The sequence below is a fragment of the Paraburkholderia bengalensis genome, assembly GCF_037126505.1.
Taxonomy (GTDB): Bacteria; Pseudomonadota; Gammaproteobacteria; order Burkholderiales; family Burkholderiaceae; genus Paraburkholderia; species Paraburkholderia bengalensis.
The window spans coordinates 286,673-336,237 of sequence record NZ_JACFYJ010000001.1 but is presented as its reverse complement, the minus strand read 5'-3'; the positions used below and the strand labels follow the sequence as shown (position 1 = coordinate 336,237).

Genomic DNA, 49,565 nt, shown 5'->3' with positions numbered 1-49,565 from the left:
AATAGGTGCCGCCCCGCACAGGGGCAACGCGAATAAACCAGAGACAAAAAGCGGATGCCACCGCAAAAAACAACGCAGCAAACCTCAGCAAACTGCAAAAAGCCCCGCGCAGCGGAAAGAAACTCACACCTCGACACAAACCTCCCGCGCCGCAGAAAGCGCGCGCCTGAACTCCACCAGTTCGGCAATCGTCAGCATCGGCATGTCGTGCTTTTGCGCGAACCGTTCGACATCGGCGCCGCGCATCATCGTGCCATCGGCGTTCATCAGCTCGCACAACACGCCTGCAGGCTTCAGACCCGCCAGCGTCACCAGATCGACGGTTCCCTCCGTGTGGCCGCGGCGCGCCAGCACGCCGCCCGGCATCGCGCGCAGCGGGTAGACATGCCCAGGACGCACGATGTCCGAAGGCTTCGCGTGATCCGCGATCGCCGCGCGAATCGTCGTCAGGCGATCGGCGGCCGAAACGCCCGTCGATACGCCCTCGCGCGCCTCGATCGACACCGTGAACGCCGTCGTGTTGCGGCTCTCGTTGTGCGCGGTCATCGGCGGGAGTTCGAGCGCGCGCACCTTGTCGTCGTTCAGGCACAGGCACACGATGCCGCTGCACTCGCGAATGAACAGCGCCATCATCTCGACGCTCATGCGCTCGGCGGACATGATCAGGTCCGCTTCGTTCTCGCGGTCGTGGTCGTCCTGCAGCACCACGGCACGGCCCGCGCGCAATGCGTCGAGGGCAGCGGCGATGCGCGGCGGAACGGGTTCGGTGGCAAGCAGCGGAAGGTCGGCGGCGGCATCGTCGGCAACGACGGGCGAAACGGGCCAGACATAAGCAGACGACGATGCAGCAGACGAAGTCACAGAAGTGCTAACAGCGGACATGTGAAACGCTCCTCGCAAGAGTGTGGGCGAAAAACGTTTCAGGGCATTGCAAACAGACAAACGCGCCCCGCCAGCCGCAAGCGGCAATCCATGCAGCGCGTGACGGCGTATCCGCCGCCCATCGCGATGCGCGGCACGCCGCCACCTTGCATGGAACGAAAGCCCGACGCCGAAGCGCCGATGTTCCGTTAGCAGGAGAGTCAGATGACTATCTGCACATCTTCTTCCATCCGGACTGTGACCGTCGGCTCTGGCTTCTCACCAGATCTGCTGACCCTGCAACAACGGCGCAGGCGCTCGCGGGCTCGCAGACTCGCGTCAGGAAGCGCGATCTGCATACCGCCGGTGGGGAATTTCGCCCCGCCCTGAAGACGTACTGATTGCCGGATCGATCCGGCTCGCAGAGCATACAGCAAGCGCGCGCGACATGCAGCGCGCCCGTACAGCGTGTTTCATGCGTCGGAATGCGCGTGCGCAAGCGGCGCATCGTGCGGCGATGCTTGCGGCACGTCCCAGCGCGGCGGCGTCTCTGCGTTCACGGTCACGCGAAACGCGCGCGCTTCCGTATCGCCGGGATTGCGCAGGCTGTGCGGCTGGTCGGCGTCGAACACGATGGAATCGCCCGTCGCTAACAGCTGACGGCGCTCGTGCACGCTGACCTCCAGCGTGCCGACGCTCACGACGAGATTCACCGTCGTCCCCGGCGCGCGGCGCGTGCCCGGTTCCGTGTGCAGCGGCGCAATGCGCAACTCGTGAAACTCCGCCGTCGACGGCTCGGCGTCCGGATGCAGCGCGCGCGTCCAGTAACGCCCATTCGATGTCACGACGCGCGCCGAACGGTCCGCCGGCAAATGCTCGAAGCCGTTCACGGCGTGCTGGCGCAGGAATGCCGCAACCGACACCTTCAGCGCCGCCGCGACCTTGCACAGCACCTTGATCGACGGCACGCTGCGCGCCGATTCGATCTGCGCGAGCATCGCGCGGGAAACGCCCGATGCGCGCGCCAGGGCGTCAAGCGATAACTGACGCTCGGCGCGCAGCCGCGCGAGATTCACGCCGACGCGCCGCTCGAGCACGTCGAATTGCGGCGAGCGCGCTTCGTCGTGCGCGTGGGCTGCGGCGTTTGCTTCGGGCGCGCGATCGCGCACAAGCGCAAGCGGTGACTGCATGATGACCTCCTGAAGCCCCGCATCGACGCGGAGCGAACACTGTTGGAGGACAGCCTAGCACCCGCTTTTTCCGCGCCCAACGAAGTTATCTTCACACTGTTATCACGATCGCAGAGGACGCTTATGCGCTAACGTGCGATGCAAGCAGCGCGCAGCAGCCGTGAGTGAAGAAGACCTGGTGCGCATCTGAAGCGTCGCGTACAAACAGAAAGCCCACGCTGCGCGGTCGCGCGAAGCATGGGCGGAACATCATCAGATACGAATCACTTGTGCGGCCGTCGACGTGACGCCGCACCCGCACCATGCATCACACCCGCTCGCGCACGTCCCGCACAACCACGGCGGCGGGCGCATCCATCCGCGCCGCGACCCATGTCACCGCCAGCGCGGCGAGCGCCACGAGCGCGGCCACGTAGGGCAGCGCATCGAGCCCATAACCGTGGCTGATCGCGAGACCGCCGAGCCACGCGCCGCCCGCATTGCCCACGTTGAACGCGCCGATATTGAGCGTCGACGCGAGATTCGGCGCCGCCTTCGCCTTCTCGACGACGCGCATCTGCAGCGGCGGCACCGTCGCGAACGCCGCGATGCCCCAGATGAACACGGTGACGGCAGCCGCGATCTGCGAGTGGCTGGTGTGCGCGAACACGGCCATCACGACGGCAAGCGCGATCAGAATGCCCATCAGCGAACGCATCAACGCACGGTCCGCGAGCTTGCCACCGATCGTGTTGCCCACTGTCAGCCCCACGCCGAACAGCACGAGGATCAGCGTGACGCCGTGCGGGCCGAAGCCGCTCACCTGTTCGAGAATCGGCGCGATGTACGTGAACACGACGAACACGCCGCCGAAGCCGAGCACCGTCATCGTCAGTGCAAGCCAGACCTGCGGCTCCTTCAGCACGCGCACTTCGTGGCCGAGACCCGTCGGACCCGCGTCGTGACGGTTGGGCACCAGCGCCGTGACGCCCGCAAACGACAGCACGCCGAACGCCGCCACGATCCAGAACGCCATGCGCCAGCCGAACTGCTGGCCGATGAACGTGCCGAACGGCACGCCGAGCACGTTGGCAAGCGTGAGGCCCGTGAACATCAGCGCGATCGCGCTGGCGCGCTTTTCCTGCGGCACGAGCGACGCGGCCACCACCGCGCCGATGCCGAAGAACGAGCCGTGCGCGAACGACGTCACGACGCGCGCGATCATCAGCAGCGAATAGTCGGAGGCAATCGCGCACAGCACGTTGCCGACGATGAACACACCCATCAGCAGCTGCAGTGCGAGTTTGCGCGGCATCTTGCTGGTGAGCACGGCGAGCAGCGGCGCGCCGACGGCCACGCCGAGCGCGTAGCCGCTGACAAGCAAACCCGCCGACGGAAGCGAGACGGCGAGATCCTTCGCCACGTCGGGCAGCAAGCCCATGATGACGAACTCGGTCGTGCCGATGGCGAATGCGCTGATCGCAAGCGCAAGCAAAGGAATGGGCATGAAAGGCTCCAGACGACGATTCAAAGGGACGCGCGCGGGACATGGCGCGCCGCCGTCACGAACTCGATGACGACGGTGTCCGCCAGCGCGACAAACAGTTGCACTTCACCCGAAAGCGGCACGACGGCGCTTTGATACGCGATGCCCGCCGCGTCGAGCCGCGCGAGCAGCGCATCCCACTGCGCGCCGTCGTCGAGACGCAACGCGATGTGGTCGATGCGCGGGCTCGCGCGGCCCACATGACCCGGCGGCGTCGCAGCGACGAGATGGATCACGGGACGGCGATCCGCCGCGCGGCCGCCGGCGTAAAGCCAGTAGCCGGCGACGCCGAACGGCGGCCGGTCGCCCTCCTCCAGTCCGACGACATCGACGAAAAATCGCCGGGCGGCGTCGAGATCCGGCGTGACGATCGTCGCGTGGTCGAGTTGCATGGTGCTGACTCCGGGTAAACGCGGAATTCGCGTTTTCAGGACGGATTCTGCGCGAGCCGCGTCCTTTTGATAATTGGCGTAGCATTTGAAGGATTTTCAAATATCGCTGAACAATGACCGACAATCTGGGTGACATCCGTCTGTTCGTCGAAGCGGCGCAGCTGGGCAGCCTGTCGGCGGCGGGCCGCAAGCTGGGCTTGACGCCCGCCGCCGCCAGCGCGCGCCTCGCGAAGCTGGAGGGCGGGCTGAAGGCAAGGCTTTTCGAGCGCACCACGCGGCAACTGCGCCTCACCGACGAAGGGCGCCTTTACCTGAGCTGCTGCCAGCAGGCGCTGCGCGCGCTCGACGACGCCGAAGCCGCGTTGCAGGAAGGCCAGAATGCCGTGCGCGGCAAGGTGCGCGTTTCCGCGACGTCGGATTTCGGCCGCAATCTGCTGATGCACTGGCTGGACGAATTCAACGCGCTCTATCCCGACGTCACGTTCGCACTGACGCTGTCGGACTCGCTGTCGAATCTGGTGCAGGAAGACATCGACCTGGCCATCCGCTTCGGCATTCCGCAGGACAGCTCGCTCGTCGCGCGCTGGCTCGCGCCGAATCCGCGCGTGCTGTGCGCGTCGCCGGAATACATCGCGCGGCGCGGCGAGCCGAAAGATCCGCTCGATCTGGCGCGCTTCGACTGCATCGTGCTCGGCACGGCGTCGGGGCCCGTCAACGAATGGCGCTTCACGCGCGGCGACGAAACCGTCACGTACACGATTCCGCTCGAATCGGCGCGCGAAACGAACGACGGCGCCGTCGCCCGCGAATGGGCGCTGCGCGGCTACGGCATCGTGATCAAGTCGATGTGGGACGTCGAAGCGGACCTGAAAAGCGACGGGCTGCGCGTACTGCTGCCCGACTGGCGTTATCCCGATGCGCCGCTGCACGCGATGTATCACCGCAACCGCTTCATGGCGCCGCGCGTGCGCGTGCTGCTGGATTTTCTCGCGGAGCGCTTTGCGACAACGACAGGCGAACTGGAAGCGCAACTCGGTCTGCCGCAGCCGCTCGGCGGCGGGCGCGGCACGCACGACGAGTCGGGCGGCCCGTCGGACGGCGCGCGAAAAGGCGCGCGGGCAAAAGCGCGCGGGAAATCCGGCCGATAGCCGCCGCCGATAGCCGCCGCCCGCACCCGGTGAGCGCCCGGCGCGCCGCCAAAGCCCCACGCCGCAAAGGGCTATAATGTTGGACTACGCTGTAAAAACGTGCCGCGGGCGCATCGGCCGCCCCGCATTGGCCCCGCTTCTCCGCGCGATGGCGCCGCACGTTTTTGTCTCTTCACCTTTTATTGACGCCCCCAGGTTAACCACTGCGACCGGCGAACACCCGATGACCAAGAAAGTTTATGTAAAGACCTTTGGCTGCCAGATGAACGAGTACGACTCCGACAAGATGGTCGACGTACTCGGCGCCGCTGAAGGCCTCGTCAAGACCGACAACCCCGAAGACGCCGACGTCATTCTGTTCAACACCTGCTCGGTGCGCGAAAAAGCGCAGGAGAAAGTCTTCTCCGATCTCGGCCGGGTGCGCGAACTGAAGGAGGCAAACCCGAATCTGCTGATCGGCGTGGGCGGCTGCGTGGCGAGCCAGGAAGGCGCGTCGATCGTTTCGCGCGCACCGTACGTAGACCTCGTGTTCGGCCCGCAAACGCTGCACCGTCTGCCGCAGATGATCGACCAGCGCCGCGCGAGCGGCCGTCCGCAGGTCGACATCACGTTTCCGGAAATCGAGAAGTTCGATCATCTGCCGCCCGCGCGCGTCGATGGCCCGAGCGCGTTCGTGTCGATCATGGAAGGCTGCAGCAAATATTGCAGCTACTGCGTCGTGCCGTACACGCGCGGCGAGGAAGTGTCGCGTCCGCTCGACGACGTGCTGACGGAAATCGCCGGTCTCGCCGATCAGGGCGTGCGCGAAGTGACGCTGCTCGGCCAGAACGTCAACGCATACCGTGGGGCGATGACGCTCGGTGCAACCGAAATCGCCGATTTCGCCACGCTGATCGAATACGTCGCGGACATTCCCGGCATCGAGCGGATTCGCTATACGACGTCGCATCCGAAGGAATTCACGCAGCGCCTGATCGACACCTACGCCAAGGTGCCGAAGCTCGTGAGCCACCTGCATCTGCCCGTCCAGCACGGCTCGGACCGCATCCTGATGGCGATGAAGCGCGGCTACACCGTGCTCGAATACAAATCGGTGATCCGCAAGCTGCGCGCGATCCGCCCGGATTTGTCGCTGTCGACGGACATGATCGTCGGCTTCCCCGGCGAGACGGAAGAAGACTTCGACAAGATGATGCAGCTCGTGCACGACATGAGCTACGACACGAGCTTCTCGTTCATCTACAGCCCGCGTCCCGGCACGCCCGCCGCGAACCTGCACGACGACACGCCGCGCGAAGTGAAGTTGCGCCGCTTGCAGCATCTGCAGGCGACCATCGAGGAAAACGTGCAGCGCATCAGCAACGCGATGGTCGGCAAGGTCGAGCGCATTCTGGTCGAGCGCCCGGCGCGCAAGGACCCGAACGAACTCGCGGGCCGCACGGAGAACAACCGCGTCGTCAATTTCCCGGCGCCCGTGGAGTCGCACGCGCGGCTGATCGGCCAGATGATCGACGTGAAGATCGTGCACGCGTATCCGCACTCGCTGCGCGGCGAACTCGTGATGATTCACGATTCCGCGCCCGCCACTCATTGAGCTGCAGCACACCGACAGGACCGAATCCAAGCCTTGAAGACTACTCAGCAACATCTGGAATTCACCGCGCCGCGCGACGACAACGCGCGGCTTGCCAACCTCTGCGGGCCGCTCGACGAAAACCTGCGGCAGATCGAACAGGCGCTCGACGTCACGCTGCAACGCCGCGGTCACCGCATCAGCATTCGCGGGCGCGGCGCGAAAGTCGCGCTCAACGCGCTCGAAAATTTCTACAACAACGCGCGTGATCCGCTGTCCGTCGACGACATCCAGCTTGCGCTCGTCGAAGCGCGTCATCCGGGCAATACCGGGCGCAAGAATGGCAACGGCGGCAGCGACGGCGAGGAGCAGGACGATCCGCGTTTTCGCGGCGACCCCGATCATCCGTTCGACGAGCCGGCGCATGAAGGCGACGACGATGTCGAGGAACTCGGTCCGAAGCTGTATACGCGCCGCGCCGACCTGCGCGGCCGCACGCCGGCGCAGCGCGAGTATCTGAAGCAGATCGTCTCGCACGACGTGACGTTCGGCATTGGGCCGGCGGGCACGGGCAAGACGTATCTGGCCGTCGCGTGTGCCGTCGATTCGCTGGAACGCGATCAGGTCAAGCGTATCGTGCTGACGCGCCCGGCCGTCGAAGCGGGCGAGCGTCTCGGCTTCCTGCCCGGCGATCTCGCGCAGAAAGTCGATCCGTATCTGCGTCCGCTGTATGACGCGCTCTACGATCTGCTCGGTTTTGACAAGACGGCGAAGATGTTCGAGCGCCAGATGATCGAAATCGCGCCGCTCGCGTACATGCGCGGCCGCACGCTGAATCACGCGTTCATCATTCTCGACGAGGCGCAGAACACCACGCCCGAGCAGATGAAGATGTTTCTCACGCGGATCGGCTTCGGCTCGAAGGCCGTCGTCACGGGCGACACGACGCAGATCGACTTGCCGCGCGGCCACAAGAGCGGGTTGATCGAGGCGCAGCACGTGCTCGCGAACGTGCGCGGCATCGCGCTCACGCGCTTCACGAGCGCGGACGTGGTGCGGCATCCGCTGGTGGCGCGCATCGTCGAGGCTTATGACGCGGCGTCGAAGAAAGAAGCGGCCGCCGCGGATGCCCCCGACGCAGTGAAGTGACGCGGACATGACACGGACGAACAACAAAGCATGAGCCGCGCACCGAAACTGTCGCTGAACCTGCAATTTCCCGCCGGAAAAGCGTGGCCCGAGCACAAGGCGCTGCTGCCGAAAGCATCCGTCGCTGCGTGGATCAAGGCCGCGCTGTTCGCGGACGCCGAACTGACCGTGCGTTTCGTCGATGCCGAAGAAGGCCGCACGCTGAATCGCACGTATCGCGGCAAGGACTACGCGACCAATGTGCTGACGTTCGCTTACGCGGAATCGGAAGACGATCCCGTGACGGGCGATTTGATCCTGTGCTGCCCGGTCGTCGAAAAAGAAGCGACGGAACAAGGCAAGCCGCTCGAGGCGCATTACGCGCATCTGCTCGTCCACGGCACGCTGCACGCCCAAGGCTACGACCACGAGGACGAAGCAGAAGCCGAAGAAATGGAAGCGATCGAAACCGACGTGCTCGGCAAGCTCGGCTTCCCCGATCCGTACGAATAAGGCTCGCCCCGGCAGTATCCAGCGACAGAGCCTGAAGTCGCCGCCGACCGCAGGCTCTGACCCCATAGCCAGCCAACCGGTCGAATCAACGTGAGCCAACCTCTTTCCCCGCCGCCGTTGCCGTTGCCGCTTCCGCCTTGTCCCGGCTATCCGCCGTCGCTGGGCGAACCGCGCCTGCTGACGGACGACGAATTGCGCGCATCGCTCAGTGCGACGCTCGGCGGATGGGACGGCACGACCGACCTGTGGCTGTTCGGCTATGGTTCGCTGATCTGGAATCCCGGCCTGCCGACCGTCGAAGCGCAACGCTCGCGCGTGCACGGATATCACCGCGGACTGTACCTGTGGTCGCGCGTCAATCGCGGCACGCCCGAGCAGCCGGGACTCGTGCTCGCCCTCGATCGCGGCGGCTCGTGCAGCGGCATCGCGTTCCGGCTCGCGGCCGACGGCGCCATGCCGCATCTCGAAGCACTATGGCGGCGCGAGATGCCGATGGGCTCGTATCGTCCCGCGTGGCTGCCTTGCGTGCTGACGGACGGACGGCGCGTCGATGCACTCGCCTTCGTGATGCGGCGCGATGTGCCCACATACACGGGCAAACTTTCCGACGAAGTGGTGAAGACGGTGCTCGGCTGCGCGTCGGGACGCTATGGCACGACGTTCGACTATGTGCGCCGCACGGTCGAGGCGCTGCGGGAGAGCGGCATGCCCGATCGGGGGTTGGAGGCGCTTCTCGCGCGGTGTAGCGGGTGATTTTTTGCGCCTTTGCGGCGCGGGCTTTTTTTTCGCTGGCATCCGCGATGCGCCTTTGCGTTGGCGGGCTTTTTTGCGGGCATCCGCGAAGGCACCGCGCGGATGCCAGCGAAAAAAAAGCCCGCGCCGCAAAGGCGCAAAAAAAGGACCAACTACCCGCCACAAGCGAAAACCGGAAATGAAAAAACCGACAACCAAAACCACGCCCCCCAGCGCGCAGATATCAGTTAGGATAAAACCCATCACGTTCCGGCGAACCGCGTTTCGCCGCGAAACCCCGTGACAAGGTCCTGCCACGCACGTGGTGTATCCTTAACGCTCTGCAACAGCGCGCCCAGCGTTCCGGGCGCACCGCCATGAACGATTCGTATCCCAGTCGACGCCAGTCCAGCGACAAACCGCACGAAAAGCGCTCGCTTCTTGAGCGATTGACCGACTTCATCTCGCCTGAGCCCGATTCTCGCGGCGAACTTCTCGAAATCCTGCAGGACGCGCATGAGCGCAATCTGATCGACGCCGATTCGCTGTCGATGATCGAAGGCGTGTTCCAGGTTTCCGAGCTCTGCGCACGCGACATCATGATCCCGCGCGCGCAAATGGACGCGATCAACATCGCCGATTCCCCGCACGACTTCATTCCGTACATGCTGGAAAAAGGCCACTCCCGGTATCCGGTGTACGAGGGCAATCGCGACAACATGATCGGCGTGCTGCTCGCCAAAGACCTGCTGCGCTACTACGCCGAAGAAGAAGCCGACGTGCGCGGCATGCTGCGGCCCGCCGTGTTCATCCCCGAATCGAAACGCCTGAACGTGCTGCTGCACGACTTCCGCGTGAACCGCAATCACATCGCGATCGTCGTCGACGAATACGGCGGCGTCGCGGGCCTCATCACGATCGAGGACGTGCTGGAGCAGATCGTCGGCGATATTGAAGACGAATACGATTTCGACGAGGAAAGCGGCAACATCATCGCATCGCCGGACGGACGCTACCGCGTGCGCGCGCTGACCGAGATCGAGCAGTTCAACGAGGAATTCGGCACGCACTATTCCGACGAAGAAGTCGATACCATCGGCGGGCTCGTCACGCACCATTTCGGACGCGTGCCGCATCGCGGCGAGAAAGTGCGGATCGACGACCTGATTTTCGAAGTGCTGCGCGCCGACGCGCGCCAGATCCATATGCTGCTCGTGCGCCGCGATCCGCTCGCGGGACAGCGCGAACGCGACGCCCTGCACGTGCAGACCTGATTTTTCCCCGTTTTTTCGTCCAGCCGACCACGCAATAATGGCCGACCCGATTACCTCCCGTCTGCGCCGCGGCGTGACGTCCGACGCGGCGCGAGCCGGCGGCCGCGCGTTGCCGTGGTGGCATTACCTCGTCGCCGTCGCCGTCGGCGCGCTCAACACGCTTTCGTTCGCGCCGACGCCGCACGGCGGCTGGCTCGAACTCGCGATCTTCGTGTTCTTCTTCGCGTGGCTCACGCGCACGACGAGCTGGAAAAGTGCTGCCCTGACCGGCCTCGCATTCGGCTTCGGCAATTACGTGACGGGCGTCTGGTGGCTGTATGTGAGCATGCACTTCTACGGCGGCATGGCCGCGCCGCTGGCGGGCGCGGCGCTCGTGCTGTTCTCGCTGTATCTGGCCGTCTACCCGGGGCTCGCGGCGGGCGTCTGGTCGTTCTGCGCGGGACATTCGCGCAACGGCAAGCTCGCCGATAGCCAGCCGTTTTCGCCGACATGGCATGGCGCATTCGCTTTCGCGAGCGCGTGGGCGATCGGCGAATGGCTGCGCGGCACGGTCTTCACGGGCTTTCCGTGGCTCGCGAGCGGTTACGCGCAAGTGGACGGCCCGTTCGCCGGATTTGCGCCGATAGCCGGTGTGTACGGCGTCGGCTGGGCGATGGCGCTAACGGCCGCGCTGATCGCGCAGGCGCTGCTGCGCTCGCGCGCGGCGTCGAGCGGCACGGCTTCGAACTCTGCAACCGGTGCCAGAACAGCCGGCACGCCGCGCACCGCGCGCGTCGTTACGCCCACCGTACTGGCTGTCGCGCTGATCGCCGCGGGCCTGTTGCTGCCGTTCGTGTCGTGGACGGCGCCCGCGAACGCGTCGCTGACCGTGCGCCTGTTGCAAGGCAACGTGAAGCAGGACATGAAGTTCGAAGCATCGGGCGTGAAAGCGGCCATCGACCAATATCAGCGGATGATCACGGAAAAGCCCGCCGATCTGATCGTCACGCCCGAGACCGCGATTCCCGTGCTCGCGCAGACGATCCCCGAATCGTTCGCGCTTGCCGTGCGGCAATTCGCCGACTCGACGCATTCGTCGATTCTGTTCGGCGCGGTCGGCGGAACGATCACGCCGGATGGCCGCGTCGTCGATTACACCAACAGCCTGTTCGGCATCACGCCGAATGAGATGGGCGTGTATCGCTACGACAAGCATCACCTCGTGCCGTTCGGCGAATTCGTGCCGTGGGGCTTCCGCTGGTTCGTGAACCTGATGAACATTCCGCTCGGCGATTTCGCGCGCGGCCCGGCCGTGCAGAAGCCGTTCGTCGTGCACGACCAGCCGGTTGCCGTCGACATCTGCTACGAAGACATCTTCGGCGAGGAAATCGCGCGCACGGTGCGCGAAAGCGACCTGCCGGCGGGCGTGCTCGTCAATTCGACGAATCTGGCGTGGTTCGGCAATACGATCGCGCTCGATCAGCACCTGCAGATCGCGCGCATGCGCTCGCTCGAAACGGGCCGCCCGATGCTGCGCGCGACGAACACGGGCGCGACGGCCGCCATCGATGCGCACGGCAACGTGATCGCGCGCCTGCCTACCTTCACGGTGGGCTCGATCGACACCACGATTCAAGGCACGACGGGCAACACGCCTTATGTGACGAGCGGCAACAACACGGTGCTTGCCGTTTCGCTGCTGTTCCTCGCCTTCGGATTCGCGTTCGGGCCGGGCCGCATCCGCAAGAACGGCGGCGACCACAACGGCAACACCGACGGCAGCGCCTGACATCAGCTCAGACGGGCGGCGCAACGCAAACCCCACGACGACGCGCCCCCGCCGATCCACCAGGCCCCAGAAAGTCTCAAGCCTGCGGCAATCCGGTAAAATTCAAGGTTTCACAGCACTGGGCCGCGCAACCGGCCGGCTGCGGGGCGAACGGCCAGCCTGGCCCGCGCGCCGCGCGAGCCGCACGGCATCCGCGTCCTGCCTGAAAGGCACCCTTCAAGGCACTTCATGCTCACGTTTCAGCAAATCATCCTGACGCTGCAATCCTATTGGGACAAGCAGGGTTGCGCGCTGCTCCAGCCGATCGACATGGAAGTCGGCGCGGGCACGTCCCACGTTCATACATTCCTGCGCGCAATCGGCCCCGAGCCGTGGCGCGCCGCGTACGTGCAGCCGTCGCGCCGTCCGAAAGACGGCCGTTACGGCGAGAACCCGAACCGTCTGCAGCACTACTACCAGTACCAGGTCGTGCTGAAGCCGGCGCCGGAAAACATCCTCGACCTGTACCTCGGCTCGCTCGAAGCGCTCGGCTTCGACCTGAAGCAAAACGACGTACGCTTCGTCGAGGACGACTGGGAAAATCCGACGCTGGGCGCGTGGGGCCTCGGCTGGGAAGTGTGGTTGAACGGCATGGAAGTCACGCAGTTCACGTACTTCCAGCAGGTGGGCGGCCTCGACTGCAAGCCGGTGCTTGGCGAAATCACGTACGGTCTGGAACGCCTCGCGATGTATCTGCAAAAGGTCGAGAACGTCTACGACCTGATCTGGACCGAGTGGGAAGAACAAGGCCCGAACGGCCCGGAAATGCGCCGCCTCACGTATGGCGACGTCTATCACCAGAACGAAGTCGAGCAGTCCACGTACAACTTCGAATACGCGAACACCGATCTGCTGTTCACGTTCTTCAACAGCTACGAGAGCGAAGCGAAGCGCATGATCGAAGTGCCGCTCGCGCTGCCCGCTTATGAACTCGTGCTGAAAGCCGCGCACACGTTCAATCTGCTCGACGCGCGCGGCGCGATCTCGGTGACGGAGCGCGCGGCGTATATCGGCCGGATTCGCGCGCTGTCGCGCCTCGTCGCGCAGGCGTATTACGACTCGCGCGAAAAGCTCGGCTTCCCGATGCTCGGCAATCCCGTGCACGGCGTGCCCGGCCTCACCACCGACGAACAGGACGCCGCGATGCCCGCGTGGGCGCCGCCGCTGAAGGTCGAACGCAAGATCGACCAGGACTGACGAGACCAAGAAGACATGACGCAATCCCATCAAGCCACCCTGCTCGTCGAACTGCTGACGGAAGAACTGCCGCCGAAGGCGCTCGCGCGCCTGGGCGATGCGTTCGCCGAAGGCATCACGCAACGCCTCGCCGCACGCGACCTGATCGAAGGCGAAATGCAGTTCGAGCGTTACGCGACGCCGCGCCGCCTCGCCGTGACGATCAAGAACGTGCGCAACGTTGCGCCCGAAAAACACGTGCGCGAAAAAGTGCTGCCCGTGTCCGTCGCGCTCGATGCGAACGGTCAGCCCACGCCGCCGCTCGCCAAGAAACTGGCTGCGCTCGGCTTCCCCGATTTCTCGGTGAACGATCTCGAACGCGCGAACGACGGCAAGGCGGAAGCGTTCTTCCTGCGCTACGCGGCGCCCGGCGCGACGCTCGCCGAAGGGCTGCAGACGGCGCTCGACGAAACGCTCGCCAAGCTGCCGATTCCGAAGGTGATGACGTACCAGCGCCCGGACGGCTCGAACGTGCAGTTCGTGCGGCCCGTGCATCGTCTGACGGTGCTGCACGACCACGAAGTCGTGCCCGTCACGGCATTCGGCATTGACGCCGACGACACCACGCTCGGCCATCGCTTCCTGTCCGAAGGCTTCGTGCAGATCCAGCACGCGAATCACTACGCGGAAACGCTGATGCACAAGGGCAAGGTCGTGCCGAACTTCGCCGATCGCAAGGAAACGATCCGCACGCATCTGCTTGCGCACGCGGACGGCGATCAAGTCGTGATGCCCGAATCTCTGCTCGACGAAGTGACGTCGCTGGTCGAATGGCCCGTCGTCTACGCGTGCAAGTTCGAGGACGAATTCCTGCAAGTGCCGCAGGAATGCCTGATCCTCACGATGCAGACGAACCAGAAGTACTTCGCGCTCACCGACGCCAACGGCAAGCTGCGCTCGCGCTTCCTGATCGTGTCGAACATCGAGACGAATACGCCCGGCGAGATCGTCGAAGGCAATGAGCGCGTCGTGCGCCCGCGTCTCGCCGACGCGAAGTTCTTCTTCGAGCACGACAAGAAGAAGCCGCTCGCGGATCGCGTGCCGCAACTCGCGAACGTCGTCTATCACAACAAACTGGGTTCGGCGCTGCAACGCGTCGAGCGCGTCGAGTCGCTGGCGGGTGAAATCGCGCGCATGATCGGCGCGGACGTCGCGCTCGCGAAGCGCGGCGCGCATCTCGCCAAGGCCGACCTGCTGACAGACATGGTCGGCGAATTCCCCGAGCTGCAAGGCACGATGGGCACGTACTACGCGCGCCACGACGGCGAGCCGGAAGACGTCGCGCTGGCGTGCTCGGAGCACTATCAGCCGCGCTTTTCCGGCGACGCGTTGCCGTCCACTGCAACGGGCACGGTCGTCGCGCTCGCCGACAAGCTCGAAACGCTGGTCGGGATCTGGGGCATCGGCCTGCAGCCCACGGGTGAAAAAGATCCGTTCGCGCTGCGCCGTCACGCGCTCGGCGTGCTGCGCATTCTGGTCGAAAAGCAGTTGCCGATTGATCTGATCGAACTGCTGCGCGTCACCTACGCGCAGTTCGCGAACGTGCCGAACGTCGCCGATTCGACGCAAGCCATCTACGAATTCTGTATCGACCGACTGCGCGGCATGCTGCGCGAACGCGGCTATTCGGCGGGCGAAGTCGATGCCGTGCTCGCACTGAACCCGACGCGCTTCGACGACATCGTCGCGCGTCTGGATGCCGTGCGCGAATTCGCGGCGCTCGCGGAAGCAGCGTCGCTGGCGGCGGCGAACAAGCGCATTTCGAACATCCTGAAGAAGTCCGACGGCGCGAACACGAGCGGCGTGCAGGTCACGCTGCTGGTCGAATCGGCGGAAAAAGCGCTGCATGCGCAGCTCGAACAGGTTGCGCCGCGCGTGCAGTCGCAACTGGCCGAGCGTCAGTACACGGGCGCGTTGTCGGCCCTCGCGGCGCTGCGCGAACCCGTCGATACGTTCTTCAACGACGTGATGGTCAACGCCGAAGATCCGGCGCTGCGTGCAAACCGCCTGGCGTTGCTCGGCGCACTGCATCAGCAGATGAACTGCGTCGCGGATATTTCGCGTCTCGCCGCCTGAGTCCCGCATCATGCCGACTGCAAAAAAACTGGTGGTACTCGACCGGGACGGCGTGATCAACGTCGACTCGGAGGCGTTCATCAAATCGCCCGACGAGTGGGTCGCGCTGCCCGGCAGCCTCGAAGCGATCGCGCGGCTCAATCAGGCCGGCTATCGCGTGGCGATTGCGACGAACCAGTCGGGCATCGGCCGGGGGCTGTTCGACATGGACGCGCTCAATGCGATGCATCTGAAGATGCATCGCGCGGCGGCCGCGGTTGGCGCACGCATCGACGCCGTGTTCTTCTGCCCGCACACGGCCGACGATCACTGCGAATGCCGCAAGCCGAAACCCGGCATGCTGAAGATGATCGCAGAGCGCTTCGAGATCGAGCCGGAGGATACGCCGTGCGTCGGCGATTCGCTGCGCGATCTGCAGGCGGGCGCCGCGCTCGGTTTCATCCCGCATCTGGTGCTGACAGGCAAGGGCAAGAAGACGCTGGCAGCAGGCGGCCTGCCCGAGGGCACGCGAGTGCATGACGACTTGCGTGCGTTCGCGCTCGACTTTCTCGCCGAAGAACAAGAATGACGCCCACTTGACGCGTCCACATTGAAAAGACCACACCGATGCGCTTCATCCGCTCGCTGCTGCTGCTGATTTTTTTCGCGGTCTTCACGATTCCGTATGCGACCGCGTGCTTTTTCGCGTTTCCGTTCATGCGCGCCGACAACCGCTACTGGATGGCCGTTGGCTGGTGCCGCGTGACGCTCGCGGTCGTGCGCGTGCTCAACGGCATTCGCTACGAACTTCGCGGCATGGACAATCTGCCGAACGGTCCCGCCGTGCTACTGTCGAAGCATCAGTCCGCGTGGGAGACGCTTGCGTTTCCGCCTGCATCCCGGTTTGCGCAACGCGGTGCGCATGCGCATCGAGGGCGAGCGCGTCGCGTTGCCGGGGCCGCGCTCGCGCCGTATCTGGTCGGGTTGCTGGTGCTGCTGGGCATGCTGGGCACGCTGCTCGGCATGGTCACGACGCTCAAGGGCACGGGCGCCGCGCTGGAAAGCGCCACCGACCTGCAGGCCATCCGCGCGTCGCTTGCCGCGCCAGTCAAGGGGCTCGGGTTTGCATTCGGCACGTCGATTGCGGGCGTCGCGACCTCGGCGATGCTGGGTCTGCTGTCCGCGCTGTGCCGCCGCGAGCGGACGCGGGCGGCGCAACTGCTCGACACAAAAATCGCGACGACGCTGCGCGCCTACTCGCAAAGCGCCAAGCGCGACGAAACCTTCCGGCTGCTGCAACGCCAGGCCGACATGATGCCGACGCTGGTCGACCGCCTGCAGACGATGATGGCGGCCATTGAACAGCAGAGCTTCGCCGTGAACGAGCGGCTGGTCGCGAGCCAGCAGGCTTTTCACGCCAAGACGGAATTGACGTATTCGCGCCTCGCTTCGTCCGTGGCGCAGTCGTTGAAGGACAGCGCGGCGGAGAGCGCGCGCGCCGCGGGCACCGCGCTGCAGCCCGCGATGGAAGCGGCGATGGCCGGACACGCACGCGAAATGGCGTCGCTGCGCGAGACGGTCGCGGAGGCGGTTCAGCGCCAGCTGGACGGCCTGTCGACGGGCTTCGAAGCGACCACGGCCAATGTCGCGGAACTCTGGAACAAGGCGCTCGCGGCGCACCAGAGCGCGAGCGAAACGACCGTGCACGACTTGCGCGCCTCACTGGAGCGCTTCAACGAGAGCTTCGAGCAGCGCTCGACGGGGATGTTCGAAGGCGTATCGGCGCGTCTCGACGCAACGGCGGGCACGCTCGCGCAAACGTGGCAAGACGCGCTGTCGCAGCAGCAGCGCGCGGGCGAAGCGCTCGCCGAGCAGAACCGGCAGGCGCTGACGACAGCCGCGGCCGCGTTCGAACAGCATTCGGCGGCGCTGCTGCGCGCCGTCGACGCATCGCACGTTGGTCTGCAGGCGGAACTGGCAACGCGCGACCAGCAGCGTCTGGACGCATGGAGCGCATCGCTCGAAGGCGTCGCGGCAACGTTGAGCCGCGAATGGGAAGCGGCGGGCGCGCGCACGGCGAGCCGCCAGCAGGCAATCTGCGACACGCTGGCGCAGACGGCGCGCGATTTTTCGGAACAGACGCAGACGCACGCGAACAGCACGATCGCCGAGATTTCGCGGCTCGTGCAGGCCGCGTCGGAGGCGCCGCGCGCGGCGGCGGAAGTGGTCGCCGAATTGCGCCAGAAACTGTCCGACAGCATGGCCCGCGACAACGCGATGCTCGACGAGCGCAGCCGTCTGCTCGCCACGCTGGAAACGCTGCTCGACGCCGTGAATCACGCCTCGACGGAACAGCGCACGGCCGTCGATGCGCTCGTGTCGACGTCGGCGGGTTTGCTCGAACGCGTCGGCGCGCAGTTCGGCGACAAGGTCGAAGCGGAAACGCGCAAGCTCAACGAGATCGCCGCGCATGTCACGGGCGGCGCGGTCGAAGTGGCGAGCCTCAGCGAAGCATTCGGCGCGGCGGTGCAGCTTTTCGGCGAGTCGAACGACAAGCTGATCGCGCATCTGCAGCGCATCGAGGCGGCGCTCGACAAGTCGCTGATCCGTAGCGACGAACAGCTCGCGTACTACGTCGCGCAGGCGCGCGAAGTGATCGATCTGAGCATGCTGTCGCAGAAGCAGATTGTCGAAGACCTGCAACAGCTGGCGGGTCAGCGCGCGTCTTCGGGAGTCGATGCGGCATGAACGACGACATCGACGGCGGCGTCGAACCCGCGACGCCCATCTGGGCCGCCTTCAGCGATCTGATGTCCGTGCTGCTGGGCGCGTTCGTGCTGATCCTCGTCGGCGTGATCGGCGTGCAGCTGGAACTGTCCGCGCGGCTCGACGATGCCGTCAAGCAGCGTCAACAGGAGGCGCAGCGGCGCAAGACGCTCGAGCAGGCGCTCGCCGGGCCGCTCGCGGCCGGGCGCGTGACGCTCGTCAACGGGCGTATCGGCATCAGCGGCAACGTGCTGTTCGCGCTGAACTCCGATCAGCTGCAGCCGCAGGGCCGCGAGCTGCTGAGGAGCCTCGCTGGCCCGCTGTCGGCCTATCTGCGCTCGCACGACGAGATCCTGATGGTGAGCGGCTTTGCCGACGACCAGCAGGTGCGCGCGGGCAATCGGCGCTTTGCCGACAACTGGGAGCTGTCCGCGCAGCGCGCGTTGACGGTGACGCGCTCGTTCATCGATGCGGGGATTCCCGCTTCGTCGGTGTTCGCGGCTGCGTTCGGCTCGGAGCAGCCGGTCAGCTCGAACGCGGACAGCGAAGGGCGCGCGAAGAACCGGCGCGTCGAGATTGCGGCCGTGCCGAGACCGGCATCGTCGGGCGGCGGCAGCCGTGAATAGCATTCGCGACGGCGAGACCTGCGTCCCGCACCAGGGGTGCGAGGCACGCGCGACGCTCGACGCATGGCGCGAGCAGGGCGCCCATCGGTTCGACCCGCGGCGTTTTCATTTCATCGACGCGTTGGCGCGGCGCGCCGACCGTTACCAGGGTGAAGCGCGGCGCGTTCTCGACGAACGCCTGTCGACGTTGGTCGCCGCCTATGCCAGCGATCTCGCGGGCCATGCGCAGCCGGCGCCGGCGGCAGCCGATCAGCCAGCGCGGCCGTGCGCGCCCGCGCGCGGCCCGCTCGCCGGACTGGCCGACTACATCGCCAGTCAGGCGGCCGAGGTGGGCAAGCACGCCGTGCAAGGTGATGCTGCGCGTGCCGAGGTGAACGCGCTCGATTACTTCCGGCAAACCTGGTCCAGGGTCAGTACCGAGAAACAACTGCGGCAGTCGCTCGAACAGGTGCCGGGCAATGCCGGTCCGCTCAATTCGAGCAGCCTCGTGCACCGCTCGCTTTCGCTGATGCGCGAGGTATCGCCCGGTTATCTGCAGCAGTTCCTGTCGTACGTCGAGGCGTTGTCGTGGATGGAGCAGATCACGGGCGCCGCGACGCCGCCTGCCAGGGAAGCCCCTCGCGCCGCCGGCGCGAAGAAGGCCACGCGCGCCAGATCGCGCTAGCCGCGCACGGCGCGCTACGCCGTGTCCACCTGCTTCCTGTATTGCGACGCGAGCTTGTCCTGCTGGCTCGGCGGAACGGGGTCGTAGTGGCTCAGTTCGATGCTGTAATTGCCGTGCCCGCCCGCAATCGCATTCAGCCGCGATTGATAGTCGGCGAGTTCCGATAGCGGCACTTTCCCCGCGACGACCACCGCGCGCCCCGCCAGATTGCGCGTGCCCTGAACCTGCGCGCGCCGCGCCGACAGATCGCCGATGATGTCGCCCATGGTCGTTTCCGGCGTCATCACTTCGATGTTCACGACGGGTTCGAGCAGGATCGGCTGCGCTTTCAGGATCGCGTCGATGAAGGCCTTGCGGCCCGCCGTGACGAACGCGACTTCCTTCGAATCGACGGGATGGCTCTTGCCGTCGAACACGGTGACACGCACGTCCTGCATCGGAAACCCCGCCAGCGGTCCGCTTTCCATGGCCTGCAAAATGCCTTTCTCGACGGCGGGCATGAACTGGCCGGGAATCGCGCCGCCCTTCACGGCATCGACGAACTCATAACCGGTGCCGCGCGGCAGCGGCTCGACGCGCAGCATCACTTCGCCGAACTGACCTGCGCCGCCCGTCTGCTTCTTGTGCCGGTGATGGCCTTCCGCCTTGCCGCCGATGGTCTCGCGATACGCGATCTTCGGCGGCCGGGTGATGACGGCGAGTTTGTACTGATCGGTTAGCCGCTCCAGCATGTGCCGCAGATGCAGTTCGCCGAGTCCGCGCACGACGGTCTCGTTGGTGCCGACGGGATGTTCGATCTTCAGGCAAGGATCTTCGGCTGCGAGCTTCTGCAGGATTTCCCACAGACGTTGCTCGTTGCCGCGGCGTTCGGGCTCGATCGCGAGACCGTAGATGGGCGTCGGAAACGCGAGCGGCGCGAGATGGATGTTGCCGTCTTCGGGCGCGTCGTGCAGCACGGCATCGAACGATATTTCATCGACCTTCGCCGTCGCGCAGATATCGCCGGGGCCGGCATACGGTACTTCCACGTGGTCCTTGCCTTGCAGCAGCATCAGATGCGCCACGCGAAACGGCTGGCGCGCGTCGCCGATGTACAGCTGGCTGTCGCGCTTCACCGTGCCCTGATGGATGCGAAACACCGCCATCTTGCCGATGTACGGATCGATCACGATCTTGAACACGTGCGCGAGCACATGCTTGTCAGGATCGGGCTGCGCCTGCACGGTCTCGCGCCGGCCGTCGACGTCGCGATAAAAGAGCGGCGGGTTGCCTTCGAGCGGATTGGGCAGCAGCCGCACGAACACGTCGAGCAGTTCGCGGATGCCGGCGCCCGTCGTCGCGGACGTGAAGCACACGGGCACGAGATGCCCTTCGCGCAGCGCGCGCTCGAAGGGCGCGTGCAACTGCTCGGGCGTGATCGCTTCGCCTTGTTCGAGATACAACTCCATCAGCTTCGCATCGAGTTCGATCACCTGATCGATCAGCGCGTCGTGCGCGGACTCGACCGTCAGCAGATCCGACTCGCCCGACGGGTTGAAGAAGCAGTCGACCACGGCTTGCGCGCCTTGCGCGGGCAGATTGATAGGCAGACAGGTCTTGCCGAAGGTCGCCTGAATGTCGTCGAGCAGCGCGGGCAGATCGACCTTCTCGCCGTCGATACCGTTCACCACGATGATGCGGCACAGCTTGCGCGCTTCGGCCCACGCCATCATGCGGCGCGTGGTCATTTCGATGCCGGTGCGTGCGTTGATGACGATCGCGGCTGTTTCGACGGCGGGCAGCGCGCTGATCGAAAGGCCGGAGAAGTCGGGGTAGCCAGGTGTGTCGGCGAGATAGATGCGGGTGTTCTGATAATGCAGGTGGGCGATCGCGGAGCTTAACGAGTGATGATATTTGCGCTCCAGCGGATCGAAGTCGCAGACTGTTGAACCGCGATCAACAGTGCCCGCCGCATGGATTGCGCCGCCTTCGTGCAGCAGCGCCTCGATCAGCGAGGTCTTGCCGCAACCGGCATGGCCGACCAACGCGATGGTACGGATGGCTTCGGGTAGATAATCCATCTCCGTCCTCACTGTGCGACAGGTATTGGGCCATTATTGGTGCAAATGGCGCGCCGTACAACCTGTGCACGACGTTTCGGAATCTCGGTTATGCTGCGGCGCGGTAGAAAACGCATCGACGCGTTTCTGCTAAGGTGGCTCGATTAGCCATGAACTTCCTGGATCAAACACGTCATGACTCAACCGCTCAGAATCGATTTCGTGTCCGATGTCGCGTGCCCGTGGTGCGCTGTCGGGCTTTCGTCGCTACAGCTTGCGCTGTCGCGTCTCGGCGATGCCGTGCAGGCCGAGATCGTCATGCATCCGTTCGAACTGAATCCGCAGATGGCGCCGGAAGGCGAACCCATCGTCGAACACATCGGCAAGAAGTATGGACGTACGCCCGCACAGGTGGCGGAAGCACAAGCCATGATCCGCGAGCGCGGCGCGAGCGTCGGCTTTGCGTTCGGGCAGCGCACGCGCATCTACAACACGTTCGATGCGCATCGGCTGCTGCATTGGGCGGGTCTCGAAGGCAAGCAGTTGGCGCTGAAAGAGGCACTGCTGAAGGCCTATCACGGCGAAGGCAAAGACCCGAGCAATCACGATGTGCTCGTCGAAACGGCGCAATCGGTCGGGCTCGATGCCGCGAGAGCGCGCGCCATTCTGCAAGGCAACGAGTACGCCGACGAAGTCCGCGCGGAAGAGCGCGAGTTTCAGACGATGGGCATTCAGTCCGTACCGTCGATTATCTTCAATCAGAAGTACCTGGTGACGGGCGGGCAACCCGCCGAAGCGTTCGAGCAGGCCATCCAGCAAATCCTTGCAGAGACGCAAGGGTAATCGCCCACATGCGTGCTCCACGCTGCGCCACCTGACGCGCTCGTTCAACAGCATCCGGATGAGCGCGTATTGCGTGGCGCCTTCGTTGCAAGTCAATTGCAAGAAAAAATCTTTTTAGCGTGAGGGAATAACCATCGATCGCTGGCGTTAGCCCTTCTGTCGCACGGCTGTTTCGCGACTGCGGACCCGTCGTCGGGCCGCATCAGAAGAACATCGTCAAGCGAGGAACGGTTTTGAGTCACGACACGGTTCAACCGTGGTGGGTAAGGATCACGCACTGGATCAATGCGCTGGCCGTCGTGCTGATGGTCATGAGCGGCTGGCAGATCTACGATGCGTCGCCGATCTTTCCCGCCATTCAGTTCTCCCCTTCGATCACGCTAGGCGGCTGGCTTGGCGGCGCGCTGCAATGGCACTTCGCCGTGATGTGGCTGCTGGTCGCGAACTTCATTGTCTATCTGGCATTGAACATGGCGTCCGGGCGTTTCCGGCGCAAGCTGCTGCCCGTCAGGCCTAAAGAGCTTGCCGGCGATTTCATTGCCGCGCTGCGTGGACGCCTGACACATCACGATCTCGCGCATTACAACGCGATCCAGAAACTCGCGTATCTGGTGGTGATCGCCGACATCCTATTGATCGTGCTGTCGGGGCTCGCGGTATGGAAGTCGGTGCAGTTTCCGCTGCTGCGCACGCTGATGGGCGGATACGACAACGCGCGCGTCGTGCATTTCGTCTGCATGAGCGTGCTGGTCGGGTTCTTCGTCATCCATATCGCAATGGTCGCGCTGGTGCCGCGCTCGCTGCTGCTGATGATCCGAGGGCGCTGAATCATGACGATCCGAAAACGTACCCCTGAGGCAGGCTCTTTTCTCGCGACACACGGCGACTCCATCATTCGTGACGCGCAGCGCGAACTCAAGTCGCCTGCGCGACGGCTGTTCGGCCAACGGCTGCTGACGCTCGGCGGCATTGCGCTGTTATCCGGCTGCGATCTGACCAACGACCACGCCGTCAACACCGCGCTGCGCCGCATTTCGTTCTTCAACGACGACGTGCAGGCTTTGCTGTTCGATCCCAACAAGCTCGCGCCGACGTATCCGGAGTCGATGATCACGCGGCCTTTCCCGTTCAACGCGTTCTACGGCGTCGACGATGTGCCCGAGGTCGACGCCGCGAGCTACCGCTTGCAGTTGAGCGGCCTTGCGCAAGGCAAGCGCACCTGGACGCTCGACGAGTTGCGGGCGCTACCGCAGGAAAGCCAGATCACGCGCCACATCTGCATCGAAGGATGGAGCGCGATCGGTCATTGGGGCGGCGTGCGCTTCGCCGATTTCCTGCGCCGTTGCGGCGCGGATACGAGCGCGAAATACGTGTCGCTGCGTTGCGCGGACAACTATTGGACCAGCATCGACATGCCGACCGCGCTGCACGCGCAGACGCTGCTTACGCTGACTTACGACGGCGACGTGCTGCCGCCGAAGTACGGCTTCCCGATGAAGTTGCGCATGCCCACCAAGCTTGGCTACAAGAATCCGAAGCATATCGTCGCCATCGAAATCACGAACCAGTATCCGGGCGGCTACTGGGAGAACCAGGGCTACAACTGGTTCGGCGGTTCGTGACGCCATCACTCGTTTAGTTCCTGCATTCTCAAACCAACCCAATGGGAGCTTCTATGTCGGTCCGCATCAAACTCGGCGTCACGCTGTTGACGGCCACGCTCGCTACCGCTGCCTTCGCGCAGGCGCCCGCGACCAAGCCCACGCGCATTCGCGGCGAAATCGTATCGCTCGACGGCGACATGCTCAAAGTGCACCGGCGCAGCGGCGACACCGTGTCGATCGAAATGAAGCCGACGGTGACTCTGTCGGCCGTCAAGTCGATGCAACTGTCGGACATCAAGCCGGGCTCGTTCATCGGCACGGCCGCGACCACGGGCACGGACGGCAAGCTCACGGCGACGGAAGTGGTGGTGTTTCCGGAATCGGCGCGCGGCACGGGCGAAGGGCATTACGCGTGGGATCTCGGCCCCAACAGTTCGATGACCAACGCGAACGTCGACACGGTCGTGCAAGGCACGAGCGGGCGCGACCTGAAGCTCTCTTACAAGGGTGGCAACAATGCGGTGACGGTCCCGCCGAATGTGCCCATCGTTACGTTTACGCCGGCGGCGAATAGCGACCTGACGCCGGGCAAGAAAGTGTTCGTGGTAGCCACGCCCGCGTCACAGGGCGATTTCGTCGCGCAGCGCGTCGTCGTCGAGAAGGATGGCGTCGCGCCGCCGATGTAACGGCTGATCTGCTTCATCGCGATTCATTTGAGTGAATTTCGCCATTTATTTTCGATTTTTATTAATGGCTGCGGCGCTAACATCGCGTCGCAGCCGTAACAAAAAAGGGAAGAAATGGCGATCACGTTGCATTTACCGGCGTCGGACAGTTCCGGTAAGTCGTTAAAGATCGACGCTATCCGGTTTCTCGCGGCTTTCTGGGTGCTCATGTATCACTTCAAGCCGCCCGCATTCAAGGCGCTATTGCCTCATACGCTCGCGCCCTTGGGCAGCGCGCTCTGGTCGGGATCGACCGCGCTATTCGCGGGACCGGCCGCCGTCATTGTGTTCTTTGTCATTTCCGGCTATTGCATTCACGCCGCATATCACAAGGACGTTGCGCTTAAACCGGTCAACTATTATGCATCCCGCTTCATTCGCATTGGATTGCCTTTAGTTATTCTTTTGTGCGTCGTTCAGCCGCTGCCGATGGGGCAGAACTATCTGGAATCGGTGCTGTGGTCGCTTTACTGCGAAATGGTGTATTACGCCCTTTATCCCGTTTTGCGTGCGCGGCTTTACTACGTGGGCGAGATGATTGCCGGTTGCGCTGCAATGGCAGCCGTGATGGTCGCGTGTGTTCGTCTTGTCGGGCATCCCGTTTGTCACGGCTGTGTGTATGAGACGTATCGCGTGCCGGGCACGGCGCTGCTCTACGCGGCGGGATGGATTTCCGGTTGCCTGATCGCCGAAACCCAGCGCAATGCCGCGCGATTCCAGATTCGCGGTGCGTATTCGCCGCTCACGATGGCGATCCATCGCGCACTGCAGGCCAGCACGCATTACCTCGCGAACCATCTGATCGTGCTGAGAGCCGTGGTCGTCGCGGCGGGCGTGGCTGTGATGATTCTGCTTTCGGAATCGAGCCTCAAACCGGCGATGCTGCCGCTCGTCACGCCCGACATCACGCTGCCGATGTTCCAGTTCCTCGCGGTCATCTGGATCGCGACGGAAACCGCGACACCGACGCGATCGCGCGCCTGGACGTGGCTGGCGGGTCTGGGCGCGTGGTCCTATAGCCTGTACCTCTGCCACAAGACGGCGCTCGCGCTGCTCGAGCTGATGGCATTCGACGGGAGCGGGCGGTTTGCGTGGTTCGTCGAAGTGCCGCTCGCGCTTGCGATCAGCTATGCGTTTTATCGCGCGATCGAAAGGCCTTCGCATCTGATTTCGCAGCGGTTGCGCAAGTACGCGCCGGGCGTGCCGGGCGCGCCGGCTGCGTGAGCGGCAGCTTGAGCGGCACAGACGCAGTCGGCGGGCGAGGGCGCTACGGCGTCCAGCGATACACGACGAGGTTCGATCCGTTGTAGTTGTCTTTCGTGACCACGTATTCGCCCGTCGATCGGAGGAACGCGCGCAGTCCGTACATCGAGTCGACGTCGTTGCCCACATCCACCGCGCCGTTGCTCGAATTGATCAGCGTCGTGTCGAGGTGGCCCGTGGTCAGGTTGAATGCGTCGATGTTGGGCACCGTGTGCACGTATCCGACGAACAGGTAATTCCCCGCCGCCGTCATCGACTTCGGGTTGGCGCTGGTGAGGTTGATCACCGGGTCGGGCCGCGTCATGTTGCCCGCGCTCCAGCCGTGGTAGACCTCGATGCGCGAGTTCATCGCCGTCCAGTCCCAACTGCCCGCGATGCCCTGCGCGAGAATCATCGTGTCGGTTTCCGCGAGATAGATGAGGCGCGTGAGGGGCCGGATGCTGAGCGGAATCGGCAACGCGATGCCCGCGCCCCACGTCGGCTTGCCGTATCCGTCAAAGCCCGTCAGCGGATAGTGATAGATGTGATTGGTCCGGTCGAGGCCCGCCCACACGTCGCCCTTGCTGTCGATGCTGAATCCGCCCGTCACGGGGCGCGTGGTGTTGAATGCCGTGCCGGGAAGCGACGCATCGGGAATCGCGATATAGCCCTTCGACGGTTCGAAGTGGAAGAAGTTGAACACGGACGGATTCTGTCCCGACGCGACGAGTATCCGGTTCCCGCCGACGCTGACGAGCTGGCCGAAGTGCTGGCCGCGCTGCGTATCGTTGACGTTCAGGCGCGGATCGGCGGGATAGGCGAACGGATCGACGGTGTTCGCGACGAAGGTGCCGCCTGCCGTGCCCGTGTAGAGGTTCATGCCGCTATAGAACAACGCGCCGTCCGTCGCCGGGTCGGGCGCGGCGGCGGCTTCGAAGTTGAGCGACTGCAGCTTCCATTGCAGATTGCCCGCGCTGTCGTAGGCGTGAATATCGGTGCCGCCATTGCGTCCGAGATCCCAGCCGCCGCCCCACGGATTGTTGAGCACGTACAGCGTGCCGGCTGCATCCTTGCCAATGCCGACGATGCGCGTGAAGCGCTTGTCGCCGACCTGGCCTCGGATTCCCGTCGTGGTGTCGAGATACCCGCCCTGCACGCCGAACGTGCCGGCGAGTTGCGGCGCGCCGGACACGTTGTACATCTTGATGTTCATGTCGGGGCCTTCATCGCCGACCATCAGCAGGCCAGACGATGCATCGAAGTACAACGCCGAAGGCCGCGACGATGCGGGCATCTGGATCGTGTTCAGCAACGCGCCCGCCGGGCTGTACTCGACGATTGCGGCCGCGCTCATGCGCGCCACCCAGAGGTTGCCCGCGCTATCGAGTGCGAGCGCGCCCGGACTCGCGACGCTGATGTCGCTCTGCCATGCGCCGTCCGTCGTGAAGACACGCACGCGATTGCCGAAGAAGTCGCTTGCGTAGAGAAGCGAGCCTGCCGTCGCGAGTCCCGTGATCGCGTCGACGCGGCTGAGCGCGTTCCAGGTGCTGACATTGATGATGAGATCGCGCGTGCGCGTCGCGCGGTTGTATCGGCCCACGCCGCCGCTGCCACGGGGCGTACCCACCTGCATCGCGGCGAAGATCGAGGTTGCGTTGCCTGTGATCGCGCTGCCCTGGAACTCGCTGTTGATGCCGATCGTGCCGATGCTCTGACCTTGCTGGTAGATCGCAACGCCGCCTGAGTTTTCGTCCCACATCGACGCGGTATAGATGACGCCTTCGGGCGCGACCCACATCGAGCGCGCGCCGTTGCCGACATGCGCAGCTTGTGTGCCGTAGGTATTGGCGAGCCAGTCGGTGGTGTATTGCGCATTGCAGGTGCAGGCGACGGCCGCGAGAAGTGTGCCGGAAAGACGTGCGCCAGACAAAAGCGCGCGAAGCCATGTGCGTGGCAGGATCATGCGAGTTGTTCTCCTTGCGTCGAGCGCGCCGGCCGGCACGCGATGCGCCGTATTGCGATGCACGAAATGTTAAGCGCCCATTTATTCAATTGACGGCGGAAAAAAACATTTAAAAAGCGGGGCGTCGATAAATGATGTGGATTGAATCAGCGGCCGTACGAATGCCATTGGATGCAATGCGATGGGCATGCGAAAACCCGGCCGTTCACGAAATGCCGCACTAGAATGAGTTACGGCTGCGCGAACATTCGCGACGATGCGGCTTCGCGCACGCATTCCATTCGTCAGCACAGGAGGACGAGCATGCCGACCTATCAATACCGTTGCGAAAGTTGCGGCGAGAAATTCGAACATGCGGAACACGTCGCGGAGCATGCCACGCTGCAACTGAAGTGCCCGAAGTGCGGCAGCGAAAAGGTGCAGCACGCGCCGACGCCGTTCGTCGCGAAGACATCCCGAAAGAGTTGAGCGCGGCGGATTCGCGCGGCTGGCACGGTCGCCGGCTAACCTGATCGAGGTCGTGATGGCATGGCTTGTCATTCTGCACGGCGCTTACTGGCGCGACGTGTCGCCCGAGGTGTTCAAGGAGCACGGCAAACGGGACGACTGGAGCCAGTTGATATGCAATTCCTTCGACGCGAGCGAAGACATGTGCGAAGTGGAGCATGACGGTGTGAAGATCCTGATTCCGCGCAATACCGTCATCGCCGCCGTGAATCTGCAGGATCGCGAGCAGGGCAGGCGTTTCGGCTCGCCTGTCGGCGAAGGCGACGCGCATTCGTGACGCCGCAGCGCATCTGATCCCCTCCCGCGCCCCGCGCAGGCAGCATCGTGCGAAACGACACGCTGCCCTCAAGCCGATCCGTTTTCAGCCGTTAACCCAGAGAGCAAGGATGCAAAGCTGCACCGCGCTGCCCTCGCGCGACGACCGATCACGGCTGAGTCATGTCCGAGAAAACTTCCATCTTCGATTCATTGCTGGCGACGCCGACGCCCGAGCGGGCCGTCGTCGATCCGTCGGTGCGCGCGGCATTGCTCAGCGCATTGTTCGACAACGCTTGGCCGCTGTTCCTGTCCGGCATGTCGAGTATTTTCGTGGCGGTCGTCGCGTGTTTCCGCCTGCATCAGACGTGGACGGTGCCCTGGCTGATCGCGGAGGTCGCGGTTCTGGCCGCGCGCCTCGCCATCGTGCGCGTGTATGTGGCGCGCAGCCGTCTTTGCGCGCTGCATCCCGCGCCGTGGGCCGCCCGCTACGCACCGTTGGGGCTGATTGCGTGCCTGCTGCTCGGGCTGGGCACGGCGGCGTGTTTCCTGTCGCCCGACAAGGAACTGGCGACCCTCGCCATCATGGTTGCGGCGGGTATTCTCGGCGGTATCGCGTCGCGCAACGCGGCGCTGCCGCGCCTTGCGATCGCGCAGATTTTTCTCGGCACGGCGCCCATCGCCATCGGCGCGCTGATCGCGCCGCACAGCGGCGCGTGGATTCTTCTTCCGCCGCTCGTCGCGTACAACGCGGCGATGGTCTCGGTCGTGCGGCGCCACTACAAGGGACTGGTCGCGCTGATGACGGCCGAGCAGCGCCACGCCGAGCTGGCCGGGCGCTTCGACGCCGCGCTCGCCTACATGCCGCACGGGCTGTGCACCGTCGACGGCGCGGGGAATGTCGTGATCGCGAACCGCCGCACGGCCGAGCTGTTCGGCACGACGGTCGAGATGCTGAAGCTCAATGTCCCGCTGCCGCAATTTATCGGTCACGTGGGCATTGCGCAGTTCGGCGAGACGCTGCACAAGCGGCTGGTCGAGCGCTGCACGGCGTGGCTCGGCGACGAGCGCAGCCCGATGGACCTCGAACTGCAGGATGGGCGCCAGCTGGAACTGACGCGCAACCCGGTGCCCGACGGCAGCGCCGTCATCATCATCGAAGACGTGACGCAGCGGCGTCAGACCGAGGCGCAAATCCTGCATCTCGCGCGCCACGATTCGCTGACGGGCCTGCCGAACCGGCGCGAGCTGCGCGACCGGCTAGAGCGAATCTTGCTGGACCACGCGCGGGGCGCGCCGGCCTCGATTGCGATGATGTATCTGGATCTCGACGGCTTCAAGCAGGTCAACGACCGGCTCGGCCACTGCGCGGGAGACGAGGTGCTGGAGACGGTTGCGACGCGGCTCACGCGCATCCTGAGCCCTGGCGAGCTGGTGGCGCGCCTGGGCGGCGACGAGTTCGCGATCATCGCGGACGAGACCTCGTTGCCGTCCATCGTCGCGCTGGCCCAGCGAGTGATCCGCGATATCGCGCTGCCGTATCACCTGTCGACGGGCGAAGCCGTCAGCATCGGCACCAGCGTCGGCATTGCGCTCGCAGCCAACGACGACTCCGTCGACCGCCTGATCCGCCGCGCCGACCAGGCGCTGTACAGCGCGAAGCAGGCCGGGCGCGGCACGTATCGCGTCGCGAACGCGTAGGCGTCCGCTTGGGGCCGCTTGCGTCGGCGCGGCGCGCCAGACGCGGGTTGAGATGCGCGTTACAGGTAGCTGCAGACGTAGTCGAGCGTTTCGATCACGTCGATATCGAAGCGGCTCTTGCCCGGCACCGAAAACGTGTCGCCTGCGCGATACGTGTTCCATTCGTCGCTGCCGTCGAGGCGGATACGGCATTGGCCCGCCTGCACTTCCATCAGTTCGGGCGCGTCGGTGCCGAAATTCAGCGTGCCCGGCAGGATCACGCCGAGCGTCTTGCGCGTGCCGTCGGGAAACAGCACGGTGTGCGAGACGCACTTGCCGTCGAAATACACGTTGGCTCGTTTGATAACGGAAACCTGATCGAATTGCGTTGCGGCCGTCATGGCGTTTTTCCTTGGGACAGGTGAATGATGGAAGCGGCGCCGGCGATCGTCAGCGCAGGGCGGTCATGATACACGGCGCGCGGCGCCCGCCGCACCTGCTCACGAAGCGTCGACCTTGACGGGGTCCGGCAGCGTCCATGTCTTGTCGAACAGTGGCCGCGCGGGTTGATACGCCCGGAACAGCAATTCGAATTTTTCCCCGCGTTCGGTTGGTATCCAGTTCTTTTCGTGTCCGGCGGGCACATCGGGGCCGAAGAAAATATCGGTAGAGCCGTCGGCGTTTTTCACCATGTCCGTCGACTGCGACGACCGGCTCGCCCGCGTCATGTTCCTGATCAGCGCATGCGTGTCGTGGTCGTAGACGGTGACCGACCAGTACTGGCGGACGGGCGCGTTTTGGGGCACCGTGAGCCGATAGTGGTGGGAGCCGTCGAGCGCGCCGCCGTTCTTGTCTTGCCACGACAGCAGATAAAACTGGCCTTCGCCGAGCCGCTTGATGCCGACGTAGCCCATGGAGTAGACGAGTGCGCGTGCATCGACAGGATAGATGTCGGGCTCGCTGTAGCCCTTCGATGCGTCCTGCACCAATGCCTGCGCTGCCGGCACCACCCAGCGCGCGCCCGGGAAGTACGGCGTATAGGCGCGTTCCAGCTCGTGCGCAATCCAGTCACGCGCGTCGAGCGCGGCCTGGTCGAGCTTCTTGCGGCGCTGTTCATCGGGCGCGAAGGGCTTGCCCTTTTCGATGCCGATCGATTTCAACTGGTCGATCATGACCTTGTCCCGTTCCAGCCACGGCTCGTTCTGGACAATCCGGCTGAGCGACTCGAAGTAGCGGGTGTCGTAGGGAATGGTTGCGTCGAAAAGCTGGTTGGCGGCATCGGTGAATCGCGTGGCGGGCGGATGGGCCGCATCTGCGAGCGCGTACAGCTTGAGCCGTTTGCCATAGGCGACGGCGTTCGCGACGTCTGCTTCGCTGCGGCTGCGCAACGTCGAGCGGATCAGCGCGTAGCCGCTGTACGTGGGCGAGCGAAGCACGATATAGCCCGCAGGCAGCTTGCCCTTGTAGCCGGGCGGAAGAATCAGATACTTGCCGCCCGCTCCCTTGTCCGCTCCTGCGGGGCCAGCGTCTTCGAGCGGCATCTGCCAGATGTCGTCGATGTTGCCTGTGAACGAGCTGTCGCTGGTGGCCGGCGGCACCTCCAGCACGATCGGGGCGTGCTTCGTGTTGAAGAACGGCATCAGGTAGATCGCGTCCGGATTGGGCGTGAGCGTCTGGTTGCGCCAGTCGACGGGGCGCGACCAGTAGACAATTTCGTTTTCTTTCGCGCCCGTCTTGAGGGCGGCTTGCAGCATCAGGTCGGTATTGACGGCGGGCATCGCCCAGATGACGGCCTGGGTGGCGCGGGACGTCATCACCCGGTCTTCGACCGTTTGCGTCTGACCGAACGCCAAGGTCGCGCCGCTCGCCAGCAGCAATGAAGCAAGTACTGTTTTGTTCAACTTTTTTCTCCCTACGGGTTACATCTGCACAAGCTGACCGCTTAGGAACCTTGATTTTCCTGAGGTCGGCAAACGAAGGTTCGGGCACTGGCGATGCGGTGTCATCAGCCGGGTCTGTGCCACGGCATGGCGGCTGCGGCGGGCGGCAGGCCGTGCGCGGGTATGTGGCCGGGAACCGGCCGCGATCCGGTCGCGCCCGGGGGCGAGTCGGGAAATGACATGGTCGTTCTGCGCCGCATGACTGTCTCGCGCCACGCGGATCGAGACGCGCGGGCTCACGCTCGTGTTGCCGGAACGCGCCTGGCCGCGCCGCCGTTACCGATGCACTGAAACACTCCCGAAGTCAATTCGTCGGACCGGCAGATTGGAGCGCTGCATCCGCGTCGGCGGCGCCGTCCCGAACCGGGAGAAACCCTCGGAGCGTTCGATCATCGCGCATCGATGCGCGATGATCGAACATAATGAGGTATCGTTCCCTTGTCATCTAGTGGGGCCGGGCGCTACGCTGCGGTCCATCTGATGACATTCCCATCGTCGTCAGCGTACAAAGCCAGCAATCTTGCACGGGACCAGAGCGAGCCGCTCAAGCGTCGACTCTGGCCTACAGGAGACAACCATGACCGCAGTCCCGGCTCACGAGCCCCAAGGCAAGCACCAGTCAACCAAAGCCGCCGCCAGCGGCTGGATCGGTTCGGCGCTTGAATACTACGATTTCTTCATTTACGCGACGGCCTCGGCGCTGATCTTTCCGCAGATCTTCTTCCCGAAGGGCAACGCGACGACGGCAATCGTCGCGTCGCTGGCCACGTACGGCGTGGGCTATGTGGCGCGGCCGATCGGCGCGTTCGTGCTGGGCCACCTCGGCGATACGCACGGACGCAAGAACGTGCTGTTGGCGTGCATGTTCCTGATGGGTTTCTCGACGATCGGCGTCGGCCTGCTGCCCACGTACGAGCAGGTTGGCGTGCTGGCACCCGTGCTGCTGGTTCTGCTGCGTCTGGTGCAAGGCTTCGCGGTGGCGGGTGAAATTTCCGGCGCCAGTTCGATGATTCTCGAGCACGCGCCGTTCGGCCGGCGCGGCTTCTTCTCCAGCTTCACGCTGCAGGGCGTGCAGGCCGGGCAGATTCTGGCAGCTGCCGTATTCCTGCCGCTTGCCCACTACATGCCCGCCGATCAGTTCAATGCCTGGGGCTGGCGCATTCCGTTCCTGCTGAGCTTCGTGGTGATCATTGCGGGCTGGATCATCCGCCGCAAGGTCGACGAGACGCCCGCCTTCACGGATGCCGAACAGAAGCAGGGCCGCGCCCACTCGCCCGTGGTCGACGCGTTCAAGTACAACGCGCCGAACATGCTGCGCGTCGTCTGCATGGCACTGATGAACGTGATTCCCGTCGTCGCCACCATCTTCGGCGCGGCCTACGCCGTGCAGCCCGCTTACGGCATCGGCTTCGCGAAAGACGTGTATCTGTGGATTCCCGTGGTCGGCAACATCGTCGCGGTGCTGGTGATCCCGTACGTCGGCAACCTGTCCGACAAGATCGGCCGCAAGCCGCCGATCATCGTCGGTTCGCTGCTGTCGGGCCTGCTCGCTTTCGCCTACCTGTACGCGATCAGCATCCACAACGTGCCGCTCGCCTTCGTGATGTCGATCCTGATGTGGGGCGTGGTGTATCAAGGCTATAACGCCGTGTTCCCGAGCTTCTACCCGGAACTCTTCCCGACGCGCACCCGTGTCTCGGCCATGGCGATTGCGCAGAACATCGGCACGGCGATCACCGCGATGCTGCCCGCGCTGTTCACGGCAGTCGCGCCCCCGGGATCGCAGAACATCTGGCTGACGGTCGGTGGCCTCGCTTTCGCGATCACCGTGGTCGCCGCGCTGGCCGCGATGAGCGCCCGTGAAACCTACCGCGTTCACATGGACGATCTGGGCGCGCCCGACGCGATCCCCGTCGACAAGAGCGAGTACGACCGCTTGCGCGCCGCAGCATTCGCACACTGAACGGAACCGCTGTTTTTAAGAGCACCGCTGACCATGATTTCTGGAAAGACCACCCTGATCGCGCACATCGGTTATCCGACTGAGAGCTTCAAGTCGCCGATGATCTATAACCCGTGGTTCGAGCAGAAGGGCATCGACGCCGTCGTCGTGCCGATGGGCGTGAAGCAGGAAGACTACGGGCAGAGCTTCGAGTCGATCTTCCGCTTCACGAATCTGCGCGGGGCGCTGATCACGATGCCGCACAAGGTGACGACCGTCGGACTCGTCGACGAAGTCACGCCCGCCGTGCACATCGCGGGCGCCTGCAACGCGGTGCTCAAGCGTCCCGACGGCTCGCTGCTCGGCGATCAGTTCGACGGCGCGGGCTTCGTGCGCGGCGTGCTGCGCAAGGGGCGTCAGCTGAAGGGCGCCCGCGTGCTGGTGTCGGGCTCGGGCGGTGTCGGCTCGGCGATCGCCGCTTCGCTGGCGGCAGCGGGTGTCGGCGAACTGGCACTCTTCGACACGCGCAACGAATCGGCCGAAGGGCTCGCGCAGCGGCTGCGCCAGCACTACCCGGCGTTGACGGTCAGCACGGGGTCGAATGATCCCGCTGGCTTCGACGTCGTCGTGAACGCGACGCCGCTCGGCATGAAAGAGGGCGACCCGCTGCCGTTCGACGTCACGCGCATTTCGCCCGGATGCTTCGTCGGCGAAGTCGTAATGAAGTCCGAGTACACGCCGTTCTTGCGCGCCGCGCGCGAGAAGGGCTGCGAGGTGCAGGTCGGCACCGACATGCTGTTCGAGATGATCCCCGCCTATCTGGAGTTCTTCGGCTTCGGAACCGCGACGCCCGAAGAACTGCGCGACGCGGCCACCATCGCGTACTGAGCGTGCTTCCCCGGTCCGGACCTGATCGCGTGCTTCGTCGACGGAGCGCGCGATTCGCCCTTCCGTCACGGCCATCGCCTTTATCGCGTTCGGCGGGTTCGTGACGCTTATCACGCCGATCGAACGCAACCAGATTCGTCTCCTGGACAGCTTCGCATGATTCGCCGTGGCGCCCTGAGCTTTGCGTTTCTCCTGCCGTTTCTGCTCGCGGCACAACCTGTCGCAACCGATAGCTACCTGCCCGCGCTGCCCGAGATCGCTGCATCGCTCGGCTCGGCCAGCTCGAGTCTCACGGTGTTCGCGCTAGCGTTCGGCGTCGGCCAGCTGCCGATGGGCAGTCTCGCCGACCGCTATGGACGGCGGCCCGTGCTGCTCGCCGGTCTCGGCGCCTACACGATCGCCGCGCTGGCGGGCGCGCTCGCCGTGGACGCGTCGATGCTGACGACGGCGCGCGCGTTCCAGGGGCTCGCGATGGCCGCGATTCTGGTGTGTTCGCGCGCGGCCGTGCGCGATCTGTACCCCGCGAGCGACGGTCCGCACGTGATGGCGCGCGGGCTCACGGGGCTCGGCGCGACGGCGCTGACGGCGCCCATCATCGGCGCGTTCGTCGCGCAGCATGCGGGCTGGCGTTGGGTGCTCGCGGGCATGAGCCTGTATGCGCTCGCGCTGTTCGCGGCATGCTGGCGCAGCTTCGACGAAACCATCCAGCCGTCGGAAGGCGTGCAAGCCTCCGCCGGAAGCGTCCGGGAAATTTTCGGCAGCGCGGCGTTCAGGGCGTGGGCGCTGCTGGCCGCGGTCACATACAGCGGCATGTTCTGCTTTCTGCTGCTCTCGCCGATGGTGTACATCGGCTATCTCGGCTTGTCGCCGCAGCTTTACGGCTGGATACCCGCGGGCGGATCGGCGGTGTACATGCTGAGCACGATGGGGTGCCGGCATCTGCTGTATCGCCAGGGCGTGCTGCTGACGGTGCAGCAGGGTGCCGTGCTGAGCCTGTCGGGCGCGGTGATCCAGGCGCTGGGCTGCTGGCTGCTGCCGGGCAGCGCGTGGCCGCTGCTGCTCGGCCACGGCGTCTACTGCCTCGGGCACGGCATTCATCAGCCTTGCGGACAGGCGGGCGCCGTCGGCGGACTGCCGCGGCTGGCGGGGCGCGCGGTGTCGTGGTCCGGTTTCATCATGATGTGCGCGGCGTTCTGCATGGGGCAGACGGCGGCGTCGTTCGTCGATCCGCAATATCGTTTCGGCGCGTGGCCGATGGTCGTGCCGATGCTGGTGGCGGGATCATTGATCGTGGCGATCGCCTTCGTGTGGCTGCCGAGGCTCGGGCATTCGGCGCGCGTCGAGGCGCACGCCGCGCCGGTTTCCGCCGGATCGAAATAGGCCGTGCAGCGCGGACACGACGCGCAGCAGGATGTGTCTGTTCAGCCGACGACAGCCACGATATTGACCGTCCCCTGGCGGGCCATTTTCGCGTATGGGCACAGACGCTCGGCGTTTCGAACCAGCTCTTCGGCGACATGGCGCTCGACACCCGGCATCCGCACGCGCACGTCGATGAGCAGCGCGTAGCCGCCGTCCATCGGATCACGGCCGAACGACACCTGCACTTCGACGGCGATATCGTTGAGTTCCATCTTCGCGCGCTTGCCGAGCAGGTTCAGCGCGCCATGGAAACAGCCCGCGAATCCCGCCGCAAAGAGCTGCTCCGGATTAGTCCCGTTGCCGGGTCCGCCGAACTCATGCGGCAGGCGCAGATTGACGAGCAGATTGCCGTCGTCCGAGCGCGCCACGCCGGATGCGCGCCCATGCCCCGTCTCGCCGCCCGAAACGGTCACGGTCGTCGTGTACAACGGGGCGAACTCGCGGCCGCGGTATCGGTCGAGCAGGGAAAGCGGGGGCGCTTGCAGTTTGTCGTTGTCCATGTTGTGGTCCGGCTTGCGGGCGCCGATGTTGCGAACGCATTCGGCACCCGTACTCATGCTACGTGACAAAAACTCGCGGGAGTAGTCGCGTTCTGGGGCTCACCGTGTTTCCGTAATGACGCCAATCCGCGCTGAGTGTCCATGCAATGGCGATGCCTGGCGCGGCGTCAGGAAGCGGTCTCATACCGCCCGGTTGTGTCCTACACTACGGAAGCCAGCTGCAAGCACGCTTGCCAAGCGCACGCGGGGCGCGCTTCTCCGCTCGCCTCCATTGCTCGTTGCCGACTGTCCCCGGATGGCGTAATCGCCCCAGCAACGACCGTGCCGTGTACGAAGGCGCTGGCCTGAAGCCTGGCCGTCCGGGCATGCCTGCGTCCTCTGTGGGAGCATCGATGGATCAAACAGATGCATTGCAGCATGGTTTTCGCGTTGGCTTGCCGAATCCCGCTGACGCCTTGTCCACCTGTTTTTCGACCAGCTACGCAGGCATCATCGCGTTCATGGCGGTCGCCACGGAAGGCAGCTTCGCCAAGGCAGGCGAACGCCTCGGCATTGGGCGTTCGGCGGTGAGCCGGAATGTGCAGAAGCTCGAATCGCAGTTGAGCACGCGTCTTTTTCTTCGCACGACCCGCTCGACGCATCTGACCCGTGAAGGCGAGCGTTTCTTCGAAAACTGCAATCAGGGCGTCACGCATATCGTCGATGCGATGAACGACATGCTGGACCTTCGACAGGGCCCGCCGCAGGGCCTGCTGCGCATCTGCTCGACGGTCGGGTTCGGGCGCAACGTGGTGGCGCCGCTGCTCGCGCATTTCGCCGATCAGTACCCGGATATCGCCGTCGATCTGCTGCTCGACGACAAGCCCGCCGATTTCGCCGCCGAGCAGATCGACGTCGCCTTCCGCGATGGCTGCATCGAAGATTCCAGCATCATCGCAAAGCAGCTGATTCCGATGCAAATGGTGCTGTGCGCCTCGCCGCTTTATGCCGAAAAATACGGCCTGCCCGTGACGCTCGACGATTTGAACGCTCATCAATGCATCAATTACCGGCTTTCGGGCGGGCGCGTGTTCGAGTGGGAGTTCAAGGTCGACGGTCGCATGCGAAAGTATCTGCCGACGGCGCGAATGACGTTCAACGATGCCGACCTGGTGCTGCACGCTGTACTGGAAGGACGCGGAATCGCGCAGTTGCCGGGCTATCAGATTGCCCGTCACATTGCACGCAACGAACTCGTCATGGTGTTGCGCGGCCACGTGCCGGACGATCGGGGCCACTACATCTGCTACCTGTGCCGGCAGCATTTGCCATCGCGCATTCGCGTGTTCGTCGATTTCATGACCGAGCAGATTCGCGCGCTCGATCTGCTTTGCCTGGGCGATTTCTACATGGACGCTTCCGCAAGCGAGCATCACGCCTAGCTGACGCGCCCGCGAGCCGCCATTGGTGCGCGCGCGGAAACGGTGAGTGTTCCTTCGCATAGCTACCCACGCGCGAATGCGGCGCCTACCATGCAGGCATGTCGACGCAGACCCTCACGCGGGCGACGCGTCGAAGCTGTTCGTGGAGGACATCATGCTTCGTCTCGCGCCGCTGTGGGTGTTGGCCGGCTGGATTGCGCTGGTCGCCGTCAACGTCGGGCTGGCGCTCGCCGTGTCGTTCAGCGGCGCGCTTTGAATGCCGCGCGCGCTTGAACAGATCGTTTGATCAGATCGTTTGAACGTATCGTTCGGACGTCTCGCGATTCGTCGCTCAAAAAGTGTGATCGGCCAGCACCCGCGCCACTGTCCCGAGCGAGCGTCTGAGCGTATCGAGATCGACCGAACCGAGCGCCAGGCGAATAGCGTGAGGCACATGCGCCGACGTCGAAAAGGGCTGCGCCGTCGAAACCGCGATCCGCTCGCGCATCAACGCCATCGCGATCGCGTCCGCGCGCACTTCCTGTGCGAGCGCAAGCCAAGTGAAGTACGACGCAGGGTGCCCGATCCGCTTGATCCCGCCTAACGCTTCGGCCGCGATTTGCTGACGCAATCGCGCATCGTGTCGCTTGTCGTTCTCGAGCCGCTCGACGGTGCCGTCTTCGAGCCAGCCGCACGCGATGGCCGTCATCGTCGCGGGCGTGTTCCACGTCGTCGCGCGGATCATCCGTTCGAGGCGCGCAATGCATTCGCCCGGCGCGGCGACGAAGCCGACGCGCAGGCCCGTCGCGACGCTCTTCGACAGGCTCGACACATAGACCGTCGTCTCCGGCGCGAGCGACGCCAGAGGTGGCGGCGCGCCTTCGGCAAGGAACGCGTAGGCGGCATCCTCGATGACGAGCAGTCCATGCCGACGTGCAAGCGCGACGAGTTCGCGCCGCCGCGTCGCGCTCATCACCCAGCCGAGCGGATTGTGCAAGGTCGGCATCGTGTAGACCGCGCGCACCCGCCGTCGCTTGCAGAGAGTGGCGAGCGCGTCCAGATCGGGGCCCTGTCCCGCGGCCGGGATCGGTGCGAGTTCGAGCCGTGCGGCCTCGGCGGCGAGCTTGAAGCCGGGATAGGTCAGGGCGTCCACTGCGACGACGTCGCCGGGTTCGAGCAACGACATCGCGACTGTCGTCAGCCCGTGCTGCGCGCCGCTGACGATCAGCACGGTCGCGGTTGTCGCGGCGGTCACGCCCCGCCTGGCGAGGTGCCGCGCTACCGTCTCGCGTTCATGCTCGCGCCCGCCGTGCGGCTGATATCGCAACAGCGCGTCCAGTTCGCCGGCGGCGGCAAGCTGGCGCAGCGCTGTCCTGAGCAGGTCGGCCTGGCCGGGCGTCGACGGATTGTTGAAGCTCAGGTCGATCGTGTTGGCGCTCCATGCCTGCAAGTCGACGCCCTGGCCGCGCGGCAGAGGCTCCCTGACGAACGTGCCGCGGCCCGTTTCGCCGCTCACCAGCCCCATCTCCTGCAACTGCGCATACACGCGCGTGGCCGTGACGAGCGCGAGACCCTCGCGGGCGGCGAGTTCGCGGTGCGTCGGCAGACGCGTGCCCGGACGCAGGCGGCCTGCGCGGATATCGGCTGCGAGACGGTCGACCAGTTGCTTGTAGCGGGCTTCGGCCATACGGCAATGTATCCATGACAATTATTTGATTGTATTGATTGTCAGTCCTACCATGGGCCAGTTCAAGCTTTGCAACAAGCTCTGCAACAAGCCTGCAACAAGCCCTGCCACCGCACGAGGACGCCATGCACATCGCCATCCTGACATTCGACGGCTTCAACGAGCTCGATTCGCTGATCGCGCTCAACATCCTCAACCGCGTCAAACAGCCCGGCTGGCGCGTTTCGATCGCGAGCCCGACGCTGCGGGTGGTGTCGATGAACGGCCTGGCCGTGGAATCGCACGCAACGTTGCAGGACGCCTGCAATGCCGACGCCGTGCTGATCGGCAGCGGCATCCGGACGCGCGATGTCGTCGCCGATGCCGCGCTGATGTCGCAACTGAGGTTCGATCCCGCGCGCCAGCTGCTCGGCGCGCAATGCTCGGGCACGCTGATCCTCGCCAGGCTGGGCCTGCTGGACGGCGTCCCCGCCTGCACGGACGTCACGACGAAACCGTGGGTCGAAGAAGCCGGAGTCGCGGTGCTCAACCAGCCGTTCGTCGCGAAGGGCAACGTCGCCACGTCGGGCGGATGTCTGTCGTCGCAATATCTGGCCGCGTGGCTCATCGCGCGTCTGGTGGGCGTCGACGCGGCGCGCAGCGCGATTCACTACGTCGCGCCCGTCGGCGAAAAAGACACCTACGTGACACGCGCGATGACGAATATCGCGCCGTATCTTGCAGCGGACGGCGCCGGAGGCCCTGGCGCCGCGCCGCTCGTCGAGTCAGTACGGTAGGACGGGTTTTTTCGGCATCAGGAACGGGATTTGCGCAGTGGAGTCGCCTTGTCCAACAAGGTCGTCATTGTCTCCCGCGCGAGTCGTACATTCGTCAGATCAGCGGGAGCACCGGAGCCATCCCGACATGATCACGCCAGGTCCACACGTTGCACAGGCGTCGCCCGCTGCGCGCATACGCGGACGGCGCGCGCTGGAGCTAGCCGGATATTCGGGCAAGCCCATCGGTCTGCTGCTGCGCTATGTCGGCCGGCATCCGATAGCGCACGCGCTGGTGCTGGCGAGCATCGTCGCCGCTGTCGGCTGCTCGCTGGCGTCGCAGTTCGCGATCAGGAATCTGATCGACGCACTGCCCGGCGGCCGCGCGCATCCCGCTCAGGTCATCCACGCGTTTCTCTTGATCGTCGTGCTGCTGTTCGCCGACAACCTGTTCTGGCGTGTCGCGGGATGGGCGAGCGTGCGCACGTTCGTCGAGGTGACGGGGGACGTGCGCCGCGAACTGTTCGGCTATCTGGTAGGGCATTCGCCGGGCTATTTCTCGAATGTGCAGCCCGGCACGCTGGCGAGCCGCATCTCCGCAACGGCAAATGCCGTCTTCACGATGGAAAATCTGTCGGCGTGGAGCGCGCTGCCGCCGTTTCTGTCGGTGGTGGGCGCCGTCGTGCTGATCGGCCTGGTAAGCGTGTGGATGGCGTTGGCGCTCGTCGGCATCGCCGCCTGCATGACCGCGTTTCTGTTCTGGCTCGCGAGTAAGGGCGGCGAGCGCCATATGGGCTTCGCTTCGCGCGCCGCCTCTGTCGACGGGGAGCTGGTCGACGTGATCGGCAATATGTCGACGGTCAGAACGTTTGTCGCGACCGCGCGCGAATGCCTGCGCTTCGGTTCGTATCTGGACGACGAAATGGCCTCGCGCAAGGCGAGCTTGCGGTTCCTCGAAAAGCTGCGGCTGCTGCATGCCGCGATGACGGTGGTGCTCTCATGCTGCCTGCTCGGATGGGTGCTGTGGCTATGGACGCAGGGGCGGGCGACGACAGGCGACGTGGTGCTCGTCAGCTCGCTCGGCTTCGCGATCCTGCACGGCACGCGCGACCTCGCCGTGGCGTGCGTGGACATGATCCAGCACGTCGCGCGGCTCGCCGAAGCGGCGCAATCGCTGCTCGTGCCGCGCGAAATGGAAGAGCGCATCGGCGTGCCGTTGCTGCAGGTCCGCGACGCGAATATCGATTTCGAGAACATCACGTTCTCGTATCCCGGGCGGCGTCGCGTACTCGATCACTTCAGCCTGCATATCGACGCCGGTCAGCGGGTCGGTCTCGTCGGTCCTTCGGGCGCGGGCAAGTCCACCGTGCTCGCGCTGCTGCAGCGATCGTTCGATCCGCAGCCGGGCGCGGGCGCCGTGTGCATTTCGGGGCAGCGCCTGAGCGATATCAGCCTGAACAGCCTGCACAACGTCATCGCCGTCGTGCCGCAGGACATCTCGCTGTTTAACCGCTCGCTGCTCGACAATCTGCGCTATGGCCGTCCCGACGCGACTGAAGAACAGGTGCTGCGCGCCTGCGAGCACGCGCACTGCCTCGATCTGATCCGCGGCTTGCCAGAGGGTTTGCAAACCATCGTCGGGGAGCGCGGCACGCGGCTTTCGGGCGGCCAGCGGCAGCGCATCGCGATCGCGCGTGCGTTCCTGAAAGACGCGCCGATCCTGCTGCTCGACGAGGCCACGTCGGCCCTCGACAGCGCATCGGAAGCCGCGATCCAGCATGCCCTCGAAAAGCTGATGAAGGGGCGCACGGTGGTGGCCATCGCGCACCGCCTGTCGACCTTGCAGAACTTCGATCGCATCGTCGTGATCCAGCATGGCCGGCTTGTCGACGACGGCTCGCCGCAAGAGCTGGCGCGCCGGCCCGGCATCTATCGCGACGTGCTGTTGCGGCGGGAGCGCCGCATGTCCGCCTGATTCACGCCTGATTCACGCGTGATATACGCCCGTATTGCGGAAGCCGCGCGATGCCGATGCATCCCGAAGAACCGGAAGACCTGCAAACGCTGAAGGAGGTATTGCAATGAACGCTCGAACTTCGGCGCGACTGCAGCGTGAGGCGCTGTTGCGGGAGCGCATGGCCGTTTCGCGCGATCAGCTGCTGGCGGAACGCGCCGCGCTGCTGCTCGAAGACGCCCGCAGGCCGTCACTGCCCGCGCGCCTGCATGAGCTGTATTCGACCGCGCCCAATGTGACCATGCTGACGGCCTTCGCGCTGGGCATGCTCGTCATCGGGCCGCGCAGGGTCGTGTCGGTGGTGGTGCGAAACGGGCTCATCGGCTGGCTGGGCAAAACGGTGCGCCGCGCTGCGGGCCGCTGACTGCGCTCGTCAATACCGATTCGTTTCTTCATAAAACGCGAACGGGTTGTGATTGGCTTCGTAGAAGCGGCCGTGCGGTTCGAGATCGGCGCGGCGCATCGACGCCGGGAGTTGCTCGATATGCGCGTTGGAATCGGCGGCGACATCGGCGGCGACATCGGCGGTGAAAAGGTTAGCCAGCTTGCTTGCGAGTTTGGCGTACATGACGCTTTCTCCTCTGACATGTGACGGGCGTGTGCCTGTCGATGGAGTCAGCGTAACGATCGACACTTATCGAAGAATTATGGGTCTCGCCGGGCGGGCGCGCGGCGACGCTCGCGCACGGCGATCACGCGTTGATGCGCGACGGCATAGATCGCCGATGTGTCGGCGCTCTGGTTGACGACGAACCCGCCCGTGAACGCGCCGAACGCGGGCAGCACGCCACAGTGCGGGCCGAAGCGGAAGCAGGGCACGCGCACGGCGTCCGAGCGGCTCGCGATCACGTAGACGGGATGCTCGTGGCCCGCGAGCACGTACGCGCCTTCGATGGCCTGCGGGTAATGGCACAACGCCCACGGCCCATGCAGCCACGGTTCGAGCACGGTCTCGATGCCGAGCGACGGCGGCAGCGTTCCCGCATGCCGGTCGTGATTGCCTTCGACCATCACGATACGCACCGACGCATGCCGCGCACGCCATTCGGCAAGAGCGTCGATCGTCTCGCTGGCGAGCGACGCGCGGCCATGCAGCAGATCGCCGAGAAACACGATCGATCGCGGCTCGTGCGCGGCGATCAGCATATCGAGCCGCGCGAGATCGCCGGCCGTCGCGCCTGCGGGCACGGGCACGCCGTGCGCGCGGAACACGGCGTCCTTGCCGAAGTGGGCATCGGCGACGAACAGGCTCTGATGTTGCGGGTCGAACGCCGCGCGCTGCGCGCTCAGTTGCAGCGGATGGCCAGCCGCATCGATGGTCAAGGTGCCCAATGCCATCAGCGCGTCGCCTTGTCGAGTTCGGCGAGCATGCGCTCGATGCGGTCGGCGAGCTTCTCCGTGCTGACCTTCTCGCGTATGCGTCCGACGATCAGCGGAAACGCGAACGGCGTCGGCTTTTTCGGCTGCATCAACGCGAGACGGCTCGCGTTCATCGTATCGAGCGCGCGCTGGATGCGGCTGAGTTCGAGTTCCTGCAACATCACCTCGGTGTCGGCTTGCGTGAGCAGCAGGTTGCTGCTGTCGTGCTTGCGAAGGACTTCGTAGAACAGACCGCTCGACGCCTGCAATTGCCGCGCGCTTTTAGGTTGCCCAGGATGCGCCTGATAGACGAGCCCCGCGACGCGCGCAATCTCGCGAAAGCGCCGCATCGCCAGTTCGGATGCGTTCAGGCTGTCCATGATGTCGCCCGCGAGACGTGTCGACGAAAAGAGGCCTTCGCCGATCAGCGCGGCCCAGTCGAACGGCTGCGACGACAGCAGCTCGAAGCCGTAGTCGTTCGCGGAGATCGAGAACGTGCCTGGCCGGTCGCGCGCCGCGCGCCAGCCGAACAGCGACGCGAGCCCGATATGCGCGATGCGCCCCGCGAACGGATAACAGAAGAAGTGATGGCCTTCGCGCGAGCGCAGCACCTCGACGACCAGCCGTCCCGCTTCCGGCAACGCCGACCAGCTTGCCTGCAACTCCAGCAACGGGCGCACCGCGATCATCTCGGGTTCCACGTAGACGCCGCTGTCGGCTTGCGCCAGCATCGCGAGCGTGGCGTCCGCGAGTTCGGACGAGAGCGGCATCTTGCTGCCCGCCCATTGCGGCATCGCGCCTCGCGACGAACTCGCGCGCCGCACGTAGGCCGTCATCTCGCGCACGCGCACGAGTTCGAGCACGCGGCCGCCGAACGTGAACACATCGCCGGGCTTCAGACGCGAGATGAACGATTCCTCCATCGAGCCGATCCGTCCTCCCGTGAGCCACGCGACGTGCAGCGTCGCATTGGCCACGATGGTGCCGACGTTGTTGCGATGGCGCCGGATCAGATCCTCGCGCTCGACGCGATACACGCCGTCCGCATCGCGCGCGACACGGTGAAAGTCGGGGTAAGCGCGCAGCGACGTGCCGCCGCGCTCGACAAACGCCAATGCCCAGTCGAACTCCTGCTGCGTGAGGTCGCGATATGCGAAGGTCGTGCGCACTTCGTCGAACAGATCGGCTGCGTCGAAGCCGCCGCCGATTGCAACGGTGACGAGATGCTGGACCAGCACGTCGAACGGCTTGCGCGGCGTGTCGCGGCCTTCGATGCGGCGCGCCTCGACTGCGCGCCGCGCGGCGGCCGCTTCGACGAGTTCCAGCGCGTGAGTCGGCACGATCGTGATGCGCGACGCGCGGCCCGGCGCGTGGCCCGAGCGTCCCGCGCGCTGCATCAAGCGCGCGACGCCTTTGGGCGAGCCGATCTGGAACACGCGCTCGACAGGCAGAAAGTCGACGCCGAGATCGAGACTCGACGTGCAGACGACCGCCTTCAGCTTGCCGCTTTTCAGGCCGTCCTCGACCCACTCGCGCACTTCCTGCGCGAGCGAGCCGTGATGGAGCGCAAGCAGCCCGGCCCAGTCCGGGCGCCGTTCGAGCAACGCGCGGTACCAGATTTCGGCCTGCGAACGCGTGTTGGTGAACACGAGCGACGTGCGCGCTTCGTCGATGCCTGCCGCGACGGGACCGACCTGACGCGTGCCGAGATGGCCGCCCCACGGAAAGCGCTCGATGGTGTCGGGAATCAGCGTGTCGATGACCAGCGTTTTCGGCTGCATGCCGCGTACGGAAACGCGCGGCGTGTGTACGGGCGCGAGCAGCACGTCGGCGGCGAAGTCGAGGTTGCCGAGCGTCGCCGACAATCCCCACACCTGCAGATCGCGACGCCAGCGCGCGAGCCGCGCGATCGCGAGCTGCGCCTGCGTGCCGCGCTTGTTGCCGAGCAGCTCATGCCATTCATCGACGACGACGAGCCGCACATGCTTCAGCTCGTCGCGGGCATCGCTGCGCGTGAGCATCAGCGACAGGCTTTCCGGCGTCGTGACGAGCGCGCTGGGCAGGCGCCGGCTTTGGCGCGCGCGTTCGGCGGAACTCGTGTCGCCCGTGCGCAGCCCCACGGTCCACGGCACCGCGAGCTCGCGCGCCGAACTCTGCAGGGCGCGCGCCGTGTCGGCGGCAAGCGCGCGCATCGGCGTGATCCACAGCACCGTCAGCGGATCGGCGAATGCACGCGGCGCGTGATCGCCGAACACGGCCAGCGCGCCGAACCATACGGCCCAGGTCTTGCCGGCACCCGTCGTCGCGTGCAGCAGGCCGCTGGCGCCCGCCGCGATTTCCTGCCAGACGTGGCGCTGAAAGTCGAAGGGCTGCCAGCCGCGTGCGTCGAACCATTGCTGCGCGCGGGCGCCGAACGGCACGTTGGCCGCTTCGGCATCGGGCTGGTACGTCGCCGACGCGAACGCTTCGCGCGCGGGCTCGGCGCGGGCTTTGGGTATGCGGCGCGGACGGGGCGCGCGCGTGCGCGGCGTGCCGGCGGTGGCGTCGCTCGCGGCTTCGCCAGCGGTGTCCTTGTCCGCGTCCTTGCCGCGGGCGGTCTGAGCCTCGGCTGGATGGCGCTCGGGGTCGGTCGGATCGGTCATGAGACGGCAGGCGTGGCAGACGCGCGGAATCGCCGCGTTGCGCGCGGCGATTTGCGTTGCGTAGCATCGCGCGTGCCTGGCCGGGCGGCGCGTTCGGCGCGAACGACGCGCGAATCCGGGCAGACACGGGCGCGATGCCGCCGCGCCGCGCGCGAACTTACAACGAAGCGTTCTGCGGGAACAGCGCGCGACGCGTTTCCTCGTCGAAGTCGGCCTTTAGCGTGAGCTTGTCCTTCAGGGCCTGCGCGCGGATCGCGGCGGGACGTGCCGAAATCTCATCCACCAGGCGCTTGACGTGCGGATAGTCGCTCAGCCCCTTGTCGCCGAGGATGTAGCCCGCGAAGTTCGCCCAGCCCCACAGCGCCATGTCGGCGATCGTGTACGTATTGCCGGCGAGATACGTCGAGACGGCGAGGCGCTCGTCGATTACGCGATAGTGGCGCTCTACTTCCTTCAGGTAGCGATTGCGCGCATAGGCAATCGCTTCGGGCGCGTGGTGCAGGAAGTGCACGGCCTGGCCCGAGAACGGCGAGAGCCCCGTGCCGACCAGCATCAGCCACGACAGCATCGCGCCGCGCTCCGCGGCCGACTGCGGCACGAAGCGCCGATGCTTGTCGGCGAGATGCAGCAGGATCGCGTGCGAGTCGAACACGGTCACGCCCTCGTCGACGATGGCCGGCACCTTGGCGTTCGGATTGATCGCACGGAATGCCGACTGATGTTGCTCGCCCTTGAAGGTATCGACGGCGATCAGTTCGTAGGGCGCGCCCAGTTCTTCGAGCAGCAGCGCGGTTTTCATGGGATTGGGCGACGGATGGAAATAGAACTTCATGGTGTGTCCTCCGGGGTTGGAAAAGTGTGGCGGGTTCGATCGAAGCGCGTGGCGGGCGGTGTCGACGGCGTCGGCGTCACCTTCACGTCAACGGGCGGGCGGCAGGAAGCGCACAAGCGCGTCCGTCACGGCGGCAGGCTGCTCTTCGGCGACCCAGTGGCCCGAGCCCTGCACGTTGACGGCCTCGACATTCGTGGCGACGTGTCGCAGGTGATCGCCGATGATCGGCCCGAAGCTACCCGCGCCGCCGATGCCGAGCACAGGCATCGTCAGCTTTGTTCTGGCAAATGCCTGGTTGGCCTGCGCGTCCTGTGGAAATGCGCGGTAGTACTCGAAGCCCGCGCGCAACGCACCCGGCATCGCGTATTCGCGCGCATAGATTTCTTCCGCTTCGCTGGTGAAGGCGCGCGCGTTGACCGCTTCGGAGTTGTGGAACCACTTCAGGTATTCGAGTTCGTGGCCGGCGATCAGCATTTCGGGCACGTCCTGCACGGCGTAAAAGCGGAAGTGCCACGTACGCGGCATCTGCACGATCTGATCCCACGGTTCAATGCCCGGCAGCGGCACGTCGACTATCGCGAGCGCGCGCACTTCGGCCGGGTGCTGCGCCGCGTACGCATACGCGACCATTCCACCGAGGTCGTGTCCGACCAGATCGATCTGCGGACCGAGATTCAACTGCGCGACGAGCGCGCGGATATCGTTGGCGACGTTGGCCTTGTCATACCCTGTCGCGGGTTTCGACGTGTCGCCGAGGCCGCGCAGATCGGGTGCGAGCACCGTATAGCCGCGCGCGACCAGTTGCGGCATCACGTAACGCCACATGTACGACGTGGAGGCCCAGCCGTGCAGCAGCACGACGGGCGTGCTGCCCGGCTTGCCCTGCGCGAGCAGGTAGTGATAGCGCACGCCGTTCACGTCAGCCTTGCCGTCCTCGATCTTCGACGTCGCGGCAGCGATGGCGGCCGATGTCGCGGGCAGATAGGTGTCCGGCGTCGCGGCGTGCGCGTGCTGCACTGCAGCCATCAAGGCAATCGACGCGGCGAGCAGGGCGGAAACACCAATATTTCGCATGGGGTTTGCAATCCTGTTGAGCGGGTGAGGTGCGGCGCGGCGCACCGAATGGAAGTGATAGTAGGCAGGCGCGAGCCCATTGACGTACGCGTTCGCCGATGAACTCGTTCGATGAGCCTGGACGTGTCGGGGCGGGACGTTGTCGGCGCAGCCGGTGTCGGAGGAGGGGATCGTTTCTTGCTGGTTGATCTTGCCGGCTGGTCGTTAGCGACGAACTTGCACGATCGGTTCGATCAAAGCGGGCCGGGAGGAACCGAAATAAAAAAAAGCCCGCGCGAAGCGGGCCAAGAAAAACACATCTGCGTCTCTTGACGAAAGGAAGCCGTGCAGCAGGCGTGCTTCCTTCTTTTTTTCGTCTTCGTTCAATCGTAAAGCACGGCGGCGATCTTCGGATCGGTCATATTCGTCTTGTCGTACCAGTAGAAACCGGTGTCGACTTTCTTCGGCAACTTCTCGCCGTGCAATGCCTTCACAGCCGAATCGACCACGCATTTGCCGATGCCCACCGGGTTTTGCGTAATCGCGCCCGCCATCAGGCCCGACATGATGTCATCTTTCTGTTCCTTGCCCGAGTCGTAGCCGATCAGCACCAGCTTCTTGCCGGATTCCTTCACGCCGATAGCCGCGCCTTCCGCCGAACCTTCGTTCGCGCCGAAGATGCCCTTGATGTTCGGGTTCGCCTGAATCATCGCCTTTGCTATTTCCGCTGACTTCAGGTGATCGCCAGCACCGTATTGCACGGACACGATCTTGACGTTCGGA

44 protein-coding genes, 1 pseudogene and 1 riboswitch (1 of these 46 cut by a window edge) are annotated in these 49,565 nt (G+C 65.0%); of the genes and pseudogenes, 29 read left to right on the top strand and 16 right to left on the bottom strand.

Annotated features, from left to right (window positions below):
- Nucleotides 1-123 precede the first annotated feature (123 nt).
- The 4 genes from ribB to H3V53_RS01520 form a co-directional block, all read right to left on the bottom strand.
- Entirely contained in the window at nucleotides 124-882 is a 759-nt protein-coding gene (gene ribB, locus H3V53_RS01535; protein ID WP_336596395.1) for a 3,4-dihydroxy-2-butanone-4-phosphate synthase, read from the bottom strand.
- Between the two features lie 214 nt (nucleotides 883-1,096).
- Nucleotides 1,097-1,259: riboswitch (FMN riboswitch) on the bottom strand.
- Between the two features lie 75 nt (nucleotides 1,260-1,334).
- The gene (locus tag H3V53_RS01530) at nucleotides 1,335-2,051 is read right to left on the bottom strand and encodes a helix-turn-helix domain-containing protein (RefSeq protein WP_336596394.1); all 717 of its coding nucleotides are present in this window, start codon (nucleotides 2,049-2,051) and stop codon (nucleotides 1,335-1,337) included.
- A 307-nt stretch (nucleotides 2,052-2,358) separates the two neighbouring features.
- A complete protein-coding gene (locus H3V53_RS01525; RefSeq protein ID WP_336596393.1) occupies nucleotides 2,359-3,537 on the bottom strand; it encodes an MFS transporter in 1,179 nt (392 codons plus the stop codon).
- A 20-nt stretch (nucleotides 3,538-3,557) separates the two neighbouring features.
- The gene (locus tag H3V53_RS01520) at nucleotides 3,558-3,968 is read right to left on the bottom strand and encodes a VOC family protein (RefSeq protein WP_336596392.1); all 411 of its coding nucleotides are present in this window, start codon (nucleotides 3,966-3,968) and stop codon (nucleotides 3,558-3,560) included.
- A gap of 113 nt (nucleotides 3,969-4,081) precedes the next feature.
- Between H3V53_RS01520 and H3V53_RS01515 the strand changes: the two genes are divergently transcribed.
- The 13 genes and pseudogenes from H3V53_RS01515 (at nucleotide 4,082) to H3V53_RS01455 (ending at nucleotide 19,490) form a co-directional block, all read left to right on the top strand.
- Nucleotides 4,082-5,116, top strand: a complete 1,035-nt coding sequence (locus tag H3V53_RS01515) for a LysR family transcriptional regulator (protein ID WP_336596391.1) — start codon at nucleotides 4,082-4,084, stop codon at nucleotides 5,114-5,116.
- Nucleotides 5,117-5,339: 223 nt separating this feature from the next.
- The gene (gene miaB, locus H3V53_RS01510) at nucleotides 5,340-6,710 is read left to right on the top strand and encodes a tRNA (N6-isopentenyl adenosine(37)-C2)-methylthiotransferase MiaB (protein ID WP_336596390.1); all 1,371 of its coding nucleotides are present in this window, start codon (nucleotides 5,340-5,342) and stop codon (nucleotides 6,708-6,710) included.
- A 33-nt stretch (nucleotides 6,711-6,743) separates the two neighbouring features.
- The gene (locus H3V53_RS01505) at nucleotides 6,744-7,838 is read left to right on the top strand and encodes a PhoH family protein (protein WP_336596389.1); all 1,095 of its coding nucleotides are present in this window, start codon (nucleotides 6,744-6,746) and stop codon (nucleotides 7,836-7,838) included.
- A gap of 30 nt (nucleotides 7,839-7,868) precedes the next feature.
- Entirely contained in the window at nucleotides 7,869-8,330 is a 462-nt protein-coding gene (ybeY, locus tag H3V53_RS01500; protein ID WP_054917243.1) for an rRNA maturation RNase YbeY, read from the top strand.
- A gap of 90 nt (nucleotides 8,331-8,420) precedes the next feature.
- On the top strand, nucleotides 8,421-9,083 hold the full coding sequence (locus H3V53_RS01495) for a gamma-glutamylcyclotransferase (protein ID WP_336596388.1): 663 nt from the start codon (nucleotides 8,421-8,423) through the stop codon (nucleotides 9,081-9,083).
- A gap of 356 nt (nucleotides 9,084-9,439) precedes the next feature.
- The gene (locus tag H3V53_RS01490) at nucleotides 9,440-10,336 is read left to right on the top strand and encodes an HlyC/CorC family transporter (protein WP_336596387.1); all 897 of its coding nucleotides are present in this window, start codon (nucleotides 9,440-9,442) and stop codon (nucleotides 10,334-10,336) included.
- A 37-nt stretch (nucleotides 10,337-10,373) separates the two neighbouring features.
- Nucleotides 10,374-12,104, top strand: a complete 1,731-nt coding sequence (gene lnt, locus H3V53_RS01485; protein WP_336596386.1) for an apolipoprotein N-acyltransferase — start codon at nucleotides 10,374-10,376, stop codon at nucleotides 12,102-12,104.
- A 228-nt stretch (nucleotides 12,105-12,332) separates the two neighbouring features.
- Entirely contained in the window at nucleotides 12,333-13,340 is a 1,008-nt protein-coding gene (gene glyQ, locus H3V53_RS01480; protein WP_082426521.1) for a glycine--tRNA ligase subunit alpha, read from the top strand.
- A gap of 15 nt (nucleotides 13,341-13,355) precedes the next feature.
- Complete coding sequence (glyS, locus tag H3V53_RS01475; protein WP_336596385.1) at nucleotides 13,356-15,455, top strand: glycine--tRNA ligase subunit beta; 2,100 nt, start codon at nucleotides 13,356-13,358, stop codon at nucleotides 15,453-15,455.
- Nucleotides 15,456-15,465: 10 nt separating this feature from the next.
- On the top strand, nucleotides 15,466-16,023 hold the full coding sequence (gene gmhB / locus H3V53_RS01470; protein WP_054917252.1) for a D-glycero-beta-D-manno-heptose 1,7-bisphosphate 7-phosphatase: 558 nt from the start codon (nucleotides 15,466-15,468) through the stop codon (nucleotides 16,021-16,023).
- A 300-nt stretch (nucleotides 16,024-16,323) separates the two neighbouring features.
- Nucleotides 16,324-18,182, top strand: a pseudogene (locus H3V53_RS01465) (DUF802 domain-containing protein); the annotation flags it as partial.
- A complete protein-coding gene (locus tag H3V53_RS01460) occupies nucleotides 18,179-18,826 on the top strand; it encodes an OmpA family protein (RefSeq protein WP_054923108.1) in 648 nt (215 codons plus the stop codon). The pseudogene H3V53_RS01465 and the gene H3V53_RS01460, both read left to right, overlap by 4 nt.
- Nucleotide 18,827: 1 nt before the next feature.
- On the top strand, nucleotides 18,828-19,490 hold the full coding sequence (locus H3V53_RS01455; protein WP_419539392.1) for a DUF2894 domain-containing protein: 663 nt from the start codon (nucleotides 18,828-18,830) through the stop codon (nucleotides 19,488-19,490).
- Nucleotides 19,491-19,504: 14 nt separating this feature from the next.
- On the opposite strand, the gene fusA is transcribed toward H3V53_RS01455, so the two are convergent.
- Complete coding sequence (gene fusA / locus H3V53_RS01450) at nucleotides 19,505-21,550, bottom strand: elongation factor G (protein ID WP_336596383.1); 2,046 nt, start codon at nucleotides 21,548-21,550, stop codon at nucleotides 19,505-19,507.
- 174 nt (nucleotides 21,551-21,724) lie between these two features.
- Between fusA and H3V53_RS01445 the strand changes: the two genes are divergently transcribed.
- The 5 genes from H3V53_RS01445 to H3V53_RS01425 all read left to right on the top strand — a co-directional run bounded on the left by H3V53_RS01445 (nucleotide 21,725) and on the right by H3V53_RS01425 (nucleotide 25,925).
- Nucleotides 21,725-22,372 carry a DsbA family oxidoreductase gene (locus H3V53_RS01445; protein WP_336596382.1) on the top strand — a complete coding sequence of 216 codons (648 nt, stop codon included), beginning with the start codon at nucleotides 21,725-21,727 and terminating at the stop codon, nucleotides 22,370-22,372.
- Between the two features lie 233 nt (nucleotides 22,373-22,605).
- Nucleotides 22,606-23,199, top strand: a complete 594-nt coding sequence (locus tag H3V53_RS01440; RefSeq protein ID WP_336596381.1) for a cytochrome b/b6 domain-containing protein — start codon at nucleotides 22,606-22,608, stop codon at nucleotides 23,197-23,199.
- Between the two features lie 3 nt (nucleotides 23,200-23,202).
- Nucleotides 23,203-23,994, top strand: coding sequence for a molybdopterin-dependent oxidoreductase (locus tag H3V53_RS01435; RefSeq protein WP_336596380.1), 792 nt, complete (start codon nucleotides 23,203-23,205; stop codon nucleotides 23,992-23,994).
- A gap of 53 nt (nucleotides 23,995-24,047) precedes the next feature.
- Entirely contained in the window at nucleotides 24,048-24,662 is a 615-nt protein-coding gene (locus H3V53_RS01430; protein ID WP_336596379.1) for a hypothetical protein, read from the top strand.
- Between the two features lie 114 nt (nucleotides 24,663-24,776).
- Nucleotides 24,777-25,925, top strand: coding sequence for an acyltransferase family protein (locus H3V53_RS01425; protein WP_336596378.1), 1,149 nt, complete (start codon nucleotides 24,777-24,779; stop codon nucleotides 25,923-25,925).
- Nucleotides 25,926-25,968: 43 nt separating this feature from the next.
- Here the strand turns inward: H3V53_RS01425 and H3V53_RS01420 are convergent, their stop codons facing one another.
- The gene (locus tag H3V53_RS01420; protein WP_336596377.1) at nucleotides 25,969-27,906 is read right to left on the bottom strand and encodes an SMP-30/gluconolactonase/LRE family protein; all 1,938 of its coding nucleotides are present in this window, start codon (nucleotides 27,904-27,906) and stop codon (nucleotides 25,969-25,971) included.
- Between the two features lie 303 nt (nucleotides 27,907-28,209).
- On the opposite strand from H3V53_RS01420, the gene H3V53_RS01415 reads away from it, so the two are divergent.
- The 3 genes from H3V53_RS01415 to H3V53_RS01405 all read left to right on the top strand — a co-directional run bounded on the left by H3V53_RS01415 (nucleotide 28,210) and on the right by H3V53_RS01405 (nucleotide 30,369).
- Entirely contained in the window at nucleotides 28,210-28,374 is a 165-nt protein-coding gene (locus H3V53_RS01415) for an FmdB family zinc ribbon protein (protein WP_054926132.1), read from the top strand.
- Nucleotides 28,375-28,429: 55 nt separating this feature from the next.
- Nucleotides 28,430-28,690: a hypothetical protein gene (locus H3V53_RS01410; RefSeq protein WP_054926128.1), complete on the top strand. Its 261-nt coding sequence runs from the start codon at nucleotides 28,430-28,432 to the stop codon at nucleotides 28,688-28,690.
- A gap of 161 nt (nucleotides 28,691-28,851) precedes the next feature.
- A complete protein-coding gene (locus H3V53_RS01405) occupies nucleotides 28,852-30,369 on the top strand; it encodes a diguanylate cyclase domain-containing protein (RefSeq protein ID WP_336596376.1) in 1,518 nt (505 codons plus the stop codon).
- Nucleotides 30,370-30,428: 59 nt separating this feature from the next.
- Here the strand turns inward: H3V53_RS01405 and ppnP are convergent, their stop codons facing one another.
- On the bottom strand, nucleotides 30,429-30,749 hold the full coding sequence (gene ppnP / locus H3V53_RS01400; protein WP_054926126.1) for a pyrimidine/purine nucleoside phosphorylase: 321 nt from the start codon (nucleotides 30,747-30,749) through the stop codon (nucleotides 30,429-30,431).
- Nucleotides 30,750-30,848: 99 nt separating this feature from the next.
- A complete protein-coding gene (locus tag H3V53_RS01395; protein ID WP_336596375.1) occupies nucleotides 30,849-32,249 on the bottom strand; it encodes a DUF1254 domain-containing protein in 1,401 nt (466 codons plus the stop codon).
- Between the two features lie 616 nt (nucleotides 32,250-32,865).
- Between H3V53_RS01395 and H3V53_RS01390 the strand changes: the two genes are divergently transcribed.
- The 3 genes from H3V53_RS01390 (at nucleotide 32,866) to H3V53_RS01380 (ending at nucleotide 36,498) form a co-directional block, all read left to right on the top strand.
- Entirely contained in the window at nucleotides 32,866-34,251 is a 1,386-nt protein-coding gene (locus H3V53_RS01390) for an MFS transporter (protein WP_336596374.1), read from the top strand.
- Nucleotides 34,252-34,284: 33 nt separating this feature from the next.
- Nucleotides 34,285-35,118, top strand: coding sequence for a shikimate dehydrogenase family protein (locus H3V53_RS01385; RefSeq protein ID WP_336596373.1), 834 nt, complete (start codon nucleotides 34,285-34,287; stop codon nucleotides 35,116-35,118).
- 156 nt (nucleotides 35,119-35,274) lie between these two features.
- The gene (locus H3V53_RS01380; RefSeq protein ID WP_336596372.1) at nucleotides 35,275-36,498 is read left to right on the top strand and encodes an MFS transporter; all 1,224 of its coding nucleotides are present in this window, start codon (nucleotides 35,275-35,277) and stop codon (nucleotides 36,496-36,498) included.
- A gap of 41 nt (nucleotides 36,499-36,539) precedes the next feature.
- Here H3V53_RS01380 and H3V53_RS01375 read toward each other — a convergent pair whose 3' ends face one another.
- Entirely contained in the window at nucleotides 36,540-37,040 is a 501-nt protein-coding gene (locus H3V53_RS01375) for an Ohr family peroxiredoxin (RefSeq protein ID WP_054926120.1), read from the bottom strand.
- Nucleotides 37,041-37,432: 392 nt separating this feature from the next.
- Between H3V53_RS01375 and H3V53_RS01370 the strand changes: the two genes are divergently transcribed.
- Nucleotides 37,433-38,461, top strand: coding sequence for a LysR family transcriptional regulator (locus H3V53_RS01370; RefSeq protein ID WP_336596371.1), 1,029 nt, complete (start codon nucleotides 37,433-37,435; stop codon nucleotides 38,459-38,461).
- A gap of 331 nt (nucleotides 38,462-38,792) precedes the next feature.
- Here H3V53_RS01370 and H3V53_RS01365 read toward each other — a convergent pair whose 3' ends face one another.
- Nucleotides 38,793-40,127 carry an aminotransferase-like domain-containing protein gene (locus H3V53_RS01365; RefSeq protein ID WP_336596370.1) on the bottom strand — a complete coding sequence of 445 codons (1,335 nt, stop codon included), beginning with the start codon at nucleotides 40,125-40,127 and terminating at the stop codon, nucleotides 38,793-38,795.
- A gap of 125 nt (nucleotides 40,128-40,252) precedes the next feature.
- Here H3V53_RS01365 and H3V53_RS01360 point away from each other — a divergent pair, with 125 nt between their 5' ends.
- The 3 genes from H3V53_RS01360 to H3V53_RS01350 all read left to right on the top strand — a co-directional run bounded on the left by H3V53_RS01360 (nucleotide 40,253) and on the right by H3V53_RS01350 (nucleotide 43,260).
- Nucleotides 40,253-40,903: a DJ-1/PfpI family protein gene (locus H3V53_RS01360; protein WP_336596369.1), complete on the top strand. Its 651-nt coding sequence runs from the start codon at nucleotides 40,253-40,255 to the stop codon at nucleotides 40,901-40,903.
- Nucleotides 40,904-41,030: 127 nt separating this feature from the next.
- Entirely contained in the window at nucleotides 41,031-42,857 is a 1,827-nt protein-coding gene (locus H3V53_RS01355; protein WP_336596368.1) for an ABC transporter ATP-binding protein, read from the top strand.
- A 106-nt stretch (nucleotides 42,858-42,963) separates the two neighbouring features.
- Complete coding sequence (locus H3V53_RS01350) at nucleotides 42,964-43,260, top strand: hypothetical protein (RefSeq protein ID WP_336596367.1); 297 nt, start codon at nucleotides 42,964-42,966, stop codon at nucleotides 43,258-43,260.
- A 9-nt stretch (nucleotides 43,261-43,269) separates the two neighbouring features.
- Here H3V53_RS01350 and H3V53_RS01345 read toward each other — a convergent pair whose 3' ends face one another.
- The 5 genes from H3V53_RS01345 to H3V53_RS01325 form a co-directional block, all read right to left on the bottom strand.
- Nucleotides 43,270-43,464 (bottom strand): hypothetical protein, encoded by a 195-nt coding sequence (locus H3V53_RS01345; RefSeq protein WP_336596366.1) that lies wholly within the window; start codon nucleotides 43,462-43,464, stop codon nucleotides 43,270-43,272.
- A gap of 77 nt (nucleotides 43,465-43,541) precedes the next feature.
- Entirely contained in the window at nucleotides 43,542-44,234 is a 693-nt protein-coding gene (gene pdeM, locus H3V53_RS01340) for a ligase-associated DNA damage response endonuclease PdeM (RefSeq protein ID WP_336596365.1), read from the bottom strand.
- Nucleotides 44,234-46,897, bottom strand: a complete 2,664-nt coding sequence (locus tag H3V53_RS01335) for a ligase-associated DNA damage response DEXH box helicase (RefSeq protein ID WP_336596364.1) — start codon at nucleotides 46,895-46,897, stop codon at nucleotides 44,234-44,236. The genes pdeM and H3V53_RS01335 overlap by 1 nt, the downstream gene beginning before the upstream one ends.
- A 157-nt stretch (nucleotides 46,898-47,054) precedes the next feature.
- On the bottom strand, nucleotides 47,055-47,729 hold the full coding sequence (locus tag H3V53_RS01330; RefSeq protein ID WP_336596363.1) for a glutathione S-transferase family protein: 675 nt from the start codon (nucleotides 47,727-47,729) through the stop codon (nucleotides 47,055-47,057).
- Nucleotides 47,730-47,816: 87 nt separating this feature from the next.
- The gene (locus H3V53_RS01325; RefSeq protein WP_336596362.1) at nucleotides 47,817-48,803 is read right to left on the bottom strand and encodes an alpha/beta fold hydrolase; all 987 of its coding nucleotides are present in this window, start codon (nucleotides 48,801-48,803) and stop codon (nucleotides 47,817-47,819) included.
- A 111-nt stretch (nucleotides 48,804-48,914) separates the two neighbouring features.
- Between H3V53_RS01325 and H3V53_RS01320 the strand changes: the two genes are divergently transcribed.
- Nucleotides 48,915-49,115: a hypothetical protein gene (locus H3V53_RS01320; protein WP_336596361.1), complete on the top strand. Its 201-nt coding sequence runs from the start codon at nucleotides 48,915-48,917 to the stop codon at nucleotides 49,113-49,115.
- 50 nt (nucleotides 49,116-49,165) lie between these two features.
- Here the strand turns inward: H3V53_RS01320 and H3V53_RS01315 are convergent, their stop codons facing one another.
- Nucleotides 49,166-49,565: the final stretch of an ABC transporter substrate-binding protein gene (locus tag H3V53_RS01315; protein ID WP_336596360.1), read on the bottom strand. Its footprint extends 542 nt past the window's final position; 400 of the gene's 942 nt are visible here — the last part of the coding sequence; its start codon lies off the right edge, out of view; the stop codon is at nucleotides 49,166-49,168.

Coding starts and splice junctions, on each gene's coding strand:
- H3V53_RS01375 (WP_054926120.1), bottom strand. CDS start 37,040: ATGGACAACGACAAACTGCAAGCGCCCCCGCTTTCCCTGCTCGACCGA.
- H3V53_RS01345 (WP_336596366.1), bottom strand. CDS start 43,464: ATGTACGCCAAACTCGCAAGCAAGCTGGCTAACCTTTTCACCGCCGAT.
- pdeM (WP_336596365.1), bottom strand. CDS start 44,234: ATGGCATTGGGCACCTTGACCATCGATGCGGCTGGCCATCCGCTGCAA.
- lnt (WP_336596386.1), top strand. CDS start 10,374: ATGGCCGACCCGATTACCTCCCGTCTGCGCCGCGGCGTGACGTCCGAC.
- H3V53_RS01360 (WP_336596369.1), top strand. CDS start 40,253: ATGCACATCGCCATCCTGACATTCGACGGCTTCAACGAGCTCGATTCG.
- H3V53_RS01525 (WP_336596393.1), bottom strand. CDS start 3,537: ATGCCCATTCCTTTGCTTGCGCTTGCGATCAGCGCATTCGCCATCGGC.
- H3V53_RS01350 (WP_336596367.1), top strand. CDS start 42,964: ATGAACGCTCGAACTTCGGCGCGACTGCAGCGTGAGGCGCTGTTGCGG.
- H3V53_RS01325 (WP_336596362.1), bottom strand. CDS start 48,803: ATGCGAAATATTGGTGTTTCCGCCCTGCTCGCCGCGTCGATTGCCTTG.
- H3V53_RS01420 (WP_336596377.1), bottom strand. CDS start 27,906: ATGATCCTGCCACGCACATGGCTTCGCGCGCTTTTGTCTGGCGCACGT.
- H3V53_RS01320 (WP_336596361.1), top strand. CDS start 48,915: ATGAGCCTGGACGTGTCGGGGCGGGACGTTGTCGGCGCAGCCGGTGTC.
- H3V53_RS01530 (WP_336596394.1), bottom strand. CDS start 2,051: ATGCAGTCACCGCTTGCGCTTGTGCGCGATCGCGCGCCCGAAGCAAAC.
- H3V53_RS01430 (WP_336596379.1), top strand. CDS start 24,048: ATGTCGGTCCGCATCAAACTCGGCGTCACGCTGTTGACGGCCACGCTC.
- H3V53_RS01370 (WP_336596371.1), top strand. CDS start 37,433: ATGGATCAAACAGATGCATTGCAGCATGGTTTTCGCGTTGGCTTGCCG.
- H3V53_RS01515 (WP_336596391.1), top strand. CDS start 4,082: ATGACCGACAATCTGGGTGACATCCGTCTGTTCGTCGAAGCGGCGCAG.
- H3V53_RS01365 (WP_336596370.1), bottom strand. CDS start 40,127: ATGGCCGAAGCCCGCTACAAGCAACTGGTCGACCGTCTCGCAGCCGAT.
- ppnP (WP_054926126.1), bottom strand. CDS start 30,749: ATGACGGCCGCAACGCAATTCGATCAGGTTTCCGTTATCAAACGAGCC.
- ribB (WP_336596395.1), bottom strand. CDS start 882: ATGTCCGCTGTTAGCACTTCTGTGACTTCGTCTGCTGCATCGTCGTCT.
- H3V53_RS01520 (WP_336596392.1), bottom strand. CDS start 3,968: ATGCAACTCGACCACGCGACGATCGTCACGCCGGATCTCGACGCCGCC.
- glyS (WP_336596385.1), top strand. CDS start 13,356: ATGACGCAATCCCATCAAGCCACCCTGCTCGTCGAACTGCTGACGGAA.
- H3V53_RS01380 (WP_336596372.1), top strand. CDS start 35,275: ATGATTCGCCGTGGCGCCCTGAGCTTTGCGTTTCTCCTGCCGTTTCTG.
- H3V53_RS01490 (WP_336596387.1), top strand. CDS start 9,440: ATGAACGATTCGTATCCCAGTCGACGCCAGTCCAGCGACAAACCGCAC.
- H3V53_RS01390 (WP_336596374.1), top strand. CDS start 32,866: ATGACCGCAGTCCCGGCTCACGAGCCCCAAGGCAAGCACCAGTCAACC.
- H3V53_RS01330 (WP_336596363.1), bottom strand. CDS start 47,729: ATGAAGTTCTATTTCCATCCGTCGCCCAATCCCATGAAAACCGCGCTG.
- miaB (WP_336596390.1), top strand. CDS start 5,340: ATGACCAAGAAAGTTTATGTAAAGACCTTTGGCTGCCAGATGAACGAG.
- gmhB (WP_054917252.1), top strand. CDS start 15,466: ATGCCGACTGCAAAAAAACTGGTGGTACTCGACCGGGACGGCGTGATC.
- H3V53_RS01415 (WP_054926132.1), top strand. CDS start 28,210: ATGCCGACCTATCAATACCGTTGCGAAAGTTGCGGCGAGAAATTCGAA.
- fusA (WP_336596383.1), bottom strand. CDS start 21,550: ATGGATTATCTACCCGAAGCCATCCGTACCATCGCGTTGGTCGGCCAT.
- H3V53_RS01445 (WP_336596382.1), top strand. CDS start 21,725: ATGACTCAACCGCTCAGAATCGATTTCGTGTCCGATGTCGCGTGCCCG.
- H3V53_RS01410 (WP_054926128.1), top strand. CDS start 28,430: ATGGCATGGCTTGTCATTCTGCACGGCGCTTACTGGCGCGACGTGTCG.
- H3V53_RS01385 (WP_336596373.1), top strand. CDS start 34,285: ATGATTTCTGGAAAGACCACCCTGATCGCGCACATCGGTTATCCGACT.
- H3V53_RS01405 (WP_336596376.1), top strand. CDS start 28,852: ATGTCCGAGAAAACTTCCATCTTCGATTCATTGCTGGCGACGCCGACG.
- ybeY (WP_054917243.1), top strand. CDS start 7,869: ATGAGCCGCGCACCGAAACTGTCGCTGAACCTGCAATTTCCCGCCGGA.
- H3V53_RS01435 (WP_336596380.1), top strand. CDS start 23,203: ATGACGATCCGAAAACGTACCCCTGAGGCAGGCTCTTTTCTCGCGACA.
- H3V53_RS01355 (WP_336596368.1), top strand. CDS start 41,031: ATGATCACGCCAGGTCCACACGTTGCACAGGCGTCGCCCGCTGCGCGC.
- H3V53_RS01335 (WP_336596364.1), bottom strand. CDS start 46,897: ATGACCGATCCGACCGACCCCGAGCGCCATCCAGCCGAGGCTCAGACC.
- glyQ (WP_082426521.1), top strand. CDS start 12,333: ATGCTCACGTTTCAGCAAATCATCCTGACGCTGCAATCCTATTGGGAC.
- H3V53_RS01425 (WP_336596378.1), top strand. CDS start 24,777: ATGGCGATCACGTTGCATTTACCGGCGTCGGACAGTTCCGGTAAGTCG.
- H3V53_RS01460 (WP_054923108.1), top strand. CDS start 18,179: ATGAACGACGACATCGACGGCGGCGTCGAACCCGCGACGCCCATCTGG.